The following is a 44,565-nucleotide window of genomic DNA, read 5'->3' as shown; positions in this document are numbered from 1 at the left end:
GTCCAAGCGGGTTGAACAGGCCAAACGGAAGGCAGGACGGTTGTGGGCAGATGTGGTGCGTCAGAATCTACCGTGTCTGCAGCGGTCATCCGGGACGCCGATCCATCAAGCGTTGTCGGCGCTTCGGGATTTTGGTTGGGTGTAAAAAAATGGAATACAATATCATCACTTCAAGATGAGGGATGAGAGTCCAAAAGCGCTTACGATATCAATTCCTGAAAATGGTTCGCTAACTAGTGATTGACAACACCCGTAGTGAACCGAAAAAATGTTCTCCACAAAGTCTTGACTGACTCGTGACAAAATGAGCGTTTGCAAAACGAACGACAATTCAGTAAAATAAATGACAAGAAGGACAAAAGATAAACATATGCCGATCATCGCTGCGGTTGCACGAATCGCCCATGCTGGAACTTGCTTTGTCCGTGTTTCAACATCATCGCCATTTCCTTCCGTGTACAATGCGAGCAAAAAATCGCAATATTGTTCCGGCAGCAATCGCGTTTGTTTCCAATATTTAATTTCGTTAATAATGATTTCTTTTCGTTTTTGTTCCATTGAATACGCATTCCTTCCTAAATAAAGAAATAGCTTACTTCCATTGTAAGAAGTAAACTATTTCTTGTAAACGGTTATTCTAAAAAGTCTTTTAAACGTTTGCTACGGCTTGGGTGGCGTAGTTTTCGCAACGCTTTCGCTTCAATTTGGCGAATGCGTTCGCGCGTAACGCCAAACACTTTGCCCACTTCTTCAAGCGTTCGCGTACGTCCATCATCAAGACCAAAACGAAGACGAAGTACATTTTCTTCTCGGTCTGTTAACGTATCTAACACATCTTCGAGTTGTTCTTTTAACAGCTCATACGCTGCGTGTTCAGCTGGAGATGTCGCATCTTGGTCTTCAATAAAGTCGCCTAAATGAGAGTCGTCTTCTTCGCCAATTGGCGTTTCAAGCGATACAGGCTCTTGGGCAATTTTTAAAATTTCGCGTACTTTTTCCGGTGTTAAGTCCATCTCTTCCGCAATTTCTTCAGGAGATGGTTCGCGGCCGAGGTCTTGTAACAGTTGACGTTGGACGCGAATAAGCTTGTTAATCGTTTCGACCATATGAACAGGGATGCGGATCGTGCGCGCTTGGTCAGCAATAGCACGGGTAATCGCTTGGCGAATCCACCATGTTGCATATGTGCTAAATTTATATCCTTTGCGGTAATCAAATTTTTCGACCGCTTTAATTAAACCCATATTTCCTTCTTGAATTAAGTCAAGGAAAAGCATGCCGCGACCAACGTAACGTTTCGCAATGCTAACAACGAGGCGAAGGTTTGCCTCAGCTAGACGACGTTTAGCTTCTTCGTCTCCTTGTTCAATGCGTTTCGCTAGCTCAATTTCTTCTTCTGCTGATAATAGCGGTACGCGACCAATTTCTTTTAAATACATGCGAACAGGGTCGTTAATCTTTACCCCTGGAGGAACGCTTAAATCGTTTAAATCGAACTCTTCGTCTTTTAAATCATCGAAGTCTGGGTCGTCTAAATCCGCCTCATCTAAATCGGACTCGCCTACGACTTCGATCCCTTGTTCATTTAAATGCTCATAATATTCATCCATTTGATCGGAATCAAGATCAAATGCAGATAATCGCTCAGCGATTTCTTCATAGGTAAGAACGCCACGTTTTTTACCTAGCTCGACTAATTGTTCTTTTGCTTGTTCTAACGTTAAATCGGAATGTGTTGACTTTTCAGCCATTTATTCCCCTCCTTCCAAAATGCAAAGACTTTCGCAACGCAATCATTTCGCTTGCAATGCGTTTCGCGCGCTCATAATCTTTTTGCCGTTCGGCATCGCGTAACTGCGCTTCTTTTTGCTTGAGCAACTGCTCTTTTGGGTAGTTGAGCACGCATTGAATGTAATCTCGTAACTCGGCTGACGAAATGTCTTCGTTGATCGGCATCATAGACAGTTCTGTAACGATTCGTTTTAATTGCGGATCATGAATGCGTTCAAGCAACGAGCTTACATCGGGTTCGTGTCCTTCTTCGTAAAACGCATATAAATAGGCGGCAATAGCGCGATGTTCTTCGACGTTAAATGCGCCTTCAATCGCTTCTTGAGCAGCGAATGCGATTGCTTTATCGCGCAACATATGAGCAATTAACATCCGCTCTGCTTTTTGAAAAGCCGGTAACAGTTTCGCCCTCACAGGCACAGCAACCGTTTCACGACGTTCTTGCTTTTGTTCTACTTGCTTTTTTCCATAAATCATCATTTGCTCGCGTAGCGCATCCATAGAAATGGAAAACTCATTAGCTAGTTGTCGTAAATAATAATCCGCTTCAATTGCATTAGATAACCGGCTAATTTCTTTCACTGCTTCTTCGATGTAACGAAGACGCTCACTTTCGTTTTGTAAATGGCGGCCGCGCTTTAAATATTCAAGCTTAAACGCTGTCAGCGACAAACTGGCATCAAGCACATGATGGCGAAAACGATCGGCGCCATATCGGCGTACATACTCATCAGGGTCGAGCCCATCTGGCATCATCGCGACTTTCACATAGCAGCCAGCTTCAACGAGCGTTTCCGATGCTCTCAAAGCAGCGTCTATTCCCGCTCGATCCCCATCATAACAAACAATGACCGATGAAGCATTGCGACGGAGCATGCGTGCCTGTTCTTCCGATAAAGCTGTTCCCATCGTTGCTACAGCGTGGGAAATGCCAGCTTGCACAGCAGCGATCACATCCGCAAATCCTTCAAACAGTACAACTTGCTGTTTTTGACGCATCGGCAAACGCGCTTCATGAAAGTGATATAAAATATGGCGTTTATTAAAAATTGGCGTCTCGGGGCTATTCATATACTTCGGCTCTTCGTTTCCGAGCGCTCTCCCCGAAAAAGCAACTGTTTCTCCTTGATGGTTATGGATGGGAAACATAATGCGATGACGGAAACGATCAAAATATGAGTCCTCTCCCGATTTTTTCACAATGAGTCCGGCCTGTTCCATAAGCGGAAGTGAGAAGCCTTTGTTTGCTAAAAATGTGACAGTTGCATTCCAAGACGGCAAAGCATAGCCAATTTCAAACTGCTCAATGAGCTCGCGCGTAAAGCCTCGTTGAAGCAAATAGTTTAATGCTTCTTCCCCTTCATTTGTATGCATCAGCAAATGATGATAAAACTTTTTTAATAACTCATGCGCAGCAATCATCGTCGTTGTTTCTTTCCGTTCCGCTGTCGGATGCTCATCAACGACGTGCGATAAATCGACATTTGCTCGCGGTGCTAATCGCTTCACTGCCTCTATGAATGTAATCCCTTCGATGTCCATCAAAAACGAAAACACATTTCCGCCTGCTCCACAGCCAAAACAATGATAAATTTGCTTTTCTGGTGAAACAGAAAAAGAAGGTGTTTTCTCCCCGTGGAAAGGACATAACCCAAAGTAGTTGCGTCCTTGCTTTTTTAGTGAGACATACTGTTGGATGATGTCTACAATATCGACTGAGCGGCGAATGTGCTCAACCGTTTCCTCAGGAATGCGTTGTCCCATATTTCAACAGCTCCAAACATATTTCGACAAAACTTGTTTCTGAAATAGAAATGTTTTGTATGTTTTTATTCTCCATCGCGCGAAACAATCCTTCTTTTTAAGAAAAAAATATTGTCGAAAATCCCGATGCATTGTCACTTGACAATTAGCTATAAATAGTTTATTCGTCCTATGTTCAGTCTAAACCTGTTTTATCACAATTTTTTATTATAATATAAAAAACATCAATTGGCTATAAAGTTTTTTATGAAAAAGGAAAAGCACATATCACATGTTGTGACTGTGCTTTAACTGCTTATTTTTCCCTTTTACGCATAATATTCATAATGACGTTCGCTGTTTCTTCGACTGCTTTATTTGTCACATCAATGACTTCGCAGCCCATTTTTTTTACGATCTCCTCAAAATATTGCAGCTCTTCTTTAATTCGATCAATGTTTGCATAAATGGCACGGTCATCTAGTCCGAGCGATTTTAACCGCTCACGACGAATTTCATTTAGCTTTTCTGGACTAATTTTTAAACCAAAACATTTTTCAGGCGGCACTTGAAACAATTCTTCAGGTGGATCTACTTCTGGAACGATCGGTACGTTAGCCACTTTAAATCGTTTATGGGCTAAATATTGTGATAACGGTGTTTTGGACGTGCGCGATACACCAATTAAAACGATATCCGCTCTTAAAATACCGCGTGGATCTCTCCCGTCATCGTACTTGACCGCAAACTCGATCGCTTCGATTTTTCGGAAATAGTCTTCATCTAATACGCGAATAGGTCCAGGTTCGCAACGCGGCTCCATTTGTAATAACTTCGCCATTTGTTCAATAAGCGGTCCGATAATGTCGTATACAGGCACTCCTTCACGCGCCGCTTCAGCTAGTAAAAATTGACGCATTTCCGGTACAACTAACGTAAATACAATAATGCCTCGATTCATTTTTGCTAAAGCGACGACTTCTGATAACGTCTCCACATCTTCGACATAAGGAACACGTCGAAATTGAACGAGCGCCCCTTGAAACTGGCTCGCTGCTGCTTTTACAACGAGCTCGGCCGTCTCCCCTGCTGAGTCGGATACGACGTATACGATTTGACTCATGATTTTCCCCCTTTAAAGCACGTCTTCTTTCGCTAACGCGACAAGCACCTTCGTCATATTCGTTTTCGTAATGCGCCCGACGACTTCGTACCCTTTGTCCACCTTTTTGACAACAGGCATCGCATCAATTTGTTTTTCGATTAATTTTTGGGCGACATCAATAAGTAAATCATCTTTTTCGCAAAATGTAATATTCGGCATGCGTGTCATAATAATATTGACAGGAATAGATGTCAACTCTTGTTTTCCGATGCTCGCGCGCAACAAATCTTTGCGTGACAATGCCCCAACAAGCAACGATTCATCATCTACAACAAACAACGTGCCAACATCTTCTAAAAACATCGTGACAATCGCATCATAGACGCTTACGTTTTCGTTAATGACAACAGGAATGGACTGATAATCGCTCACTTTCATTTTTTTAATTTTATCAGCAAGCAGCTGCGTCCCTGTTTTTCCTGTATAAAAATAGCCAACACGAGGTCTGGCCTCTAAGTACCCAGCCATCGTCAAAATGGCTAAATCAGGCCGTAACGTCGCCCGTGTTAAATTGAGCTTTTCAGCAATATGCTCACCTGTAATCGGCCCGTGGTCTTTGACGATTTGTAAAATTTGTTCTTGACGTTTATTGAGTTCGATTGTCGCTCACCACCTTACAATAGGCTACACTATAAGACCATATTATAATTCATCGTTATATTTTGCAAACAAAAGTGGGAAGCGGACAACGTTATATTTGTCCGCTTTCACCTTTTAACATATGGAGCTGCTGTAAAAACCGTTTTGTTTTCAGCGAAAGACCTGAATATTCATCGTAATAAGCTGAAATGATAGTTTGTAGTTGTTGTTTCGTTTCTTGTTTGACAGCAATTTGACCGATGCGAGACAAATCGACGTAGTAAAACAGGCGAAGTAATTTTAAAACCGATGGCGTCATCGGGATGCGGTGTGGATCGTGCTCAAAACAACGGTGACAAAGAAATCCTCCTTGTACAATCGAAAAGGCAAACGTTCCTTCTTTTTCCCCACAAACAGCACAGCCATCTAACTTTGGATATAATCCGAATGCCGGAAGCAATTTCATTTCATATATGTACGTTAATACTTCGGCATCAAGCCCTTCATTCATATAAGTCAATGTTTGTAAAAGAAGTTCAAATAAATACGGATTTGGTCGTCTTTCTTCCGTTGCTTTATCTGTCAATTCAACAATATACGAGGCATATGCTGTTAAAAAAATGTCCTCGCGTATATGGCGCATCGTTGAAAGCAATTCCCCTTGATGTAAGCTTCCGACGCCGCGACTTTTTTGTACAAGATATATGCCGTATGTAAATATTTGCGTAACAGAAGAAAGGCGGCTGCTTGGCTTTTTCGCTCCTCGTGCCATCGCAGCAACCTTTCCCCATTCGCGTGTAAATATCGTTACAATTTTATTCGTCTCTCCATAGTCAACCGTTCGAATAATAATTCCTTCACATTTTTCAAACATATAACATAACCTTCCAAAGTTAAAGGACGTGATAGTCTCTTTCAGTTATATGATACGTGGAATCGCTGGCTTGCTCTTGCGTTTCGCGTTCTAGCTCCTTAAACAAAAGATACGTGTCAATATTCCCTGTTTGGCTGAACAGTTTCCAGGTAAAATCGAGCATCGAACCACACCTTTCTCTCATTAGTTGACGGTGATTGAGCAGCTCACTTGTAGTTTGCCCTTTTTGCGCTGTCGCAATGTCTTTTAAAATTTTACAGCATTAATACTCATCTTCACGATAGCCAAGGTCTCGCAACTGAGCCATTTTATTGCGCCAGTCTTTTTGTACTTTTACCCATAATTCTAAAAACACTTTTGAACCGAGTAGCGCCTCAATATCAGCGCGCGCACGTTGACCAATTTCCTTCAACATTTGACCGCGCTTGCCGATAATAATCCCCTTTTGCGAATCACGCTCAACGATAATGGTCGCTGCAACATATACCGTATCGCCATTTTCGCGACGTTCAATCGAATCAATCACAACCGCAATCGAATGTGGCACTTCTTCTCGCGTCAAATGGAGCGCTTTTTCACGAATAAACTCAGCAATGATAAATCGTTCAGGATGATCGGTTATTTGATGTGCTGGATAATATTGCGGTCCTTCAGGCAAGTAGTGTTTAATTTGTTGCAACAACGTTTCTACATTGTTGCCTTGCAGCGCTGAAATAGGGATGACTTCGGCAAATGAATGGAGCGAGCGATATTGCTCAATGAGCGGCAGTAAATCATCCGGGTGCACTTCGTCAATTTTATTAATGACTAAAAACACCGGTGTCTGCACTTGTTTTAAACGTTCAATAATAAACTCATCACCGCGACCGAGCCCCTCGACAGCATTCACCATAAATAAAATTAAATCAACTTCTTGCAACGCGCTTTGCGCTACTTTTACCATAAAATCTCCAAGCTTATGCTTCGGTTTATGAATGCCCGGCGTATCAATAAAAACAATTTGCGCGTCATCTGTTGTGTACACACCTTGGATTTTATTGCGCGTCGTTTGCGGTTTATCGCTCATAATTGCGATTTTTTGACCGATGACGCGATTTAAAAATGTAGATTTTCCTACATTCGGTCTTCCGATAATTGCTACGAATCCTGATTTATATCCTTCTCGAATCATAAAAACCTCCATCGCATAAAGTATGCTTGCTTTTTATTTTACCAAAATATGATCGCGATTTCACTACTATTTATGAAAATGTAAAGAATTTTTAAAAAATACATACAGATAAGGAAGAAAAATGGAAACCCCTATTATCACGGATATAAAAGCAAAGACGAGTACAGCGCCAGCGGCTAAATCTTTCGCTTCTTTTGCTAACGGCCGATACTCATCTGTCACTAAATCAACCGTCCGCTCTATTGCGCTATTGACGATTTCTAAACTCATGACTGCTCCAATCGTCAAAAGCAACACGAGCCACTCCATTTTCGAGATACGAAACATCGCTGCAACAACGATCACAGCGACCGTTGCCGCGAGATGAATGCGCATATTTCGTTCATGACAAACAGCAAGACGAATGCCATTTAGAGCATATAGTACGCTAGCGACAAACCGCTTCCAATGCATCATCGATCATCTCGTTAAGCCAAACTGTTGTAATAGTTGTTCTTGTTTCGTAAACATCTCTTTTTCTTCTTCTTCTGTTTCATGATCATAGCCAAGCAAATGTAAAAAGCCGTGCACCGCTAAAAAACCGAGTTCACGCATAAATGAATGACCGTATTGCTCCGCTTGCTCGCGTGCTTTCGGCACAGAAATAATAATATCCCCGAGCACAGGTGGAACATCTACACCGACAATTTCAATTTCTTCTTCTCCCATTTCTTCGAGAGCGAACGAAATGACATCTGTCGGCTGATCTTTTCCACGATAATCGCGATTCATTTCGCGAATTTTTTCATTGTCAACAAACGTAATGCTCACCTCTGCGCCATCTGGCACATTCTCTTCCTTTGCCGCATGTTGCAATAGTTTTTCAATCAGTTCTACTTGTTCTTCTGTCATCTCGTTTGTTTCATCCATAAAGTCAATCACTAACATAAAATTCCCCTCTTTCTTTATTTTCCTACAACAAGTCGCTCATCGGCACTTTTCATAGAATTTTTGACGCTACCCTTCTGTTAAAGTGCAAAAAGGACCCACATCAACATGGGTCGCATTTACATTCCAGCATCTTCGTATGCAGCGATAATTTTGCCGACGAGTGGATGGCGTACAACATCAGCTTGCTCCAAAAAGACGAATGAAATTCCGCTTACATTCGTCAAAATGTCTTTTGCAATCGCAAGCCCAGAGCGAACTCCTTTCGGTAAATCGACTTGTGAAATATCTCCCGTAATCACCATTTTCGAGCCGAAACCGAGACGTGTTAAAAACATTTTCATTTGCGAAGGCGTCGTATTTTGCGCCTCATCTAAAATGACAAACGCATCATCTAACGTTCGCCCGCGCATATATGCAAGCGGAGCAATTTCAATCGCACCGCGCTCAATTAACCGTTGGGTATGTTCATGACCAAGCACGTCATGAAGCGCATCATAAAGTGGGCGTAAATACGGATCGACTTTTTCCTTTAAATCCCCCGGCAAAAAGCCTAAATTTTCCCCTGCTTCAACAGCTGGACGCGTCAAAATAATCCGCTTGACTTGTCCGTTTTTTAACGCTTGTACAGCCATCACAACCGCCAAATACGTTTTTCCTGTTCCTGCTGGTCCAATGCCGAAAATTAAATCATGGCGCTGGATAGCGGAAACGTATTGACGCTGACCGAGCGTTTTAACACGAATCGCTTTCCCTTTCGCATTTTTTCCGATTTCTTCATTGTACAGTTCAATAAAATAAGAAATCGTTCCGTTTTTCGCCATTTGCAGCGCATAAAGCACATCACGCTCGCTAATGACAATTCCTTTGCGAATAACAATCAACAAATGACGCAACAACTCATCAACAAGCTCAATATGTTGTTTGTTTCCTGACACGCTTACCAATTCGCCACGCGTCACAATCGAAACACCAAGTTCTTGTTCAATGCGTTTTAAATGAACATCGTGGGTACCGAACAAAGCGAGCGCTTCATCTGCATTTTGTACGTTAAGGTGAATCGTGACAAATTGTTCCGACATTCCTCAGTCTCCTTGAATAATTGGTTGTGGTATCGCAATGTTTTCAATGACTTGGTAATGCATTTCTACTTTTACTTTACCATTCTCCTTCGCCTCATGCAAAACTTTTTCACCTTGAATGTTCGCATCTGCAGGTAGTTGTCGCTGTAACTGCTCACGCGCAATTTGCTTCGCTACCGCTTTTGCTTGTTCGTACGAATACTCACGAACGGCTACTTCTTTTTCACGCCACACGACTTTTTCATAAACAATCGGTAACGTCCATGTGAAAAAGCGAAACGTTTTTTCGTCTACTTGTTTTTCAAATTGTGAAAACTGCTCTTCATGATCCCAAAAAATCGGGATTTTCCACGACCAAAAACGAACGTAATGTGTTTCACGCTTTTTTCCCGTCAACATATAAAACGTCGTTTTCATCGGAACAGCAACAGTAGACTTGTACCACGTCTCGCCTAAAATTTGACCGCGCGCTGGCACGATCTCTGTCTGTCCTTCTTTTCCAATAAAACCGGAAACGAGCAATTGCCCCGGAACGACATGATCATTCACTTCTACAACCGCCTGACCTTGTTCAACAAACATGTACGTAATGACTGCTTTTTTCTTCGCAACAAGATGCTGAGGAGTATTCGATTTCGTTTCTGTTGGCCGCTTTTTTTCAACGACTTGACAATATAACGTCGTTCCACGCCACTCAACACCAATCCACGTAATCGCGTCTATATTGTTCATTAACGTTCGCTGAATCGTCTCAGGGGCCGGAATGACAAATTGCAATGCGCCACGCTCAACCCCTATTTTTTTCAACTGCTGCCTAACAGTATGTTCGATTTCCGGATTCGCCCCTGTTACTTCAATACGCCAAATCATGTTAGATAATATAAACACGATACATATAAACGTAACGACTCCGACAACGATACCGCTATTTTTCCACGATGCTTTTAACCAAAACGGCGCACCTCGTCGATCGAGAACATATAATTTACAACCGCTTTTTCTCATCGCCCCTCGCACATGATGAATATCGCGAAGGAGCATATGGCACGTTAGCGAATTTTCTCCTTCCCGCTTTACGTTCCATACGTATATCCCACGGCGCGTAAACTCATTCAATAACCGTTCTAATCCTTTCCCAACGATACGTACCCGTAAATTTCCAGTTAACTGATACATCCATTCGTTTTTCACACCCGCCCCCCCTATTCTTCCAAATATAAAACTTGACTAATTTTCCCCTCTAGCAAAATTTCTTCTGGCAAAATGGTTTTAATGGTAAACGATTCCCCTTTGACAAGCAACTGCCCGTTTTTCAACAACAAGCGCAATTCGCGATCCGTAAACAAAAGCAAACCGCGATGATTTTCTATGTAGATATGAATATGACCAATCATCGTAATACGGGGGAGGTCAGCGACAACATCTGCAGGTAGTTCCATTTGATTCGTTAGCCATTGCCGCATTTTGTTTTTCCATTTTCCGATCATAAACAAAACCCCCTTTCATCTCATATGTATGAGTGAAATGGGGGTTATAGCACTTATTTTCTACCGAACGGACGCTTTGCCCGCGGTGGACCGAGCACTTCTGAAAAAATTACACCTTGCACGAGCGGATGTGTAGGCAATTGTTTTGCTTTTGTTTGCCGCTTCACAGTCCGCTGTGACACGACGATTTGCTCCTGTTTTTGTTTGACTGTCCGTCTCGTTCGCGGTTCAACTTCTATCAAAACAGGTGCCGACTGTTGTTCTTGCTGTTGTTCTTGCTGTTGTTCTTGCTCGACCGTCTCCTCCAATGCTTTGATCCGTTTTCCAATCCAAGAAATAAAAGCTCCTAAAATAAAGACGACAAATATGTTATCAAAAAGCCAATCAATGAGCATCATCATTCATTCCTCACTTTTGCTCATCATCGGGATGTTGGGTGAGCTTACCAATCGAATCACGCATATTCGTATCTGCCATAATGTTTTTTAAGTTCATGTAATCCATCACACCAAGTTTACCAGAACGGAGCGCTTCCGCCATCGCAAGCGGCACTTGCGCTTCGGCTTCCACAACTTTCGCCTGCATTTCTTGCACGCGCGCTTTCATTTCTTGTTCAAGCGCAACTGCCATCGCCCGACGTTCTTCCGCTTTCGCTTGGGCAATCTTTTTATCTGCTTCCGCTTGATCTGTTTGCAATTCAGCACCAATGTTTTTCCCGATATCAATATCAGCAATGTCGATTGATAAAATCTCAAACGCAGTCCCTGAGTCTAATCCTTTTGCTAATACGGTTTGTGAAATCATATCTGGATTTTCAAGCACTTTTTTATGATCGTCCTGAGACCCGATCGTTGAAACAATCCCTTCCCCTACACGTGCAATAATCGTTTCTTCCCCCGCACCACCAACTAATCGATCAATATTTGCGCGTACAGTGATGCGTGCTTTCGCTTTCACTTCAATACCATCCATCGCTACACCAGAAATAAACGGTGTTTCAATGACTTTTGGATTGACGCTCATTTGTACCGCTTCCAATACGTTTCGACCGGCTAAATCAATTGCCGCACAACGTTCAAACGTTAAATTAATATTCGCTCGCTGCGCAGCAATTAACGCATTAACGACACGATCGACATTTCCTCCCGCTAAATAATGGCTTTCTAATTGGTTAGTTGTGACGTCAAGCCCTGCTTTTTTTGCCTTAATTAACGGATTAATGACACGCGATGGAATGACGCGGCGCAAACGCATCCCAATAAGTGTAAAAATGCTAATAGGCACACCCGAAGCAAGTGCGGAAATCCAAAGCATAACTGGAACGAACGAAAAGAATACAGCTAACAATACAAGCCCTAGCGCAAGCGCAATAATAAACAAAAGTTGATCCGGTGTCATACGATTTCCTCCTCTTTTTTACATTCTCGAACGACAACTTTTAACCCATCTACATCAATAACTTCAATTGGCCGATGTCGTTCAATATATTCCCCTTCTGTGACAACATCTACACGTTCGTCATCAATGAGCGCCGTTCCTGCTGGCCGCAATACAGTAATTGCCACTCCGCGTTTCCCAATTAAATCAACACGCGCTTCATGAGACACATACCCTTCTTCATTCCGTTGTTCATCGGTAAGCACGATTTTTTCAAAAAGCGCCATCTTTTTTTTGCTTACTCGACTGAGCCATATGCCCATCATAATCGCACTCACGACAGCTACAGCTAATGACACTGTAACGAACGGGGAATGTTTTGCGGCTAAAAATAAGCTCCAGACGAGCGTACCGAGCCCAAAAAAGCCAATGACCCCACCCGGCACAAACAACTCAATGACTAACAAAATAAGTCCAATAGCAAACAACATCATCGCCCCAACGCTTGTTAAACCAGCTACTAAATGTGATGAGAAAAAAAGTAAAAAACAAACGATGCTTACAGTTCCTTTCCATCCCCAACGCGCATTGTACAGTTGCCAAACGAACGTGACGCTGCCGGCAATTAACAAAAGCGCCGCAAGAAACGGATGGGTGAAAACAACAATTGGACCGGCCATGCTTTTTCCTCCCTTCACCTTTATTATGTACGTATGAAAGAAGAAAAAGTTTCAAAAATCAAAAAAACACCTTACGATATCGTAAGGTGTTTTTAGCTTAAATGTTGTTGAACAAGTTTGTTGACGAGCGAACCATCCGCTTTTCCTTTTACTTTCGGCATGATCGCTCCCATGACTTTACCCATATCCGCTTTTGAGGAAGCGCCGACTTCGGCAATCGTTTCTTTGACGATTTGCACTAGCTCTTCTTCGCTCAACTGCTTCGGCATGTAAAGTTCAAGAACCGTAATCTCTTCCTTGACTTTATCAACAAGGTCTGTGCGACCAGCTTTTTCAAATTCTTGGAGGGAGTCTTTACGCTGTTTTAATTCGCGAGAAAGTACGGTTAATTCTTCATCTTCGGTCAACGTTTTGCCAAGTTTAATCGCTTCGTTTTGCAAAGCGGATTTCACCATGCGAATGACCGACAATTTGTCCTTCTCTTTGTTTTTCATCGCTTGCTTCATATCATTGTTCAAACGTTCGAGAAGACTCATAAATACACCCTCTTTTAATATTTGCGCTTTCTAGCCGCTTCAGACTTTTTCTTACGTCTTACGCTTGGCTTTTCATAGAATTCGCGCTTTCTTGCTTCTTGCAACGTACCTGTTTTTGAAACCGCACGTTTGAAGCGACGAAGAGCATCTTCAAGCGACTCGTTTTTACGAACGATCGTTTTCGACATCCTACTTCCCTCCCTCCGAACAAAACCGCTAATCCTTAGTACATGTAGAACATGTACTTTCAAAGTATAATATAACCAAGTTCATAAGTCAACTTCTTTTTATGAGCTTAACCGAACGATCTCATGATGATCATTTATCACGCGCACAAATTCTCCTTCATTATACGGATAGCCTGCTTTTGTAATTTTCACTTTAACGAGTTGACCGACCATCTCTTCTGTTGCTGGGAATTTTACTTTTAAATAGTTGTCCGTATAGCCAACGTATAAGCCGCTTGTTGGATCTTCTTTGTACAGCTCTTCCGGAATAACTTCAAGCACTTGTCCTTCAAACTTCGATGCATATTCTTTTGCTAGCTGATCAGAAAGTGTAATTAAGCGATGAACGCGCTCATTTTTCACTTCCTCATCTACTTGATCTGGCATTCTTGCTGCTGGCGTGCCTGTCCGCTTCGAATATGGGAAAACATGCAGTTCAGAAAAACGTTGTTCACGAATAAACGTATATGTCTCCATAAATTCTTCTTCCGTCTCACCCGGAAAGCCGACAATGACGTCGGACGTAACAGCTAAATCTGGAAATACTTCACGCAAACGCGCTAACCGTTCCGCAAAAAATTCCGTTGTATATTTGCGACGCATCCGCTTCAATACCGTATTTGATCCTGATTGCAACGGAATGTGTAAATGGCGGACGATTTTATCAGACTGTCTCAATACCTCGATCACTTCATCGGTAATTTGGCTCGCTTCAATCGACGAAATACGCAATCGTTTTAATCCTTTCACCTGCTTATCAATATCACGCAACAACATAGCGAAATTGTAGTCTTTCATATCTTCACCATATCCGCCTGTATGAATGCCTGTTAGGACAATTTCTTTATAGCCTGCGTCAACGAGTTGTTGCGCTTGGCGAATGACTTCTTTCGGATCGCGTGAACGCATTAAGCCACGCGCCCATGGAATAATACAAAATGTACAAAAGTTATTGCATCCTTCTTGGATTTTAAGCGATGCGCGCGTACGATCTGTAAATGCAGGCACATCCAATTCTTCATATACGCGCGTTTTCATAATGTTGCGCACACCGTTAATCGGCTCACGCTGTTGTTTAAACTGCTCGATGTACTCTAAAATTTTTCCGCGATCTTGTGTGCCGATGACGATATCGACACCTGGAATAGCCATCACTTCCGCTGGAGAAGTTTGTGCATAACAACCTGTTACGCAAACGACCGCATCTGGGTTGCGACGCACTGCACGCCGAATGACTTGGCGGCTTTTTTTATCGCCTGTATTCGTGACTGTACATGTATTAATAACATATACATCGGCATGGCTTTCAAAATCTTTTCGCTCATATCCTGCCTGTTTAAACAATTGCCAAATCGCTTCTGTTTCGTAATGATTTACTTTGCACCCTAACGTGTGAAATGCAACCGTTGGCATATATATCACCTCACTTAAGTTCCCATTCATAAGACGCCGCTGACAACACATATAACGGTGCCGTCTCCGCTCGTAAAATGCGCGGTCCAAGACTACATGTCATGAAACCATGTTGTTTTAATAACGTCACTTCTTGCTCGGATAAACCGCCTTCTGGTCCAAAAACAAGCAAAAGCGACTCACCTTCATTCATCGTTTGAAGAAGGTGGGCAAGCACACTATGTCTTCCTTCTTTCGCTTCTTCTTCATAAGCGATACATTTATAATCCATGTCGTTCGCCCACGCAATGAGTTCACGAATCGTCATCGGGGCATAAACAGACGGCATATATGCACGATGAGATTGTTCAGCCGCTTCTTTCACAATTTTTTGCCAACGTTCCACTTTTTTATCGCCTTTTTTCTCGTCCCATTTGACGATCGAACGGGATGTGATGAGCGGAAGGAAGCCTCTCGCTCCAAGCTCTGTTCCTTTTTGTAAAACGAGTTCGTATTTATCTCCTTTTAACAGTCCACTTGCGACATAAATGTGCACAGGCAGTTCAACATTTGCCTCTATCCATTGTATAATACGGCATCGGACAAAACCATTGGAAATTTGTTCGATCTCACAAAGCATCGTTTCACTACGCTCATTACAACAAAGAAGACGATCACCTTCATTCATGCGCATGACCCGCCCGATATGATGGACGTCATCGCCAGAAATCATGATTTGATCGCCAACGATTTGCTCGTTACGTACGAAATATCGTTGCAACGCGAACACCCTTTTTATTGTTTTTTCGCAATAAATGCGATCCAATCTTCCATCGTTAACGTTTCTTCAATCGTGAAACCAGCGCGAAGAAGACCTTCTTTCACTTCTTGTTTTTTCGTTTGAATAATGCCCGATGTAATAAATACGCCTCCCGAACGCAACAAACGATACGCATCATCGACAAAACGAAGAATAATTTCAGCTAAGATGTTCGCAACGATGACATCTGCTTGCTCATCGACTCGATCAAGTAAATTGTTTTGCGAAACGGTGACGACATCGTGTACTTTATTTAACTTCACGTTCAATTTTGCACTTTCTACTGCGACAGGATCTAAATCGAGCGCATGAACGCGTTTCGCTCCTAACATCGCAGCAGCAATACTTAAAATGCCTGAACCCGTACCGACATCGACGACCGTATCGCCTTCTCTGACCATCTTTTCAAGCGCTTGAATACACATTACTGTCGTCGGGTGCGTCCCTGTGCCGAACGCCATACCTGGATCTAATTCAATAATTAATTCGTCGCTTGAAACACGTTCATACGTTTCCCACGTCGGAACGATCGTAAATCGCTCAGAAATTTTGACTGGATTGTAATACTTTTTCCACGCTGTCGCCCATTCCTCTTCGTTCACTTCGCTAATCGTAATTTTGTTTCGTCCAATATCGATGTTATATAACATTAAATTGTTAATCGCCTGTTTAATTTCCTCGACCGTTTCACCTAAAAAGCTATTTACCGGCAAATACGCTTTAATAATAACTCCTTCTTCGGGGTAATCGTCAGGATTGAGTTGGTAGATTTCCCCGTAAGTCGTTTCTCGTTCTTTCGTTAATTCAAACGGATCTTCAATGACGACGCCACCCGCACCTGCTTCGTGTAAAATATTTGAAATCGCCTCGACCGCTTCGTGTGTTGTATGAATGCTTATTTCAGACCATTTCATGATCTACCAACTCCTCCTTCACGTTACTCCCCTTTAAATGCTCGCTTCACTTTTGCAAAAAAGCTGTCTTCTTGTCCATTCCCTTGACTGAGTTGTTCAAATTCACGCAACAATTGTTTTTGACGTTCCGTTAATTTCGTTGGTGTGACAACACGAACGCGAATATGTTGATCTCCTTTTCCGTACCCATGCACATTCGGTACTCCTTTTCCTTTCAAACGGAATTTTGTACCTGTTTGCGTACCAGCTGGAATTTTCAACTTCACTTTTCCATACAGCGTCGGCACTTCAATCTCTGCACCGAGCGCGGCTTGCGTAAATGTAATTGGCATTTCACAATAAATGTCATCGCCATCCCGTTCGAAAAATTCATGTGGTTCAACGTGGAAAACGATGTACAAGTCTCCTGATGGTCCACCGTTTATTCCTGGCTCACCTTGACCTGCTAAGCGCAATTGTTGACCGTCATCGACACCAGCAGGAATTTTGACGTGAATTTTTTTTCGTTTTTTCACGCGACCTGTTCCATGACATGTCGAACATTTCTCTTTAATAAAGTGTCCTGTGCCGCCGCAATGATGACAAGGGCGACGATTTACGATGCGGCCAAACGGCGTCGCTTGTTCAATCGTTAATTGCCCTGTACCGTGACAATGCGCGCACGTTTCTTTTTTCGTTCCTGGTTTCGCCCCAGAACCGTGACACGTATCGCACGTTTCTTCACGTGGAATTTCAATATTTGTTTCCTTTCCAAAAACCGCTTCTTCAAATGTTAAACGCATCGTATATTGCAAATCTGCCCCTGCACGCGGTGCGTTCGGATCACGTCGACGCCCACCGCCAAAAAAACTACTAAAAATATCTTCGAATCCACCGAATCCACCAAAATCAAAATCAGCGCCGCCAAATCCACCAAACTGTTGATTCGGATCGGTATGACCGAACTGATCGTAGTGCGCGCGCTTTTGGTCATCGCTTAACACTTCGTATGCTTCTTTAATTTCTTTAAACTTTTCAGCTGCATCGGGCGCTTTATTAATATCTGGATGATACTGCTTTGATAATTTTCGATACGCCTTTTTAATTTCTTCTTTTGTCGCGTTTTTACTCACACCGAGCACTTCATAATAGTCTCGTTTACTCATGATCACCCACTCCCGACTCGTTCACATGAACGTAATTTTATCATTGTCTCAACTTGTTGCGCAATACATTTGATGTTTCCATAGCAAAAAAGTCAAAGCCAAGGCAGGCCTGACTTTGACTTTTTGTTTGTTTACTTATCTTCTTTCACTTCTTCAAATTCCGCATCGACGACATTGTCGTCTTTTTTGCCTTCGCTTTGTTGTGCTTGCGCTTGTTGTGCAGCTTGTTCGTATAACTTGATCGAAAGTTGTTGCACAACTTCTTGTAGCGCATTTTTCTTCGTGCGAATGTCTTCAATATCTTTTCCTTCAAGCGCTGCTTTTAACGCATCTTTTGCTTCTTGCGCTTTTTTCACATCCGCTTCGTCTACTTTTCCTTCTAATTCTTTTAACGTTTTTTCTGTTGTGAAAATGAGATGGTCTGCTTCGTTGCGAAGTTCCACTTCTTCTTTTCGCTTCCGGTCTGCTTCTGCATTTTCTTCTGCTTCTTTAATCATGCGTTGAATTTCTTCTTCAGACAAACCAGAAGAAGATTTAATTGTAATCGATTGCTCTTTATTTGTACCTAAATCTTTCGCACGTACGTGCACAATACCGTTTGCGTCAATGTCAAACGTTACTTCAATTTGCGGCACACCGCGCGGAGCTGGTGGAATGTCTGTCAATTGGAAGCGACCGAGCGTTTTGTTGTCGGCAGCCATTGGGCGTTCACCTTGTAAAACGTGAATGTCTACCGCTGTTTGGTTGTCTGCTGCCGTCGTGAAAATTTGTGATTTGCTTGTTGGAATTGTCGTGTTACGTTCAATTAATTTTGTAAAGACGCCACCCATCGTTTCGATACCGAGTGAAAGTGGTGTCACGTCTAACAATACAACGTCTTTGACGTCCCCAGCGATGACCCCACCTTGAATCGCTGCACCAATTGCGACAACTTCATCTGGGTTTACGCCTTTATGCGGTTCTTTTCCAATTTCTTTTTTAATTGCTTCTTGAACGGCTGGAATGCGCGTTGAACCACCGACAAGAATAACTTTATCGATGTCCGCAGGCGTTAATCCCGCATCTTTTAACGCTTGACGAACAGGACCCATCGTACGTTCAACTAAGTGTGCGGATAATTCTTCAAATTTTGCGCGCGTTAACGTCATTTCTAAGTGAAGTGGACCGTTTTCGTTTGCGCTAATAAACGGCAATGAAATTTGCGTTTGCATCACGCCAGAAAGCTCTTTTTTCGCTTTTTCTGCCGCGTCTTTTAAACGTTGCAACGCCATTTTATCTTTTGATAAATCGATGCCATGTTCTTTCTTGAACTCTTCAACTAAATAATCGATGATGACTTGGTCAAAGTCGTCACCACCGAGGTGGTTGTCACCAGCCGTCGCTTTGACTTCGAATACGCCGTCACCTAACTCAAGAATCGATACGTCAAACGTACCTCCGCCAAGGTCGTATACGAGAATCGTTTGATCTTCATCCATTTTATCTAATCCGTATGCTAACGCAGCTGCTGTTGGCTCGTTAATGATGCGCTCGACTTCTAAACCAGCGATGCGACCAGCATCTTTTGTCGCTTGACGTTGCGCATCGTTAAAGTAAGCTGGAACAGTAATAACGGCACGTGTGACAGGTTCACCTAAGTACGCTTCCGCATATGATTTTAAGTATTGCAAAATCATTGCAGAAATTTGTTGTGGTGTGTATTCTTTTCCTTCTACTTGTACTTTATAGTTTGTACCCATATGGCGTTTAATCGAAATGATTGTGTTTGGATTCGTAATCGCTTGACGTTTTGCGACTTCGCCAACTAAACGCTCACCGTTTTTAAACGCAACGACAGATGGTGTCGTGCGACCTCCTTCTGGGTTTGGAATTACTTTTGGCTCGCCGCCTTCTAGCACAGCGACGCAAGAGTTTGTTGTACCTAAGTCAATGCCGATAATTTTGCTCATACATAATCCCTCCTCATTGATTTACTTTGACCATTGCTGGACGAATGACCCGATCTTTTAATTTGTAGCCTTTTTGGAACTCTTCCACAACTGTATTTGGCTCATAATTTTGATCATCCACTTGCATCACTGCTTGGTGCACATGCGGGTCAAACGGTTTTCCAACCGATTCAATGACTTCGACCCCTTCTTTTTTGAGCGCTTCAACTAATGCGCGATAAACCATTTCCATTCCTTGCAATAACGACTTTGCTTTTTCATCTTCTACTTGCACTTGTAACGCGCGTTCAAAGTTATCTAAAATCGGCAACAAATCGGAAACTAAACTTTGCGCGCGGTATTTTTCAGCAGCTTCCATATCTAAACGCACACGGCGGCGATAGTTGTCAAAATCGGCATGCAGGCGAAGTAAACGATTTTCTGTTTCTGCTAACTTCGCTTCCAATTGAGCAATTTTTTCATATGCAAGCGCTAACTCATCTTGCTCTTCTTGTTGTGTTTCTCCACTTTGCACTTGCTCCTCTTGCGCTTGCTCGTCTTGTACGTCTTCAAATTGTTCAACCGTTGCATCATATGTACGCTGTTCTTTCTCCATCTTCTCACCTCCCTCAAGTACTTGAAAAGCGGATGGGGAAATTCCCCATCCATAATATTGACATCGCTAATCTTTTTGATACCACACCGATAACACCTTCGACAAATCCGTTGCAACAAGGTTTAATAGTGAAATGACGCGCGAATATTCCATACGAGTCGGTCCAAGAACAGCAATCGTACCAAGCTTTTCTCCATCGACAGAATATGTCGCTGTAATTAAACTGCAGTTTTCCATTCCTTCTACATCGTTTTCTGTGCCGATTTTCACTTGAATGCCTTGTTGCTTATGCTTTCTTAACAAACGATAAAACTCTTTTTCTTGTTCAATGACATTCAGCAATGCGCGAAGCTTATCGATGTCGCTAAATTCCGGTTGACGAAGCATGTTCATTTTTCCGCTTAAAAACATTTGCGCAGGCGCGTTTAAATCTAAAGAATACGAAATCATTCGCAACATGTGATCGTAGCTTTGGATGTGTTCGCGAAGCACGTGCGCAACTTCCGTTTGAATTTTATCTGTTAAATCTTCTAAAGGTACACCTGTCAACCGCTCGTTTAAAATGTTGACCATTTTTTCAACGTCCGATGGTGGAATGGACGATGGCAACGTCACAACATGCTTTTCAACATATCCTGTATCGGTCACAATAATCGCAACCGCTGTTTCGGCATTCAGCGGAACGATTTGAATCGTTTTTAATTTATGTTCTTTCACCGAAGGACCGAGAACAACGGTTGTATAGTTCGTCAAGTCCGATAAAATTTGCGCCGATTTTTCAATGAGTTTTTCTAATTCATATATTTGTTCATGGAAAATCGACTGGATCGCTTGTACATCTTTTTGTGTTAACTGGACAGGCGGCAATAAATGGTCAACGTAATAACGATATCCTTTTTGAGAAGGAACGCGACCAGAGGAAATATGCGTCTTTTCAATAAAACCTAGCTCCTCTAAGTCCGCCATCTCGTTACGAATCGTTGCTGAACTAAACGTAATTTGCTCTTTTTTCGATAACGTTCGTGAACCAACAGGTTGCCCAAAACGAATAAAATCATCGACAATAATTTTTAAAATTAACAATTGGCGATCTGTTAGCAACGCTCATCACCTCTGTTAGCACTCTAATGAAGCGAGTGCTAAATCTACTATTAAGGTATCAAATTGCACTTGTCGTGTCAAGATGAAACGCCAAGAAACGATTGAAATACTTCATTTCCAAGCAATTTGCCGCGATGGGTAAGAACAATAGTTTCTCCCGTCTCTTCAAGCAATCCGTTTCGTTTTTGCAAGGCAATGGCTTCACCGAAAACGTCATGCACCGTTTTTCCATATCGCATTAAAAATTCATTTTTATTAACCCCTTCGATTTTTCGTAAACCAAGAAACATATGCTCTTCCATTTGCTCTTCTTTTGACACAACATGCGTGTCCACATGTGGCAACTGTCCTTGCTCAATGAGCTGTATATATTTTTTTATTGGGCCTGCGTTTACATGTCTTATGCCGTTCATATAACCATGAGCACCCGCGCCAAATCCGTAATAATCGTCGTTATCCCAATACGTCATATTATGGCGGCTGTCAAACCCTTTTTGAGCATAGTTGCTTAATTCATATTGTTTATATCCATGTTGCTCCATTTGATCCATAATCATTTCATACATATATGCTTCTTCTTCTTGACTTGGCAACGGCAACGTCTGTTTTTTCATCAAGTTGTAAAATACTGTTTTAGGCTCAATAATGAGCGAGTAGGCAGACACATGTTGGATCGGGAGCGAAAACGTTATACGTAACGTTTCTTTTAGATGGTCGATCGTTTGTGTCGGCAATCCGTACATTAAATCGACATTTATATTATGAAAGCCGAGCTTGTGTGCCCGCTCAATCGTCTCGATTGCCGTTTCTTTCGTATGGGTACGTCCGATGCGCTGGAGCAATTCACGATCGAACGTTTGTACGCCAAAACTGAGGCGGTTCACTCCCCATTCCTTGAGCACGTATAACTGCTCATCGCTCACTTCATCCGGATTCGCTTCAACGGTGAACTCGACATCAGAAGCGAGCGAAACGACGCGGTGAATGGCACGCAATAATCGGTCAAGCTGTTTGGCGGTCAACGACGTCGGTGTCCCTCCTCCGATAAATACCGTTTGCAATTGCGATGTCGGAACACGTTCAAACGTCCGTTCCATTTCGATGATTAACGCATCGATATAAGCGTCAACCGGTTGCTGATGTAAAAATACTTTATTGAAATCACAATAATGACAAATGTGCGTACAAAACGGAATATGAATATATGCTGCTTGAATCATTTGCTTCACCCTTTTCTATGCAAAAAACCGCAGAAACATTCTGCGGTTTATTTTTGATCGTCCATCTTTAACACAGCCATGAACGCTTCTTGCGGCACTTCAACAGAACCGACTTGTTTCATGCGCTTTTTCCCTTCTTTTTGCTTCTCAAGCAACTTCCGCTTACGTGAAATGTCCCCACCGTAACATTTCGCTAATACGTTTTTGCGCAACGCTTTAATTGTTGAGCGCGCAATAATTTTATTGCCGATGGCAGCTTGCACAGGTACTTCGAATTGTTGACGCGGAATTAAATCTTTTAACTTTTCAACGATGACTTTTCCGCGATCGTATGCTGAATCGCGATGAACAATAAACGATAAAGCGTCGACTTTTTCACCGTTTAATAAAATGTCCATTTTTACGAGTTTAGACGGCTTATAGCCAATCAACTCGTAGTCAAACGATGCGTATCCTTTCGTGCTCGATTTTAAAATGTCAAAGAAATCGTACACAATTTCAGCAAGCGGCAATTCATATGTGAGCGTCACGCGTCGCTCGTCTAAATATTGCATATCGCCAAAAATGCCGCGTTTCTTTTGGCATAGTTCCATGACAGGACCGACATAGTCGTTCGGTACCATAATCGTTGCTCTCACGTACGGCTCTTCGACGCGATCAATTTTTTGTGGATCTGGCATGTTTGACGGGTTATCGACCGCTAACTCTGTTCCGTCCGTTAAATATACTTTATATATAACGCTTGGCGCCGTCGCAATAATATCAATGTTAAACTCGCGCTCTAATCGCTCTTGAATAATTTCCATATGCAAAAGCCCTAAAAAGCCGCATCGGAAACCGAAACCGAGCGCTTGGGACGTCTCAGGTTCAAACTGCAATGCCGCATCGTTTAGCTGGAGCTTTTCTAACGCCTCACGCAAATCGTTGTAGCGCGCTGTATCGATTGGATACAAACCGCAAAACACCATCGGATTTAAACGACGATATCCTGGAAGCGGTTCGCTTGCTGGGTTGTCCGCATGCGTAATCGTGTCCCCGACACGTGTATCGCTTACGTTTTTAATCGATGCGGTTAAGTAGCCGACATCCCCAACGGTCAATTCATCAACGACTTTCGCCTTCGGTGTAAATACCCCGACTTCAACGACTTCAAATTCTTTTCCTGTCGCCATCATTTTAATTTTTTGGCCCGCTTTCACCGTTCCTTCAACAACGCGGATGTATGCGACAACGCCGCGATACGGGTCATAAAGCGAGTCGAAAATAAGCGCTTTAAGCGGGGCATCTGGATCTCCAGATGGGGCAGGAATTTTTTGAACGATTTGCTCTAAAATTTCATCAATTCCGATGCCAACCTTCGCTGATGCTAATACAGCTTCTGATGCGTCAAGACCGATCACATCTTCAATTTCTTGGCGAACACGCTCAGGGTCCGCACTCGGTAAGTCAATTTTATTAATGACCGGCAAAATTTCTAAATTGTTATCAATCGCTAAATATACGTTAGCAAGCGTTTGTGCTTCAATGCCTTGCGCTGCATCAACGACTAAAATCGCCCCTTCACACGCTGCTAAACTACGCGACACTTCGTACGTAAAGTCGACGTGACCAGGTGTATCAATTAAATGTAAAATGTAATCTTCTCCATCTCTCGCTTTGTAATGAAGTTGAACGGCATTTAATTTAATCGTAATGCCGCGTTCGCGCTCTAACTCCATCGAATCGAGCGCTTGTTCTTTCATTTCGCGTTCAGATAGCGCACCCGTCTTTTCAAGAATGCGGTCGGCAAGCGTAGATTTGCCATGATCGATATGTGCAATAATCGAAAAGTTGCGAATGCGATCCCTTCTTTTTAATCTTTCTTCACGATTCATCTATGTTCCACTCCTATAATTTCCGAAATACGCTAGCTTTGATTATAGCAACAACGTTTGCAATATTCAACGCAAAATAAAGAAAAGGCGGATCGTTATCCCGCCTTTTGCATAAACGAAAGCATATGTTCAACGAGCGAGTGAACAAACGTCGCAAGTTTTTGTCCCGCTTTTGAAAACATGTTAAATGCTTCAATTTGTTGCAGTTTTTCTTTTTTTTCTTCAATCGATTGCCCGAGCACGATCGTTTCATCTTTTGATACGTGTACGACTCGCTCAAGCGATGGATCGTTATACCCTTTCATTTTTCGCATCCCTTCATTCGCTTGTTGCATACCGAGCAGTACACCTACTAAAAAAATGACGGCGATGAGTAAACTTTGAATCGTGAATTTCACCATCTTACTCACCTACTTTTTTTCTGCCGGTTGTGTCGCATTTACTTTTTCTGCTTGCCAATAATATTCGCTAAATACGTCCGCTACTGCGGATGCTGTTCGATACAATTCTTGAAACGTATTATCGACACCACCAAACTCGATTAAAATCGCGTTTTCAGACAAATCTTGGTTAAACTTTCCATTTGTTCCGACTCCTTTTTTCTCAAATGTTCCACGACTTAACCCGGGATATTTTTTTTCAAGCAGCTCATGCAATTTCGTAACAAGCTGTAAGTTTTTTTTATACTTTGCGTTCTCCCCACCGATAATAAACGACACTCTTGCATAGTCAACGCCGTTAATCGTCACCGTCGTATCATTGCGACGTCGGGAATCACGGTGAATATCAATGAAATATTGAACGTCTCGATTTTTTGCCATCGCTTCGACAACCGTTTTACGCGACATATCATACGCTTGATAATATTCCATATTATTTTTTAACAACTTCCCGATGAAATCGGTCGTATCAACGACAGCACCGATGCCGCGCTTTTCCAATTCTTCGCCTAATTTTTTTCCGACTTTCGTTACATTCACAGTCGGATGATGCGCAAAGTTTGGGTTCGTCACCCCTTTTAACGCTGGCAAATACGATTCTTGTGTATGTGTATGATAAATATAAACCACTTTCTTTCCTCCCGTCGTTTGTGAAGGGGCAGGAGCAGGTGGCGCTTCTTCCTCTTGAAGCTGCTCTTGTGCAGCTTCCCGCTCAGCAAGCAGCACTTCTAAAGGAGGAGGCGACTCATACGGCATGTTTGTAAAGTTCGTTCCTTCACCAGCTAAAATAATTTCGCTATCATATAGTGAAAAACCAGGCAACTCCCGTCCTAACAAACTGCGCGGATCATGAAAATTCACGCTTGTTGTCATTTGAAAAAAATATGTAGAATACGGTATTTGGTGTCTTTCTTTTGGTAGCATTTCACGAAAATACACATTTTCAAATGAAAGTACATATACAAGCGACTCCGTCGAAAAACGATTCGTCATTTCATGAACAGAAGAAGAGGAAAGGCGATATGTTGACGTCGCTGTCATTGTCGCGACAACCGTTATCGTACTGATAAATGTAAACAAAATGAATATAATCCACTTTTTTATACTTGTTCCGTGAACGGTCACCATCATTTTTTCACTTCACCCTTTCAAAGCTTGTCTACTCTATCAATATGACAACGCTTTGAAAGATAGAACGAAAAACTAATGCGTATATGCCCCAACGTTTTCTTGATCAATGCGATGATGTAGGGCAGCGTTCAACCCGCCTGATAATATGTTTGCCATGTCCTCAATAAATACATCGACCTCTTTTGGCGTAACCATTAAATTATGTCCGATCGGGGCGAGCACTTCGTAAATTAACTTCCGTTTTGCTTCTTCATCGAGCATGCCGACCATCCCTAAAAAGGTAGAACGATCCGATTCACTCGGTAAATCTTCTTCCGTCAACTTTTTTTTCTTTCCGAATACGAGACTCGCCGGGGCAAGAGCACGGGCAGGTTGATTGCCTTCTTTCATCTCGCGACCGAGATGTTTTAACAACAAGTCGATCGTGTCGCTCGCAATTGACACAGCATCAACAACCGTCGGCACACCAATCGCAATGACAGGAATACCTAACGTTTGTTTACTAAGTTCTTTTCGTTTATTTCCCACTCCTGATCCCGGGTGAATGCCTGTATCAGAAATTTGAATGGTAGCATTTACTCGTTCAATCGAACGCGCAGCTAACGCATCAATGGCAATAATAAAATCCGGTTGAATTTTTTCAACAATGCCGGCAATGACGTCGCTCGTCTCAATGCCCGTCATCCCCATGACCCCTGGAGCGAGCGCACTTACCGACCGAAATCCGTCTTGAACGCTTTCTGGTTGCAGTTGAAATAAATGGCGCGTCACGACTAAATTCGATACAGCTAACGGACCGAGCGCATCAGGGGTGACTTCCGCATTCCCTAATCCGACAACAAGACAACTTGCTTCTTTCGAAATGCCAAGCTGCTGTAAAAAGGCATGAAAATGTTTCGCGAATAATTTTTCCACTTTTTGCTGCAAATCGGTATCTTGTGTTCGAATGCCTTGCGCCTCTATCGTCAAATATTTTCCAGCTTTCTTCCCTAACGTTTTTGCACCTTCCTCTGTCACTTCGACAAACGAAAAATGAATGCCATCTTCTTCCCAATCGCGAATGAATACCCCTTCCAGCGACGTTTGCTTTTCGTTTTGCAATCGTTCTTCAATTGCTATTTCGTGGGCTTCAATGGCCAAATCCGTTCGTACGCTATACGGTCGTAAATCAATCATACGGTCTCCTCCATGTATTTTTTATCATTTGTTTTATCCATTTTCCTCCTTTTTCATACAATCGCACTTTTCCGGCTTTGCCCTATTGCATAATTAAGAGCAGTTTGGTAGAATATCACTTGTTCTTATTGTTCATGGAACTGTCGCGTATTGAACGTATATATTTGCGATCGGTTAACGGAGGTGAAAAAAATGGCAAACATTAAATCTGCAATTAAGCGTGCAAAAACAAGCGAAAAGCGCCGCGCTCATAACGCAGCTATGAAATCAGCAATGCGCACAGCAATCAAAAAGTTTGAAGCGCTTGTTGAGTTAAAAGACGTGGAAAAAGCAAAAGAAGCTTTCGCATTTGCAACGAAAAAAATTGACAAAGCAGCTAGCAAAGGCTTAATCCACAAAAATGCTGCAAATCGCTATAAATCACGTTTAGCGAAAAAATTAAACAGCATTACAGCATAATGAAAAAACAGCTTGTCATACGCGGCAAGCTGTTTTTTCATTATGGGAGGGGATATATATGTTTCATTGGGTAAAACAACAGTTAAAAACGATTTCGCTATTTTCCCAACTATCTGATGAAGAACTAGAGGCGATCGTACATATCGCAACCGTTCGAACGTATAAGCCGAAAATGCTTGCGTTTCTGCAAGGCGACCCGCTTGAGCGCGTCTTTTTTATCGTTCGTGGGACAGTAAAAATTTACAAAACAGATGTAAGCGGAAAAGAACAAATTGTATCTATTTTACAAGAGGGAGATATGTTTCCACACACCGGCTTTTTTCGGCGCGGCACGTATCCTGCACATGCGGAAATGATGGACGAAACAACACTGATTGTCATTCCAATTGAGCAATTTGAACAAACACTCATTTGTTATCCACAGCTATGTATCAAGCTTTTTCGCATCATGGGCGAAAAAATTATCGAATTGCAAACACGATTAGAAGAACTAGCCTTTCACAATACAACTGAACAATTGGCGCGACTTTTCATTCGATTAGCAACAACAAACGGCGTATATATGAACGGTCGTTATCGTCTGAAAACATCGCTCACAACGCGAGAATTAGCCAATATGATTGGCGCCGCGCGCGAAACGGTAAGCCGTGTACTAAGCCAACTCAAACAGCAAGGGATCATTACGACAGATAATGATGGCTACTATATGATCGATGTCGATGCGTTACAACAAAAGCGGTAGATAAAATCTCTACCGCTGCAACTTTAAGAAAAACAACTGCAATAACAACTGTTTATCCATTGCGCTACTTTTTAGCGCATAGTCGGTTTCTGCTAAATCGTATAAAATGCTCATGAGCTGTTGCTCTGAAAACCCGCTCGCATAACTTGCCGCTACTTTCACACGAAACGGATGAACACCTAACATCGAGGCGATTTGTTGTTGACCGTACCCTGTTTTCATCAGTTCCTTCACTTCATAAATAAGCCGAAATTGGCTCGCTAACAGCGCAACAAGCTTAATTGGTTCTTCATTTTGGCGCAACAAATCTTGAAGCGTTTGCAACGCAGCTGGGACGTTTCGCTTTGCCATTTGTTCAACGAGGGTAAATACGTTTTGTTCCAGCGTGCGCGACACAAGTAATCGAACATCGCTTGCTGTAATGGAACGATGCTCAGCGAAAAGCATAAGTTTTTCAATTTCATTTGCTAATGTCGCTAAATCTGTGCCCGCTAATGTAAGTAACACATCGATCGCATCATCGTCGATTTGGCATTGCCCTTTCACCCATTGCTTTAATTCTTTTTCGTTGAGCGGTTTAGCGACGATCACATGCGCTTTTTTTAATAACGCTTTCGTCACTTTTTTCCGTTCATCTAACTTTTCATACGTTCCAACGAAGATGACGCTAGAAAACGGCGCAGGCTTTTCAATATAAGCTTCCAATCGTTTCATATCGTGTTCCACTTTTTCTTTTCCTTTTTCTGCTGTTAAAAAATACGGTTGCTTCACAATGACGATTTTTCGCTCACCGAAAAACGGAAGCGTCTCTGCATCTTCAAGCGCCACTTCAATTGGTGTTTCTTCACAATCGTATGTACTGACATTCCATTCACGTTCTTCATCTGGCAACGCTCGGCGAACAATTTGTTCATATGCTTGTTTCATTAAAAAATGCTCCGTGCCATATATGACATATAGTTGTTCCATGTTCTCTTCCCCATTCTTCATCCATTTTCTTTAAAGAACATACAACGTTTCGGAGCATTTTACAAGGGAGTTAGCAGATGAAAATCGCCAACTCCCATTTATTTAAACGTTGGAAAATAAGCCCTAGGAACTTATTTATCCAACGGGTATCTTTATCTTTTCCGATCTCGCACGAACTATTTGTGACAACTGTTGTCAACAATGTAGATTTTCTCTCTTTTTTCCCTTATACTAATGGTGAGAAAATAGGAGGGATGGTCATGAACGAATTTGAAAAAAACGTTCAATGTACGCGCAACGATGCCGTTGACTCGGCTGTTGGCTTCATCGTATCATTCGGCTTTTTCGCCACTATGTTCATTATTGCTACACTTGTAAAATTTTTTGGTGCATAATGAACAGCCGAAAGAGATTGCATGTTGCAGTCTCTTTTTTCTTGCATTTTATGGCGAAAAGGTTTGAATGGTGCTTATCCGTTTCGAAAAACGAATGACGATAGCACCATGTTCATCGGTACGAAACGTACGAACGTGATAGTCGCGCAAACGCTTGAGCACTTCACGATGCGGATGACCGTATCGATTGCGACGTCCGACTGAAATGAGCGCTACTTTCGGACGAATATGTCTTAAAAACGGCTCAGATGTCGATGTTTTACTTCCGTGATGCCCGACTTTTAATATGTCAACAGGCAATGAGCGATACATCGTGATGAGTTGTTGTTCCCCTTTTTCTTCTAAATCACCTGTAAATAGCCAGTATGCTCCTCCCATAAACGCATACAGCACAATCGAACCGTCATTTGTCGTCTCTTCATTTCCAAACGGAGAAAGAATGTAAAATTGCGCTTTCCCAACCGTCCAACGATCGCCGCTTTTCACCATTTGTACATGCGTCCCTTTACTGATCGCATGTGCAATGACCGTTTGCAGCAAATCATTTTTGTGCATACCGACAAACAATTTTCGCACACGGACAGCATTCAATACATCGCTTGCATCCCCGATATGATCGAAATCACCGTGTGTCACAATGAGCGCATCAAGTGCGCGAACCCCTTTGGCTTTCAAAAATGGAACGATGACATCTTCTCCGACACGAAACGATTGCTTCCTTCTTCTCCACGGCTCATCGCCAAATGACATTGTTCCGCCCGTATCAATCATATAAATGGCTTTTCGATACGGCAATTCGATATATATACTATCTCCTTGTCCAACATCTAACATGACGACTTCGCCGCTTGGACGAAAAAACGGCCAAATGAAATGAACAATGATGACAAAAATAAGTGAAAATCGAAAGACGATTTGTTTATACTCAAACGAAAGGAAAAAGAGAACAATTGAAATGATATAAGCAATCAGCAACCACATTGGCGGACGACCGAGGGTGAGCAAAAATGCATTCGCTAATGACATCACAAGCCTGTTCGTATGTTCAATAACAAGCGTCAATATATATGTGATGATTGAGCTAACAGGTGGCGCAAAGATGTGGATAAAAAACGCTAAAAACAAGAGCGGCAAAATGACAAAAGAATAAAGCGGAACAAACATGATGTTTAATGGAATCGATAAAATGGAAACTTCGTAAAAATGGTAAAGCAAAATCGGTAAAGCCCCTATTTGTGCAATAAACGACGTCATAAACAACTGACGAATCATTGAACGTTCGTTTTGAATAAACGAAGAACAAATGATTAACGCGAAACAAACGAGAAAAGATAATTGAAAACCGAGATGAAATATCATATATGGGTCTTTTAGTAGTAAAAGAAGACAAGCGGCGCTTAATGCATCAAGCGTACGAAGACGAGAGGAAAAGAGAAGAAAACAACTTGTCATCATTGCCGCACGCATCACTGACGGAGCGGCCCCTGATAAAATGACATATAAAGGAATACAACATAATAAAATCACAGTTGCTCGTTCCCGTGTGATCCCGAAACGAATGAATAAATAAAAACAACCACCAGCAAGCAATGTCATATGCAAACCTGAAATCGCTAGCAAATGGATAAGCCCTAACTTTTGATAGCTCGAAAGAACGGTTGGCTCTATATCGCTTCGTTCACCATAAATCAGCGCCTGCATAAACGCGCTAACGCCGCGAGGAAAATGATCTTGAATGTAGCGAATGCCTTGTTGACGAACGATTTGCAATCGTTCCACCCATGTCACATGCGTGCGAATGCACCGTTGAAGTGAAGCTGGACGAACGATCCAATGGATACGATCATAAAACAAATACCGGCGATAATTGAAAGCATAAGGATTCGTCGGTAAAGATGGTCGTTCAAGCGCTCCTTTTACCAAACAGGCTGTACCGATTTGAAGGGCATCCCATTCATATTTTTCTTCTTCCGTACGAAGGCGATAAATAAGCTGAAGACGTTCATGCTTCCATTGTACAACCGTTTTTATTTGATCCCCATCTATATGAATCGGAGCAACAAACCGCACAAACAGCGCCGTTTCATGTCCTGAAAGTGCCGTCACGTTATGACGATCGATCCAATTGCCCCATAACAGAAAAAACAAATATGCGCTAGCACAAACGATCAACAACGCCCGCTTCCGCCAAAGTAAAAACAAATGATACACGACCGAAAGCACAAAGCAAACAACTGATTTTGTCAATATAGACAGGACGGCCAAAACGGCCGCCATTGCTACGTAAACGATACATCATCTCCCCTTTGCCTGCAAAAATGTCGGAATGGACTCCACATCAAACGGGACGTGCCTGACCGTTACCCCTGCTTGTTCAAACAATTGCAAAGCAAACGGATGATTTTTATAGTCGCTCGCATAATAAACAGCTTTCATCCCGCTTTGAATAATCGCTTTACAACATTGTAAACATGGAAAATGAGTGACGTATATTTCCGCCCCTTCTGTTGGCACACCAAACTTCGCACATTGTAAAATGGCGTTCATTTCCGCATGAATGGTGCGCACACAATGGTTGTCAATGACATAACATCCTTCGTCTATACAATGGGCTCCACCTGCGATCGAGCCGTTGTATCCCCCTGCAATGATACGTTTATCGCGCACGATCGTTGCCCCGACCGCTAGCCTTGTGCATGTGCTCCGCAACGCTAATAAATGGCTTTGTGCCATAAAATATTGATCCCATGTAATTCGTTTCATGTTGTTTCTCCCCCTTGTCCATTATGCCTTTAGTTTATCGCCAATTTTAACGCACGACAATTTGTTCTTTTATTTTCTCAAACGATTTTCCCCCGATTCCACTCACATTCAACAAATCTTCCACTTTTTGAAACGGTCCGTGCTCTTCGCGATATGCAATAATGGCAGATGCTTTTGCTGGACCGATGCCTTGTAGCGTTTGCAATTGCTCTGCCGTCGCTGTATTAATGTTTACTTTCCCGTTTGATTGATCTGTCGTATGCATGTCCGCTAGTTCGCTTATTTCTTCGCCTTTTTTCGGCACGTAAATGACCATTTCATCATGCACTTTCATCGCCAAATTCATTTTCGTTTCATCCGCTTCTTCTGTTAATCCCCCTGCCATTTCAATCACATCCCGAATGCGGCTTGTCGCTGCGACTTCATATACTCCGGCTCGTTTAACCGCTCCTTTCACATCGACAAAAACAGACGTTTGCTCTTCTTGTTTTTCTGCTTGTTGTTCATTTTGTTCAAAAGGCAACGGTTGTATCGTCGTTTCTTCTCTTTGCGTCATCCAAATGATCGCTCCAATGACAAGTGCCCCAATATATATCCAACGCTCATACGTTTTTATCCACTTCATACGTCCACCCTTTCATAAAACGTGTCATCGTCGCATACATATGACATATAGTGGTGACGGATAGGGGGGAGTACCGTTGAATATAGGGTTTATCGGAACAGGAAACATGGGAACAATTTTAATTGAATCGTTTATTAACGGCAATGCTGTGAAGCAAGAACAACTATTTATTACGAATCGAACGCTTGAAAAAGCGTACAGCATACAACAACGTTTTCCAAACGTCCATGTCATACAAACGAACGAAGAAGTGGCAAAATATGCAACGATTATTTTCATTTGCACAAAGCCGCTACATATGCCAGCCGTTTTAAAACAATTACGGCCACATTTGACCGACCATCATTGCATCGTGTCGATTACGAGCCCGATTTCCGTTCAACAGCTCGAATCGCTCGTGCCGTGTAGCGTTGCTCGCGTCATTCCAAGTATTACGAATCGGGCACTTGCGGGAAGCTCTCTCATTACCGTAAGCGAGCGTTGCACAAAAGAAGAGAGAGCGACAATTGAACGGCTATTCCGTTGCATTTCTCGTCCAATATACATAGACGAGCCCATTACGCGCATCGCTTCTGATTTAACGAGCTGCGGACCGGCCTTTTTCAGCTACTTAATTCAAAAATTTATTGATGCAGCTGTACAGCAAACGGCCATTACAAACGAACAAGCAACGATGTTAGCGACAGAAATGATGATCGGACTAGGTGCCTTGCTTGAGAAACAATTGTATACACTACCGACATTACAGGAGAAAGTATGTGTCAAAGGTGGCATTACAGGAGCTGGCATTGACGTGTTAGAAAAAGAAGTCGGGGACTTGTTCGTTCATATTTTTCAAAAAACGCATGAAAAATTTGACGAAGAAAAAGAAAAGGTGCGCCAACAAATCGATTATATTCGCGATTAATAAAAAAAATCCTGCTAATTAAAACGTCCCAAAAGCAAACACTTTTGGGACGTTATTTTTGCGCAATGAAAAAAATGCGCTCGCTTTCATTTGTCGGCTGTTGTTCTGTAAAATCTGCCCATACGTGCAACAAGCGAAATCCTGCTTGTTTTAGCCATGTGATATATCGATCTACATCGTACGTGCGCTGCACATGCATTTCATCAACTCGCTCATATACCCCTTCGTCTAATCGGACAAAAAACGTCAATTCATGTTCGACGCTATGCGGCCAGGAGCCTGGATAACAGTTCCATATATAGCTCACTTGATCATCATTGCTCGCAAATGTCCCATGTTGTAAAAAGACGTTCTCTATTTTAAATAAAGAATGAACGTCAAATAAAAACAATCCACCTGACTTCAATTGATCATATACGCGCGAAAACGTAGCGACCACATCTTCTTCCTGCAATAAATAATTGAGTGAATCGCAAAAAATGACGATCGTATCAAACGGCTCAAACGGACCAAAATCGCGCATATCTTGCTGAAAAAACGAAAGATCGACTCCGCGTTCTTGTGCTTTCATTTGCGCAATCGCCAACATTTGTTCCGATACATCAACACCTGTCACGTCAAATCCTTTTTCAGCTAAACGAAGGGCAAGCTCTCCTGTGCCGCATCCGAGATCAAGCATTCGCTTTCCTGTCTGGTAAGATGACACCGCTCGTTCGACGAGCGCACACCATTGATTATATGGGGCATCGCTCATTAATTGATCATACCAACTCGCAAACCGTTCGTACGTCATGCCCGAAGATCACTCTCAATTTGTTCAAGCGGCGCATCGCCCCATAACCGTTCGAGATTGTAATATTCCCGGTCTTCTTTATGAAACACGTGGACGACGACATCTCCTAAATCAACTAAAATCCAACGCGCTTCGTCAAATCCTTCCACACGTTTGACTACAACATCATGTTCTTCCGCTTTTTCTTTAATTTCACGCGCAATCGCCTGCACTTGTTTATCTGAATTGCCGTGGCAAATCATAAAATAATCGGCAACGAGCGAAATACCTTTCATATTTAATGCTACAATATTTTCTGCCTTTTTTTCATCTGCTGCTTTGACTGCAATGCGTAAAACATCTCGTTCTGTCACGATGAAACCCCCTTTAATTTTTTTGCTATATCATTATACGTATGAAACGTATCCGGGTAAATGGGCTCGCGTTTGTCCATTAAAAATTGAATCGTATTTTGAAGCGCACGAAAAAGCGCATGATCTAAATGTTCTCGCGCTAGCGCTCGCACTTCATCAACACCTGGAAACGAACGATTCGGCTCAATATAATCGGCGATATACACAATTTTTTCAAGCAACGTCATATTCGGTCGCCCAGATGTATGATAACGAATTGCCTGCAAAATTTCTTCATCTTGAATACCGACTTCCGTTTGTACTAAATATGCCCCAACAGGCGCATGCCATAATTCCGGACTATATGCTAACAAGTCTTGTGGCATTTGTTGTTCTACAATAATGCGCTTCATTTCTTCTTTCGTGCGAAATTTTGCGTAATCGTGAAAAATGGCAGCTAATTCCGCCTTTTGCACATCAGCTCCGTACAATTTTGCTAGCTCAATAGCTGTTTCCATCACACCTACCGTATGAACGTACCGCTGTTCTTTTAATTGTTTGCGCACGATAGCTAACGCTTCTTCACGTTTCATACAACCGATTCTCCTTTATATATAATTGAACCGCTTCTGGCAACAAATATGTCACGCTTTTTCCGTTTTGGATACGTTCGCGAATGAGCGAAGAAGAAACCGCAAACGTCGGGACGTCCACTTCGATGATCGGATACGGCGTAAAAAGCGAATAGCCTGGACGTTTTACACCGACAAATTGAACGAGCTGAACGAGTTCGTCAATGCGATACCAATGCGACAAATATTCGACCATATCTCCGCCAATAATGAAGTAAAATGCCGTATGCGGGTGTCTTTTTTTCAACAAAACGATCGTGTCGTACGTATACGATCGCTCTTTCCGTTCTAATTCAATCGTTTCAACGCGAAAGTGTGGCTGGTTGGCGATCGCCATACGCAACATATTGACGCGATGCACATGATCGGTCACCTGTTTATCTTTATGCGGCGGAATGTAGTTTGGCATAAACCATATTTCATCGAGCTTTAATTCCGTTCGTACATCATCTGCAATTAATAAATGCCCATAATGAGGCGGATCAAACGTCCCACCTAAAATGCCTACTTTTTTCACTGCATCGCTCCTATTTTGGTAACACAATTTGCTTTCGTTCACGAGACTCTTTGTATAACACAATCGTATGACCGATCAGTTGGACGACTTCCGCCCCTGCTCCGCTCGCTAGCTGCTCGGCAATCACTTCTTTTTCCTCTTCGCAGTTTTTTAACACGCTTACTTTAATGAGCTCTCTCGCTTCGAGGGCATCAACAATTTGTTTAATCATATTGTCGTTCACGCCGCCCTTTCCGACTTGAAAAATTGGCGTTAAATGATGGGCTAAAGAACGTAAAAATCGCTTTTGTTTTCCTGTTAACATGTTTTTCCTCCTAGCTGTTGTATTACAACTTTTTCCATCCGTTTTGTATCCGGAAAGATCCCTGTCCATTTTTCAAACGCTAGTGCACCTTGGTAGACGAACATGCCGACGCCGTTTTGCACGCGCGCTCCCCTCTCTTTTGCTTCTTGCAGCCATTTTGTCATCAGCGGATTGTAAATAATATCGCTGACGATCGTTCCTTTTTTTAACGTTTGAAGAGAAATAGGCATCGCATCGACGTTCGGATACATACCGACAGATGTTGTATTAATAATAATATCATACTCCCCTAAACGTTCCTCTGCTTCCTCAAGCGAGTAAACAGAAGATGTTTGTTTTGCAATAAACGTCTCCGCCTTTCCTGCGGTACGATTACATACATCAACGGCAGAGACACGATGTTTCAAAAGAGTAAAATAAATGCCGCGCGCCGCTCCCCCTGCACCAACAAGCAAAATGCGCGCACCCGATAAGTCGATGTTCATTTGCTCACATAACGCTCGGACAAACCCTTCACCATCTGTATTATAACCAATCCATTTCCCATTTTCATTGACGACTGTATTGACTGCCCCCATTTGTTTTGCCGTTTCATCAAGTTCATCCATATACGCCATCACCGCTGTTTTATGTGGAATCGTCACATTAAACCCTGCACATTGTAACGCTTTTAACCCTTGCACCGCCTCTTTTAACAGGTGAGGTTCAACATGAAACGCATGATAATGCGCATCGATACGTAACGATTGAAACGCATCGTTATGCATAAGCGGTGATAATGAATGATGAACAGGACAACCAATTAGACCGAATAACTTCACGTTCCTCTCCCCCTCTTCTGTTAAATGAGCGATCTGCGCAACATGACACCGACACCTTTTGGCGCATACGCAACGACATGAGCGCCAGGTTCATGACATGTCACCCAACCGAGCCCCGAAAAAACAATATCTGTTTTCGGTTCTTTTAATGTGAAATGATGGGCAACAAGCGGCGGCAATTGCTCGCAATAGCTTTTGCGCGGTGGCTGCAACAATTCCCCAAGATGTTTCTCATACAACTCATCCGCATGGTCACGCTTCGTTCGATGAATAAACAATTCATTTGACATATAACATACAAATGGACGTCTTCCACCGCTTACATAATCTAACCGAGCCAGCCCTCCGAAAAATAACGTTTGTTGTTCATTTAATTGATACACTTTCGGTTTAATTTCTTTCTTTGGCGTAATGACTTTTAAATCTTTTTTATCGACGAAATGCGCCATTTGATGATGGTTAATAATTCCTGGCGTATCATAAAGAGCCGAGCCGTCATCGAGCGGTATTTCAATCATATCAAGCGTCGTTCCCGGGAAATACGATGTCGTAATGACATTGCCTTTTCCTGTTGCTTCTTTAATGATGCGATTAATAAACGTTGATTTCCCAACGTTCGTACAACCGACGACATACACGTCTTTTCCGTTGCGGTATTCATCAATCGCTGCCATCGCTTCTTTCATTCCATATCCTTTATTGGCGCTCACTAAAAAGACGTCGCGCGGCTGCAAACCGAGTTCGCGAGCGGATTGTTTCATCCACTGCGTCACTTTTTCATGTTTTACGGATTTTGGCAATAAATCGACTTTGTTGCCGACAAGCAGCACATCTTTTTTCCCGACAAATCGATGTAGTCCTGGCAGCCAGCTACCGTTAAAATCAAAAATATCAACAATTTTCACGACTAATCCGTCTGCTTGTCCGATGCCGTGCAAAATGTTTAAAAAGTCGTCATCCGTTAACGACACGTCTTGCACTTCGTTGTAATGTTTTAATCGAAAACAGCGTTGGCAAATGATTGGATCTTTCTCTAGCGCTGAAGGGGGCGCATATCCGATTTTCTTTTCATCTTCCGTTTGAATCGTTACTCCACATCCAATGCAAATCATTTGTTCACTCATCTTTATCACTCCCAATGAATCATACCTTTTTTTCGCATTATATTTAAAATTTTTCGTTCAATGTTTCGGTTCATCCGAGTAAAAAAACCGTCCGTTTGCGCAACAGGAACGACTAAAATCGTATGTAATCCGAGCCGGTTGCCACCGAATACATCGGTAAGAAGTTGATCGCCAATGACGACAACTTCTTCTTTTTTCAATTTCATGTCGCGCAACGCTTGTTGAAACGCTCGCGTCAACGGCTTGCGCGCCTCGAAAATGAACGGAATGCCAAGCGGCTTAGCGAACGCTTCCACTCGCTTTTTGTTGTTATTGGATACGACGGTAACTTGAATGCCGCTTTGTTTCATTTGTTCAAACCACCGAACAACGTCAGGCGTCGCAAGCGGACGATCCCATTCAATTAACGTGTTATCTAAATCTGTAATAATTCCTTTTATCCCTTTTTGTTTTAAATGTTCTGGGGTAATTTCAAAAATACTTTTCGCATGTTCGTTCGGCAAAAAATATTTTAACATACGTCCTCATTCCTTCTCTCTTTTTTACATAAATAAACAAATTGTAAAATTTTTCGACAAAATCCGACGTTTTTCACATCATGTGGATAACTTTATACACATGATCCACATTCATTTTTCAACATTTCTTCATCGTTATAAACAACAAATCCACAACTTATCCACCAACAAATGTGGATAATTAGAACAATTGTTCTTATGTTTGATTTATGGTAAAGTGAAGATAAACCTACCATTATATGTATACATCTTTCCATGTATACCGAGGAGGCGAAAAAAATGAAATGTTTGCCTGACGACTTGTTAATTGAGTCATACTACAAAGCGAAAGAATTACAATTAAGTAAAGAATTTATTCAACTTATTGAACGTGAAATTTTCCGTCGCCATTTGGACCATAAAATTAAACAATCTTCGTGATGAGCCCTTAGTTACTGGCTCTTTTTCTTTTGCGCAAAAAAGCCGAGACGTTGCCCCATTTTTACTTCAAGTGGCGGAATAATTTGTTCATCTAGCGTAAAAGCGCCTTTTTCAAACAATAACACAACGGTTGAACCGAACGAAAAATATCCGATTTCTTCCCCTTTGTTCACATAGTCATGTTCATGTGTTAATTCAATGCTGTTGACAAACATCGCTCCGACTTTCACAATGGCTGTATGCATACCATTTGTACACAGTTCAGTAATTCTTCTGTAATTTTTAGAAAGCGGATCTTTACCATATTTCAATCCGAGACGGTTAACAGGGTATGACTTGCCACCGAGCTCCCACTGCTTCACAACTTCCCCACATATTGGGCTATGAATACGATGATAATGGCTCGGACTTAAATACAAAATAATAAACGTTCCATGCAAATACTTTTCAGCGATCCGATCATCGCCAAGCATCTCACGAATGGAGTACATTTTTCCTTTGACGATGATTTCTTTTTTATCTGTAATGATGCCGACATCTTCAATAACGGCATCGACAGGACTTACGACACTATCTGGATGTTCATCGATCGGACGAAGTCCTTTTTTTAGCGAACGGATAAACAATTGTTGAAGCGTTTCATATTCGTGCAACTTTTTTTCCATTTCTTCTTCATTGACTTTATATACTTTCGCATAAGATGGAATAACCCACCGGCTCCATTTTGAGCGCGTAAACGAAGCGAGCCACTTAGATGTGAAAGGATGATTTGTCAATTCAATGAATAGGCGATATAGCCATTTAACCAACGATTTTCCCTCCTAAAGTAAAGAATATCCTTTACTAGTTTGCTTATTATCAATAAAATATTAGTAACCGAGTGATATTTTTGGCAAGTGGGTCGGCACGATTTTAATAAAGGAGTGAACGTGTATGTTTTTATCTGATTATATTGATCATACCATCAAAAAACTTAAAGCGCATACGGCAAACGTATTGACGTTGACAAATTTAAGCCTAGGAGGCTTTGCGATTTTATTTGCGGTAAAAGGCCAGCTAAACGTATCTGTATTGTTTATTTTTTTGGCAGCACTTGCCGATCGTTTTGACGGAACGGTCGCTCGGAAAATGAATATTGAATCTGACTTAGGGAAACAATTGGACTCAATGAGTGATATTATATCATTTGGAGTAGCACCTGCACTATTACTTTATCAAGGATTATTGCATGAATTTGGCGCACCCGGCTCATTTTTTACGATTTTTTATATCGGTTGCGGCGCTTTTCGCTTAGCACGATTTAACATTACGGAAAACAACGGATATTTTACCGGTTTGCCGATCACAGCGGCAGGTTGTTTATTGACGCTCAGCTACTTAACGATTCATTACTTCCCGCCTTACGTCTTTATTTTTATTATTTTTACGCTTTCACTTTTAATGGTCGGTTCATTCCGATTAAAGAAAATGTAACCCTTGAAGTTTCCCACTTCAAGGGTTTTTTTCGTACAAATTTCCCTTTTCAAACATTCGGATAAGTTATATGATAAACTTGGATTTATTTTTCATTCTACGACTAGAGGTGATATCATGGACCGTACGTCCTTAATCGGGCTCATTCTTGGCATTATCGCTGTCGGTGTCGGAATGGTGTTTAAAGGGGTAAGCCCGGCTGTACTCATTAACCCTGCTGCGATTTTAATCATTTTATTAGGGACAGCGGCCGCCGTCACGATCGCCTTTCCAACGAAAGAAATTTCGAAAGTGCCAAAGTTATTCGGAGTCATTTTTAAAGAATCAAATACGCCAAAAATTGAAGAACTCATTCCGCTGTTCGTTGAGTGGGCAAACATCGCTCGCCGCGAGGGGTTGTTAGCGTTAGAAGCAAAAGTAGCCGAAATCGATGACCCGTTTTTGCGCAACGGATTAAGTTTAGCGATTGACGGACAATCACAAGAATTTATTCGCGATGTCATGACTGAAGAAATTGAAGCGATGGAAGAACGCCATTTAGCGAATGCAACGATTTTTACGCAGGCAGGAACGTATGCTCCGACGCTTGGGGTACTTGGTGCCGTCGTCGGATTGATCGCTGCCCTTCAAGATATGTCCGATATTGAACGTCTTGGTCATGCGATTAGTGCGGCGTTCGTTGCGACGCTCATGGGAATTTTTACAGGATACGTTCTTTGGCATCCGTTTGCGAACAAGCTAAAACGCAAATCGAAGGAAGAAATTAAAGTGCGACAAGTGATGGTTGAAGGCGTGCTTTCAATCATTGAAGGACAAGCACCGCGGGCGATTGAACAAAAATTAGCATCTTATTTACCGATGAGCGAACGTCAAAAACTTTTAGGACAAGGAGCTCAAAATAATGGCGAAAAAGCATAAAAAACATCATCATGAGGAACATGTCGATGAAAGCTGGCTAATTCCGTACGCCGACTTATTAACGTTGTTGCTTGCGCTATTTATCGTTTTATTCGCAAGTAGTCAAATTGACTCAAAAAAATTTATGGAAATTGCACGTGCGTTTAATAGCGTATTCACAGGTGGTACGGGAGCGCTGCAATATTTAAGTCCCATTGAACGAGAAGAAATGGATTCGGTCATTAAAGATTCGCCAAATCAAAAACCGTATGTCAAAATTTCAAAAGAAGAATACGAGGAATTAAAAAAGATTCAAAGTAAATTTAACGAATACGTCAAAACGAGTCAACTAAGTAGAGAATTGTCTGTCGCGATGACAGAAGAAGGATTGCTTGTAACGATTGCGAACGATGTGTTATTCGACTCAGGGAGCGCTGATATTAAGCCACAATATCGCGATGTCGCAAAAAAAATATCGAACTTGCTTGTCATGAATCCACCGCGCAATATCGTCATTAGCGGACATACAGACAACGTGCCGATCAACAATGCGAAATTTGCTTCGAACTGGGAATTAAGCGTTATGCGCGCCGTCAACTTTATGAAACTATTGCTTGAAAATACAAGGCTAAACCCGCAGTTATTTAGCGCAAAAGGGTACGGGGAGTTTAAACCAATCGCCTCAAATGCTACACCTGAAGGACGCGCGAAAAACCGACGGGTCGAAATTTTAATTATGCCGCAAGAACCTGCACAATAAAAGCGAGGGAGCCTCCCTCGCTTTTTTCATCCTGTCAATATATCGCCACTCGGATAACGAATATTTGTTTTTTTCGGCTTCGCAATCGAATATACGAGCGTTAACGGACCTAATTTCCCAAACAACATGACGCAAATAATGAGCACTTTCCCGATCGCTGATAAATGCGATGTCATATTCATCGAAAGGCCAACTGTACCAAATGCGGATACAACTTCAAATAAAAGCGCAAGAAGTGAAGCATTTTCTGTAAGCGTCAATATCATTGTCACAACAAAAATAAACAACATGCTCATAGACGCAATAGCCAATGCCCGTAAAATAATCGTATGGCGAATCGCTCTCATCCAAACGACCGTTTCTTCTTTTCCTTTTAAAAAACTTATCACCGCAAAAATAATGACCGCAAACGTTGTCAGTTTAATACCTCCGCCTGTCGACGTGCTTCCCGCTCCAATAAACATAAGGAAAATCATAAGCATCGCTGTTGGCTGTTCAAGCGAACCGATATCGATCGTATTAAATCCTGCTGTTCTCGGCGTAATGCCTTGAAAATATGATGCCCATAGTTGCTCACGAAGCGAAAGGGAACCGAGCGTTTTTGGGTTGTTATGTTCGAATAGGAAGAAGGCAATGATCGCCACAATGTTCACAACAAGCGTCATGACTAACATCAACTTCGTATGGAGAGATAACTTTCTCCAACGGCGTTGGTACAATACGTCAAATACGACAGTAAAACCGAGCCCGCCGATGATAATTAATGACGTGACCGTCACATTGACGATCGGATCTCCGACGAAGCGCGATAAATTATCAGGCCATAACGCAAACCCGGCATTATTGAACGATGCAATTGTGTGAAAAAGGCTATAATATAACCCTTGCGCCCAACCCATTTTCGGAACCCAATCGACTGCCAGCAGCGCTGCGCCGACAAACTCCATAAATAAAGAAAAAAACAGTAAATTGCGCGCCAAACGAATGACGCCACCGAGCGACGGTTGGTTTAACGCCTCTTGCATCAACATGCGCTGCTTCATCCCGATTTTTTTCCAAGCACAATAACAACGAGTACCGCAAATGTCATAATCCCAAGTCCGCCAACTTGAATAAGCACCATTAAAACAACTTCTCCAAATACGGTAAATGTAGAGCTAGGATCAATCGGCGCTAAGCCAGTCACCGTTGCTGCGGATGTCGATAAAAAAAACGCATCAATCCAGCTGATTTCCTTCTCTGTTGCAATCGGCAGCTTCAACAATACCCCGCCGACAACGACGAGAAAAAGAAACATGCAAGCTAACAATTGCAGGGGAGTGAGCTTTAACGTTTTAATCATGCTCCATCCTTCTTTCGTATGTATGTTACATGTTCCGATTATACAAGATTTTCTTTTCACTAACAAAGGGCAAAAAGAAAAAGAGTCAGTCAAGACTTTGTGGAGAACATTTTTTCGGTTCACTACGGGTGTTGTCAATCACTAGTTAGCGAACCATTTTCAGGAATTGATATCGTAAGCGCTTTTGGACTCTCATCCCTCATCTTGAAGTGATGATATTGTATTCCATTTTTTTACACCCAACCAAAATCCCGAAGCGCCGACAACGCTTGATGGATCGGCGTCCCGGATGACCGCTGCAGACACGGTAGATTCTGACGCACCACATCTGCCCACAACCGTCCTGCCTTCCGTTTGGCCTGTTCAACCCGCTTGG

Annotated in this window: 50 protein-coding genes and 4 pseudogenes; 9 read left to right on the top strand and 45 right to left on the bottom strand. The window is 42.2% G+C overall.

Going from position 1 to position 44,565, the window contains the following annotated elements; genetic code table 11:
* Positions 1-145: pseudogene (locus LH47_RS15100) on the top strand (UPF0236 family protein); the annotation flags it as partial.
* Between the two features lie 152 nt (positions 146-297).
* Here LH47_RS15100 and LH47_RS05830 read toward each other — a convergent pair.
* The 30 genes and pseudogenes from LH47_RS05830 to gpr form a co-directional block, all read right to left on the bottom strand.
* Positions 298-558: pseudogene (locus tag LH47_RS05830) on the bottom strand (hypothetical protein); the annotation flags it as partial.
* A gap of 74 nt (positions 559-632) precedes the next feature.
* Positions 633-1,751 carry an RNA polymerase sigma factor RpoD gene (gene rpoD / locus LH47_RS05825; RefSeq protein WP_043965521.1) on the bottom strand — a complete coding sequence of 373 codons (1,119 nt, stop codon included), beginning with the start codon at positions 1,749-1,751 and terminating at the stop codon, positions 633-635.
* Positions 1,744-3,555 carry a DNA primase gene (gene dnaG, locus LH47_RS05820; protein ID WP_043965520.1) on the bottom strand — a complete coding sequence of 604 codons (1,812 nt, stop codon included), beginning with the start codon at positions 3,553-3,555 and terminating at the stop codon, positions 1,744-1,746. The genes rpoD and dnaG overlap by 8 nt, the downstream gene beginning before the upstream one ends.
* Before the next feature lie 295 nt (positions 3,556-3,850).
* A complete protein-coding gene (locus LH47_RS05815) occupies positions 3,851-4,657 on the bottom strand; it encodes a pyruvate, water dikinase regulatory protein (RefSeq protein WP_043965518.1) in 807 nt (268 codons plus the stop codon).
* A 12-nt stretch (positions 4,658-4,669) separates the two neighbouring features.
* Positions 4,670-5,299 carry a helix-turn-helix transcriptional regulator gene (locus LH47_RS05810; RefSeq protein WP_200890851.1) on the bottom strand — a complete coding sequence of 210 codons (630 nt, stop codon included), beginning with the start codon at positions 5,297-5,299 and terminating at the stop codon, positions 4,670-4,672.
* Between the two features lie 91 nt (positions 5,300-5,390).
* Positions 5,391-6,152: a DNA repair protein RecO gene (gene recO, locus LH47_RS05805; RefSeq protein ID WP_043965514.1), complete on the bottom strand. Its 762-nt coding sequence runs from the start codon at positions 6,150-6,152 to the stop codon at positions 5,391-5,393.
* A gap of 19 nt (positions 6,153-6,171) precedes the next feature.
* Positions 6,172-6,315, bottom strand: a complete 144-nt coding sequence (locus LH47_RS15095) for a YqzL family protein (protein WP_019416900.1) — start codon at positions 6,313-6,315, stop codon at positions 6,172-6,174.
* 99 nt (positions 6,316-6,414) lie between these two features.
* Positions 6,415-7,323 (bottom strand): GTPase Era, encoded by a 909-nt coding sequence (era, locus tag LH47_RS05800; protein WP_009374020.1) that lies wholly within the window; start codon positions 7,321-7,323, stop codon positions 6,415-6,417.
* 66 nt (positions 7,324-7,389) lie between these two features.
* On the bottom strand, positions 7,390-7,776 hold the full coding sequence (locus LH47_RS05795; RefSeq protein WP_043965512.1) for a diacylglycerol kinase family protein: 387 nt from the start codon (positions 7,774-7,776) through the stop codon (positions 7,390-7,392).
* 6 nt (positions 7,777-7,782) lie between these two features.
* Complete coding sequence (gene ybeY, locus LH47_RS05790) at positions 7,783-8,250, bottom strand: rRNA maturation RNase YbeY (protein WP_043965510.1); 468 nt, start codon at positions 8,248-8,250, stop codon at positions 7,783-7,785.
* A 119-nt stretch (positions 8,251-8,369) separates the two neighbouring features.
* Complete coding sequence (locus LH47_RS05785) at positions 8,370-9,332, bottom strand: PhoH family protein (protein ID WP_043965507.1); 963 nt, start codon at positions 9,330-9,332, stop codon at positions 8,370-8,372.
* Positions 9,333-9,335: 3 nt separating this feature from the next.
* Entirely contained in the window at positions 9,336-10,523 is a 1,188-nt protein-coding gene (gene yqfD, locus LH47_RS05780; protein ID WP_043965506.1) for a sporulation protein YqfD, read from the bottom strand.
* Between the two features lie 11 nt (positions 10,524-10,534).
* Entirely contained in the window at positions 10,535-10,819 is a 285-nt protein-coding gene (gene yqfC / locus LH47_RS05775; RefSeq protein ID WP_043965505.1) for a sporulation protein YqfC, read from the bottom strand.
* A gap of 53 nt (positions 10,820-10,872) precedes the next feature.
* A complete protein-coding gene (locus tag LH47_RS05770; RefSeq protein ID WP_043965504.1) occupies positions 10,873-11,220 on the bottom strand; it encodes a hypothetical protein in 348 nt (115 codons plus the stop codon).
* 7 nt (positions 11,221-11,227) lie between these two features.
* Complete coding sequence (floA, locus tag LH47_RS05765; RefSeq protein WP_043965503.1) at positions 11,228-12,217, bottom strand: flotillin-like protein FloA; 990 nt, start codon at positions 12,215-12,217, stop codon at positions 11,228-11,230.
* Complete coding sequence (locus LH47_RS05760; protein ID WP_043965502.1) at positions 12,214-12,876, bottom strand: NfeD family protein; 663 nt, start codon at positions 12,874-12,876, stop codon at positions 12,214-12,216. The genes floA and LH47_RS05760 overlap by 4 nt, the downstream gene beginning before the upstream one ends.
* 92 nt (positions 12,877-12,968) lie before the next feature.
* Complete coding sequence (locus tag LH47_RS05755; RefSeq protein ID WP_003393899.1) at positions 12,969-13,412, bottom strand: GatB/YqeY domain-containing protein; 444 nt, start codon at positions 13,410-13,412, stop codon at positions 12,969-12,971.
* Between the two features lie 14 nt (positions 13,413-13,426).
* Positions 13,427-13,600 (bottom strand): 30S ribosomal protein S21, encoded by a 174-nt coding sequence (gene rpsU / locus LH47_RS05750; protein WP_003393897.1) that lies wholly within the window; start codon positions 13,598-13,600, stop codon positions 13,427-13,429.
* 99 nt (positions 13,601-13,699) lie between these two features.
* A complete protein-coding gene (mtaB, locus tag LH47_RS05745) occupies positions 13,700-15,052 on the bottom strand; it encodes a tRNA (N(6)-L-threonylcarbamoyladenosine(37)-C(2))-methylthiotransferase MtaB (RefSeq protein ID WP_043965501.1) in 1,353 nt (450 codons plus the stop codon).
* Positions 15,053-15,062: 10 nt separating this feature from the next.
* Positions 15,063-15,812, bottom strand: coding sequence for a 16S rRNA (uracil(1498)-N(3))-methyltransferase (locus LH47_RS05740; protein ID WP_043965500.1), 750 nt, complete (start codon positions 15,810-15,812; stop codon positions 15,063-15,065).
* Between the two features lie 14 nt (positions 15,813-15,826).
* Entirely contained in the window at positions 15,827-16,765 is a 939-nt protein-coding gene (gene prmA, locus LH47_RS05735) for a 50S ribosomal protein L11 methyltransferase (RefSeq protein WP_043965498.1), read from the bottom strand.
* Between the two features lie 23 nt (positions 16,766-16,788).
* Positions 16,789-17,910 carry a molecular chaperone DnaJ gene (gene dnaJ, locus LH47_RS05730; protein ID WP_035019456.1) on the bottom strand — a complete coding sequence of 374 codons (1,122 nt, stop codon included), beginning with the start codon at positions 17,908-17,910 and terminating at the stop codon, positions 16,789-16,791.
* Positions 17,911-18,041: 131 nt separating this feature from the next.
* The gene (gene dnaK / locus LH47_RS05725; protein ID WP_043965496.1) at positions 18,042-19,859 is read right to left on the bottom strand and encodes a molecular chaperone DnaK; all 1,818 of its coding nucleotides are present in this window, start codon (positions 19,857-19,859) and stop codon (positions 18,042-18,044) included.
* A 13-nt stretch (positions 19,860-19,872) separates the two neighbouring features.
* Positions 19,873-20,454, bottom strand: a complete 582-nt coding sequence (gene grpE, locus LH47_RS05720) for a nucleotide exchange factor GrpE (RefSeq protein WP_043965495.1) — start codon at positions 20,452-20,454, stop codon at positions 19,873-19,875.
* 66 nt (positions 20,455-20,520) lie between these two features.
* Complete coding sequence (hrcA, locus tag LH47_RS05715; protein WP_043965494.1) at positions 20,521-21,555, bottom strand: heat-inducible transcriptional repressor HrcA; 1,035 nt, start codon at positions 21,553-21,555, stop codon at positions 20,521-20,523.
* 77 nt (positions 21,556-21,632) lie between these two features.
* On the bottom strand, positions 21,633-22,775 hold the full coding sequence (hemW, locus tag LH47_RS05710) for a radical SAM family heme chaperone HemW (protein WP_043965493.1): 1,143 nt from the start codon (positions 22,773-22,775) through the stop codon (positions 21,633-21,635).
* Positions 22,776-22,822: 47 nt separating this feature from the next.
* The gene (gene lepA / locus LH47_RS05705; RefSeq protein ID WP_043965492.1) at positions 22,823-24,649 is read right to left on the bottom strand and encodes a translation elongation factor 4; all 1,827 of its coding nucleotides are present in this window, start codon (positions 24,647-24,649) and stop codon (positions 22,823-22,825) included.
* A gap of 95 nt (positions 24,650-24,744) precedes the next feature.
* Positions 24,745-25,050 (bottom strand): YqxA family protein, encoded by a 306-nt coding sequence (locus LH47_RS05700; RefSeq protein ID WP_043965491.1) that lies wholly within the window; start codon positions 25,048-25,050, stop codon positions 24,745-24,747.
* Between the two features lie 9 nt (positions 25,051-25,059).
* Positions 25,060-26,220: a stage II sporulation protein P gene (spoIIP, locus tag LH47_RS05695; protein ID WP_043965488.1), complete on the bottom strand. Its 1,161-nt coding sequence runs from the start codon at positions 26,218-26,220 to the stop codon at positions 25,060-25,062.
* A 72-nt stretch (positions 26,221-26,292) separates the two neighbouring features.
* Positions 26,293-27,396 (bottom strand): GPR endopeptidase, encoded by a 1,104-nt coding sequence (gene gpr, locus LH47_RS05690; RefSeq protein WP_043965486.1) that lies wholly within the window; start codon positions 27,394-27,396, stop codon positions 26,293-26,295.
* 192 nt (positions 27,397-27,588) lie between these two features.
* On the opposite strand from gpr, the gene rpsT reads away from it, so the two are divergent.
* Together rpsT and LH47_RS05680 are read left to right on the top strand one after the other, a co-directional pair.
* A complete protein-coding gene (gene rpsT, locus LH47_RS05685) occupies positions 27,589-27,855 on the top strand; it encodes a 30S ribosomal protein S20 (RefSeq protein WP_021095125.1) in 267 nt (88 codons plus the stop codon).
* Positions 27,856-27,913: 58 nt separating this feature from the next.
* On the top strand, positions 27,914-28,597 hold the full coding sequence (locus tag LH47_RS05680; RefSeq protein WP_043965484.1) for a Crp/Fnr family transcriptional regulator: 684 nt from the start codon (positions 27,914-27,916) through the stop codon (positions 28,595-28,597).
* Between the two features lie 9 nt (positions 28,598-28,606).
* Here LH47_RS05680 and holA read toward each other — a convergent pair whose 3' ends face one another.
* Complete coding sequence (gene holA / locus LH47_RS05675; RefSeq protein WP_043965483.1) at positions 28,607-29,587, bottom strand: DNA polymerase III subunit delta; 981 nt, start codon at positions 29,585-29,587, stop codon at positions 28,607-28,609.
* Between the two features lie 239 nt (positions 29,588-29,826).
* Here holA and LH47_RS15090 point away from each other — a divergent pair, with 239 nt between their 5' ends.
* Entirely contained in the window at positions 29,827-29,961 is a 135-nt protein-coding gene (locus LH47_RS15090; protein WP_003393868.1) for a YqzM family protein, read from the top strand.
* A gap of 48 nt (positions 29,962-30,009) precedes the next feature.
* Here the strand turns inward: LH47_RS15090 and LH47_RS05665 are convergent, their stop codons facing one another.
* From LH47_RS05665 to LH47_RS05655, 3 genes are all read right to left on the bottom strand, one after another.
* Positions 30,010-32,184: a DNA internalization-related competence protein ComEC/Rec2 gene (locus tag LH47_RS05665; protein ID WP_326938923.1), complete on the bottom strand. Its 2,175-nt coding sequence runs from the start codon at positions 32,182-32,184 to the stop codon at positions 30,010-30,012.
* Between the two features lie 72 nt (positions 32,185-32,256).
* Entirely contained in the window at positions 32,257-32,724 is a 468-nt protein-coding gene (locus LH47_RS05660; RefSeq protein ID WP_043965478.1) for a ComE operon protein 2, read from the bottom strand.
* Between the two features lie 46 nt (positions 32,725-32,770).
* Positions 32,771-33,349, bottom strand: coding sequence for a helix-hairpin-helix domain-containing protein (locus tag LH47_RS05655; RefSeq protein ID WP_043965475.1), 579 nt, complete (start codon positions 33,347-33,349; stop codon positions 32,771-32,773).
* Between the two features lie 76 nt (positions 33,350-33,425).
* Here LH47_RS05655 and comER point away from each other — a divergent pair, with 76 nt between their 5' ends.
* A complete protein-coding gene (gene comER, locus LH47_RS05650; protein ID WP_043965473.1) occupies positions 33,426-34,256 on the top strand; it encodes a late competence protein ComER in 831 nt (276 codons plus the stop codon).
* A 52-nt stretch (positions 34,257-34,308) separates the two neighbouring features.
* Here the strand turns inward: comER and LH47_RS05645 are convergent, their stop codons facing one another.
* From LH47_RS05645 to LH47_RS05610, 8 genes are read right to left on the bottom strand one after another with little or no spacing between them, the layout of a single operon-like run.
* On the bottom strand, positions 34,309-35,049 hold the full coding sequence (locus LH47_RS05645) for a class I SAM-dependent DNA methyltransferase (RefSeq protein WP_043965471.1): 741 nt from the start codon (positions 35,047-35,049) through the stop codon (positions 34,309-34,311).
* Positions 35,046-35,402: a ribosome silencing factor gene (gene rsfS, locus LH47_RS05640; protein WP_043965470.1), complete on the bottom strand. Its 357-nt coding sequence runs from the start codon at positions 35,400-35,402 to the stop codon at positions 35,046-35,048. Before rsfS ends, LH47_RS05645 begins: the two co-directional genes overlap by 4 nt.
* A complete protein-coding gene (gene yqeK / locus LH47_RS05635; protein WP_009374066.1) occupies positions 35,399-35,974 on the bottom strand; it encodes a bis(5'-nucleosyl)-tetraphosphatase (symmetrical) YqeK in 576 nt (191 codons plus the stop codon). Before yqeK ends, rsfS begins: the two co-directional genes overlap by 4 nt.
* Positions 35,964-36,530, bottom strand: coding sequence for a nicotinate-nucleotide adenylyltransferase (locus tag LH47_RS05630; RefSeq protein WP_043965469.1), 567 nt, complete (start codon positions 36,528-36,530; stop codon positions 35,964-35,966). The genes yqeK and LH47_RS05630 overlap by 11 nt, the downstream gene beginning before the upstream one ends.
* 10 nt (positions 36,531-36,540) lie before the next feature.
* On the bottom strand, positions 36,541-36,834 hold the full coding sequence (gene yhbY / locus LH47_RS05625; RefSeq protein WP_021095136.1) for a ribosome assembly RNA-binding protein YhbY: 294 nt from the start codon (positions 36,832-36,834) through the stop codon (positions 36,541-36,543).
* The gene (aroE, locus tag LH47_RS05620) at positions 36,828-37,655 is read right to left on the bottom strand and encodes a shikimate dehydrogenase (RefSeq protein WP_084221258.1); all 828 of its coding nucleotides are present in this window, start codon (positions 37,653-37,655) and stop codon (positions 36,828-36,830) included. Before aroE ends, yhbY begins: the two co-directional genes overlap by 7 nt.
* A gap of 20 nt (positions 37,656-37,675) precedes the next feature.
* The gene (yqeH, locus tag LH47_RS05615) at positions 37,676-38,779 is read right to left on the bottom strand and encodes a ribosome biogenesis GTPase YqeH (protein ID WP_043965523.1); all 1,104 of its coding nucleotides are present in this window, start codon (positions 38,777-38,779) and stop codon (positions 37,676-37,678) included.
* Positions 38,780-38,784: 5 nt separating this feature from the next.
* Complete coding sequence (locus LH47_RS05610; protein WP_043965468.1) at positions 38,785-39,297, bottom strand: YqeG family HAD IIIA-type phosphatase; 513 nt, start codon at positions 39,295-39,297, stop codon at positions 38,785-38,787.
* A gap of 279 nt (positions 39,298-39,576) precedes the next feature.
* On the opposite strand from LH47_RS05610, the gene sda reads away from it, so the two are divergent.
* Entirely contained in the window at positions 39,577-39,717 is a 141-nt protein-coding gene (gene sda, locus LH47_RS05605; protein ID WP_021095140.1) for a sporulation histidine kinase inhibitor Sda, read from the top strand.
* 11 nt (positions 39,718-39,728) lie between these two features.
* Here sda and LH47_RS05600 read toward each other — a convergent pair whose 3' ends face one another.
* Complete coding sequence (locus LH47_RS05600) at positions 39,729-40,526, bottom strand: phosphatidylserine decarboxylase (RefSeq protein WP_043965467.1); 798 nt, start codon at positions 40,524-40,526, stop codon at positions 39,729-39,731.
* 124 nt (positions 40,527-40,650) lie between these two features.
* Here LH47_RS05600 and pssA point away from each other — a divergent pair, with 124 nt between their 5' ends.
* From pssA to motB, 3 genes are all read left to right on the top strand, one after another.
* Positions 40,651-41,190 carry a CDP-diacylglycerol--serine O-phosphatidyltransferase gene (pssA, locus tag LH47_RS05595; RefSeq protein ID WP_043965466.1) on the top strand — a complete coding sequence of 180 codons (540 nt, stop codon included), beginning with the start codon at positions 40,651-40,653 and terminating at the stop codon, positions 41,188-41,190.
* A gap of 117 nt (positions 41,191-41,307) precedes the next feature.
* The gene (gene motA, locus LH47_RS05590) at positions 41,308-42,108 is read left to right on the top strand and encodes a flagellar motor stator protein MotA (RefSeq protein ID WP_043965464.1); all 801 of its coding nucleotides are present in this window, start codon (positions 41,308-41,310) and stop codon (positions 42,106-42,108) included.
* Complete coding sequence (gene motB, locus LH47_RS05585) at positions 42,092-42,847, top strand: flagellar motor protein MotB (RefSeq protein ID WP_043965462.1); 756 nt, start codon at positions 42,092-42,094, stop codon at positions 42,845-42,847. Before motA ends, motB begins: the two co-directional genes overlap by 17 nt.
* A 26-nt stretch (positions 42,848-42,873) precedes the next feature.
* Here motB and LH47_RS05580 read toward each other — a convergent pair.
* Positions 42,874-44,189 (bottom strand): annotated as a pseudogene (locus LH47_RS05580) (TrkH family potassium uptake protein).
* 233 nt (positions 44,190-44,422) lie between these two features.
* Positions 44,423-44,565: pseudogene (locus LH47_RS15085) on the bottom strand (UPF0236 family protein); the annotation flags it as partial.

Origin of the sequence: Anoxybacillus thermarum (assembly GCF_000836725.1) — a bacterium.
GTDB classification, from domain to species: domain Bacteria; phylum Bacillota; class Bacilli; order Bacillales; family Anoxybacillaceae; genus Anoxybacillus; species Anoxybacillus thermarum.
This window is presented reverse-complemented; position numbering and strand designations above follow the sequence as displayed.

What these genes read in the sequence shown, in the direction of transcription:
- rpoD (WP_043965521.1), bottom strand. Translation starts at nt 1,751, where the DNA reads ATGGCTGAAAAGTCAACACATTCCGATTTAACGTTAGAACAAGCAAAA.
- dnaG (WP_043965520.1), bottom strand. Translation starts at nt 3,555, where the DNA reads ATGGGACAACGCATTCCTGAGGAAACGGTTGAGCACATTCGCCGCTCA.
- LH47_RS05815 (WP_043965518.1), bottom strand. Translation starts at nt 4,657, where the DNA reads ATGAGTCAAATCGTATACGTCGTATCCGACTCAGCAGGGGAGACGGCC.
- recO (WP_043965514.1), bottom strand. Translation starts at nt 6,152, where the DNA reads ATGTTTGAAAAATGTGAAGGAATTATTATTCGAACGGTTGACTATGGA.
- LH47_RS15095 (WP_019416900.1), bottom strand. Translation starts at nt 6,315, where the DNA reads ATGCTCGATTTTACCTGGAAACTGTTCAGCCAAACAGGGAATATTGAC.
- era (WP_009374020.1), bottom strand. Translation starts at nt 7,323, where the DNA reads ATGATTCGAGAAGGATATAAATCAGGATTCGTAGCAATTATCGGAAGA.
- LH47_RS05795 (WP_043965512.1), bottom strand. Translation starts at nt 7,776, where the DNA reads ATGCATTGGAAGCGGTTTGTCGCTAGCGTACTATATGCTCTAAATGGC.
- ybeY (WP_043965510.1), bottom strand. Translation starts at nt 8,250, where the DNA reads ATGTTAGTGATTGACTTTATGGATGAAACAAACGAGATGACAGAAGAA.
- LH47_RS05785 (WP_043965507.1), bottom strand. Translation starts at nt 9,332, where the DNA reads ATGTCGGAACAATTTGTCACGATTCACCTTAACGTACAAAATGCAGAT.
- yqfC (WP_043965505.1), bottom strand. Translation starts at nt 10,819, where the DNA reads ATGATCGGAAAATGGAAAAACAAAATGCGGCAATGGCTAACGAATCAA.
- LH47_RS05770 (WP_043965504.1), bottom strand. Translation starts at nt 11,220, where the DNA reads ATGATGATGCTCATTGATTGGCTTTTTGATAACATATTTGTCGTCTTT.
- floA (WP_043965503.1), bottom strand. Translation starts at nt 12,217, where the DNA reads ATGACACCGGATCAACTTTTGTTTATTATTGCGCTTGCGCTAGGGCTT.
- LH47_RS05760 (WP_043965502.1), bottom strand. Translation starts at nt 12,876, where the DNA reads ATGGCCGGTCCAATTGTTGTTTTCACCCATCCGTTTCTTGCGGCGCTT.
- LH47_RS05755 (WP_003393899.1), bottom strand. Translation starts at nt 13,412, where the DNA reads ATGAGTCTTCTCGAACGTTTGAACAATGATATGAAGCAAGCGATGAAA.
- rpsU (WP_003393897.1), bottom strand. Translation starts at nt 13,600, where the DNA reads ATGTCGAAAACGATCGTTCGTAAAAACGAGTCGCTTGAAGATGCTCTT.
- mtaB (WP_043965501.1), bottom strand. Translation starts at nt 15,052, where the DNA reads ATGCCAACGGTTGCATTTCACACGTTAGGGTGCAAAGTAAATCATTAC.
- prmA (WP_043965498.1), bottom strand. Translation starts at nt 16,765, where the DNA reads ATGAAATGGTCTGAAATAAGCATTCATACAACACACGAAGCGGTCGAG.
- dnaJ (WP_035019456.1), bottom strand. Translation starts at nt 17,910, where the DNA reads ATGAGTAAACGAGACTATTATGAAGTGCTCGGTGTGAGTAAAAACGCG.
- dnaK (WP_043965496.1), bottom strand. Translation starts at nt 19,859, where the DNA reads ATGAGCAAAATTATCGGCATTGACTTAGGTACAACAAACTCTTGCGTC.
- grpE (WP_043965495.1), bottom strand. Translation starts at nt 20,454, where the DNA reads ATGGAGAAAGAACAGCGTACATATGATGCAACGGTTGAACAATTTGAA.
- hemW (WP_043965493.1), bottom strand. Translation starts at nt 22,775, where the DNA reads ATGATTCAAGCAGCATATATTCATATTCCGTTTTGTACGCACATTTGT.
- lepA (WP_043965492.1), bottom strand. Translation starts at nt 24,649, where the DNA reads ATGAATCGTGAAGAAAGATTAAAAAGAAGGGATCGCATTCGCAACTTT.
- LH47_RS05700 (WP_043965491.1), bottom strand. Translation starts at nt 25,050, where the DNA reads ATGGTGAAATTCACGATTCAAAGTTTACTCATCGCCGTCATTTTTTTA.
- spoIIP (WP_043965488.1), bottom strand. Translation starts at nt 26,220, where the DNA reads ATGATGGTGACCGTTCACGGAACAAGTATAAAAAAGTGGATTATATTC.
- gpr (WP_043965486.1), bottom strand. Translation starts at nt 27,396, where the DNA reads ATGATTGATTTACGACCGTATAGCGTACGAACGGATTTGGCCATTGAA.
- rpsT (WP_021095125.1), top strand. Translation starts at nt 27,589, where the DNA reads ATGGCAAACATTAAATCTGCAATTAAGCGTGCAAAAACAAGCGAAAAG.
- LH47_RS05680 (WP_043965484.1), top strand. Translation starts at nt 27,914, where the DNA reads ATGTTTCATTGGGTAAAACAACAGTTAAAAACGATTTCGCTATTTTCC.
- holA (WP_043965483.1), bottom strand. Translation starts at nt 29,587, where the DNA reads ATGAAGAATGGGGAAGAGAACATGGAACAACTATATGTCATATATGGC.
- LH47_RS15090 (WP_003393868.1), top strand. Translation starts at nt 29,827, where the DNA reads ATGAACGAATTTGAAAAAAACGTTCAATGTACGCGCAACGATGCCGTT.
- LH47_RS05660 (WP_043965478.1), bottom strand. Translation starts at nt 32,724, where the DNA reads ATGAAACGAATTACATGGGATCAATATTTTATGGCACAAAGCCATTTA.
- LH47_RS05655 (WP_043965475.1), bottom strand. Translation starts at nt 33,349, where the DNA reads ATGAAGTGGATAAAAACGTATGAGCGTTGGATATATATTGGGGCACTT.
- LH47_RS05645 (WP_043965471.1), bottom strand. Translation starts at nt 35,049, where the DNA reads ATGACGTACGAACGGTTTGCGAGTTGGTATGATCAATTAATGAGCGAT.
- yqeK (WP_009374066.1), bottom strand. Translation starts at nt 35,974, where the DNA reads ATGAAACGTGAAGAAGCGTTAGCTATCGTGCGCAAACAATTAAAAGAA.
- yhbY (WP_021095136.1), bottom strand. Translation starts at nt 36,834, where the DNA reads ATGTTAACAGGAAAACAAAAGCGATTTTTACGTTCTTTAGCCCATCAT.
- yqeH (WP_043965523.1), bottom strand. Translation starts at nt 38,779, where the DNA reads ATGAGTGAACAAATGATTTGCATTGGATGTGGAGTAACGATTCAAACG.
- LH47_RS05610 (WP_043965468.1), bottom strand. Translation starts at nt 39,297, where the DNA reads ATGTTAAAATATTTTTTGCCGAACGAACATGCGAAAAGTATTTTTGAA.
- sda (WP_021095140.1), top strand. Translation starts at nt 39,577, where the DNA reads ATGAAATGTTTGCCTGACGACTTGTTAATTGAGTCATACTACAAAGCG.
- pssA (WP_043965466.1), top strand. Translation starts at nt 40,651, where the DNA reads ATGTTTTTATCTGATTATATTGATCATACCATCAAAAAACTTAAAGCG.
- motA (WP_043965464.1), top strand. Translation starts at nt 41,308, where the DNA reads ATGGACCGTACGTCCTTAATCGGGCTCATTCTTGGCATTATCGCTGTC.
- motB (WP_043965462.1), top strand. Translation starts at nt 42,092, where the DNA reads ATGGCGAAAAAGCATAAAAAACATCATCATGAGGAACATGTCGATGAA.